Here is a 55,665-nt window from a genome sequence, read left to right as displayed (position 1 = left end):
GGCGGGCCTGGCCCGGGGCCAGCACCGTGAAGATCACGCCGTGGCGGGCCAGGACTTCCAGGCTCGGGATGTCCACCGCGGCCTCGGCCAGCCACATGCCCTCGGGCGCGCTGCCGAAACGGGCCACGAAGTCGTCCACGGCCCAGGCCACTTCCAGCTCCTTGTCCAACTCCGTGGCCAGGGGCATGATCTGGTGGTGGTAGACCTGGGCCATGGCGTTGCCGTGTCCCAGACGGTCCAGGCTGGCCCGATCGGCCTCCACCATGCGGCGGCAGGTTTCCGGTTCGGCCTGGGCCAGCCAGTTCATCATGGTGGGGCCGGCGTTGAAGCTTATCCACTCGTAAAGGTTCATTATTTCTGCGATGCGGCCCTGGGAGTCCAGGCGTCTGGCCCGCGAGATGGGCGCGTAGGACTCGCGGCAGATGCGCTGGTTCCAGTTGATCTGGGGCGCGGCGCTGCCCTCGGGCAGGATGAGCCCCAGCCAGGGGTCTTCGCGCGGGGGCTGATAGAAGTGGCCGTGGATGCAAAGGTGCTTGCTCATGGGGGTCACCTGAGGCTGACGGACGGGCTCTTTCAGGACCGGTCTTGCGCGCGCCAGGGCTTGCGCATCATCTTGGCCAGCACCGCCGCCAGGGTTTCGTATGCAAGAGGTTTGGCTATGGAGTCGTCCATGCCCTCGGCCAGAAGGCGTTCCCGGTCGCCGGGCAGGGGATGGGCGGACAGGGCCACTATGGGCACCCGGGACTTGTCGCCCAACTCCCGCGAACCGCGCACGGCCCTGGCGGTGGTCAGGGCGTCGGGCGCGGGGAGTTGGATGTCGAGCAGCAGGCAGTCGAAGTCTTCGTGGGTCAGGGCTTGCAGAACGGCCTGGCCATTGTCCACTATGGTCGTCTGGTAGCCCAGGCTTTCGAGCATGTCCATGGTCATCATGGTGTTGACCGGATCGTCTTCGGCCAGCAACACGCGCTTGCCCGAGGCGGGGTTTTCGGCTTCCGGCTCGGCCGGGGAAGCCGGGAGGGGCGCGGCTTCCTCCGGGCACAGGGTGACGGGCAGGGTGAAGCACACGGTCGAGCCTTCGCCCTCGGCGGTGTCGTAGGCCAGGGTGCCGCCCCACTGGGTCACCAGATGCTTGACGATGGCCAAGCCCAGTCCGGCTCCCTGAAAACGCCGGGAACGCGATCCGTCGGCCTGGGTGAAGGGATCGAACACCCGGGACAGCTTGGACTCGGGAATGCCGATGCCCGTATCTTCCACGCAGAAAAGCAGCCGCCAGGCGTTTGAGCGGGATGCGGGCGGCAAGGCGTCCACGCGCAGGCGGACCTCGCCGGTCGGGGTGAATTTCACCGCGTTGCCCACCAGATTGAAAAGCGCCTGGCGCAGCATGCCGCCCTGGCCCATGAACCGCGGCGGCATGCCGGGTCCGGTTTCCATGGTGAGCACCACGTCCTTCTTCTCTGCTTCCTGACCGAAGAGCTGGGCCATTTCGCCGAGTATGCCCACGGGCGAAAAGGATTCGGGCTGGGGAGGGGGCGCGCCCGCGTCCAGGTTGGAAAAATCGAGAATGTCCGTGAGCAGGGCCTGCAGGGCGCGTCCGCTCTCCAGGGCGGTCCCCACGAAGCGGGCCTGGCGGGGATCGAGGCTGGTGCGCCCCAGGAGCTGGAGCATGCCCAGCACGCCGTTGAGAGGGGTGCGAATCTCGTGGCTGACATTGGCCAGGAATTCGCTCTTGGCCTGGCTGGCCTCCAGGGCCTGGTCGCGGGCGGCGATGAGTTCCCGCTCGGCCCGCAGCCGGGGGGTGATGTCGATGACCACGCAGAGCGCCACCCGTTCTCCCGTGGGGTCGTTGATCACGGCGGCGTCCACCAGAACGTCGAGGTCTTCGCCCTGGGCCGTGTGCATGACCGCCGGGGCCTTGGTCACGTCCCGGCCCTTGAACAGGGGGTCGAAGTCCTCCTGGTCGAAGGTGAAGAGATCGTCGACGCTTTTGCCGATCAGCGCCTTGCGGCGATGCCCGCCGTGAGCGCACAGGTGCTGGTTGATGTCCACGAAGGTCTTGGCCAAGCCCACCGTGAAGAGCATGACCGGCGCGGTTTCGAACATTTTCTTGTACCAGAGGGTACTGGCCCGCACGCGCGCTTCGCGCACCTCCAGGGTTTCCATCAGGGAGCCGAAGGCGTCGGAGAGTTCGGTGAATTCCTTGATGCCTCGGTATTCCGGTCGTTCCCCCCGCTCCAGGCTGGAGACGATCTGGCGCACCGGGCGCGACACCGCCCACAGGGTGAAGGCGAAAAAGGCGCTGAGCGCCAGACCCAGGGCCGCTCCGGTCAGGCGGCCCACGCCGGCCAGGCGCGCGGAGAGTTCGGCGTATTCCCGGCTGTTGCCCACAACCAGCACGCGCCAATTCCACAGCGGAAAGGCCACCTGGGTAATGCAGTCCGCTCCGGGTTCCTCCCGGCACAGGGTGCTTTCCTGGGAGCGCGGCAGGGTTTGGCTTTCGCTCAGGCCGTGGTTGAGCAACACCTCGCCTCCGGGTCCGAACACCGCGCCCTGGAAGTCGAACAGGCGAAAGAGCTGGGCCACCTTGGCCAGGGCTTGGGCCTTGGCCTTGTTGATCTCGTCGCTTTCGCCCAGTTTGCCGCCGGTGAGCAGGGTTTCGTAGGTGTCGTCCAGGATGCGGCTGATTTCCCCGTTCATGACCGAGAGGTCGGTGGAAACGTGTTCGACGGCGAAACGCTCCACGGTGTCCTGAACGGCCCAGACAAGCCCGAACCACAGGCAGGCCAGGCCGGCGGCCAGGGGCAGGGCCAGGCGCAGGGAAAGGCGGTCTAGCGGACGCATGGCCGTGAGGGGATGCATGCCGGGGTCTTGGTCGGGACGCGAACCCGGCGTGTCGAAAGGGAGGATGTTCTGGTCGTGGTCATCAAATATCCACTACCATACTCTGAAAAAAAACGACAAGGGAGAAGTTCGAGGCCGGGCCGCGCGTCCGGGCGCGCCGGGCCGGGCCTGCAAGGAAATCGACGCGGGCGTCTGTCGGCATGGGAATCACGAAGGCGCGTCGCGCGGGCGCTTTCAGCGCCAAGCCTTGTACTGGCGTTCGCGCAGGGTCCGCTCCAGGCTCTTGAGGCTGTCCTGGCACACGGCCAGGGCGTTGCGCTTCTGTCCCAGCAGGATCTCCAGGGACCGGACGTTGGTGTTTTCCCTGGACAGGGGGACGATGCGGGCCGTGAGCCGGAAAAAATCGTCGTAGGCCTGGCGGAGCTTGGCCATGTTCGGATCGTCGTTCGCTCCGGGTCTGGCCGCGAGTTCGTCCAGGGCCACGCGGGCCTGCTCGCGGGCTTTGCCCATGGAGGCTTCCAGGGCGTCCATGGCCCCGGGGTCGGCCTCGGCGATGTGGGGAGGCAGCAGGGCCAGGATGCGGTACAGGCTCAGGCGCGCGGTGAGGATCAGGGCCGTCGTCGCGTCGCAGGCGTCCTTGTCGTGGCCTCGGGCCAGGCTGGCGGAGGCCAGGTCGAAGTCGGCCAGGGCCTTGGCGGCCGGACCGTAGGCCAGACCGTAGGCCTTGGCGTTGGTGTTGCGTCCGGTCAGGTCCGCCAGGGCCTGGTAGGTGGATTCCAACACGCGCCACGCCTGGGTGAAGTCGCCAAGCTGGGCGGCTTCCGCGCTTTGGCGCTCGGAGTCGAAGAGTCCGGCCAGGTCCGCGCGTTCGGTTTCCAGGCGGTTGCCCAGGTCCTTGACCTGCCCGGCGAAGCGGACGGCGTCGGCGTCGTCGCTCGAAAGCGCGGCGTTGGTGGCGGCCAGGGCCTGGCCGGACAGGGCGGCGCGCATGTCGCTCACCAGTTCGAGTTCCTTGGCGTACTTGGCGTAGGCCGCCTGGGAGGGGGCGTGCCCGGCCGTGAGCGCCCAGACCAGGGCTGCGCCCAACAGCAGGGCCACGCAGAACAACATGACGGATTCAAAGGAAAACCGGGCGGAAAAGCGTTTGAACATGGCGACGTTCTCCCGTTGGAGCGGTTGCGACGGTCGGTCCGCAACCGGAGCGGTCATGCGAAAGGCCCGGCGGGGCGTGCTCCTCAGGCCGCTGTCGTGGAGCGGGGAGGGCGCCCCGGCGCGTCTCCGGGTGGCCGGGCGGTATGATACATGAAATGCGTTAGAACACCACGGTCTTGTTCCCGTCGGTGATGATGCGGTCTTCCAGGTGGGCGCGCACGGCCTTGGCCAGCACCCGGCGCTCCAGGTCCCGGCCCAGTTCCTTGAGGGCTTCCACGCCGTGGCGGTGCGAGACCGGAGCCACGTCCTGGGCGATGATGGGGCCGGCGTCGAGTTCGGCGGTGACGTAGTGGGCCGAAGCCCCGATGATCTTCACGCCGCGCTCGAAGGCCTGGCGATAGGGGTCGGCCCCCATGAAGGCGGGCAGAAAGGAGTGGTGGATGTTGATGCAGGGCATTCCCACCCGGTCCAAAAACTCGCCGGAGAGAATCTGCATGTACCGGGCCAACACCACCACGTCGGCCTTGTCCCGCAGAAGATCGAGGGCCTGTTCCTCGGCCTGGCGCTTGCCCGGGGCGTCGCCCGCGCCGTTGTCCAGCACGTGGAAGGGCACGCCGAAGCGCTCCACGGCCTCGCGCAGGTCGGGATGGTTGCTGAGCACCTGGGTGATTTCGCATTCGAGTTCCCCGCGCGACCAGCGCCAGAGCATCTCCAGCAGGCAGTGCTCGTGGCGCGACACGAAGACGGCCAGCTTGCGCGGCGGCCACGCCTGGCGCGCGGACCAGGCCATGCCGAAGGGCGCGGCCACCACCTGTTCGAACGCGGCGCGAAAGGCCGCCAGCCCCAGGTCCAGGTGCGGGGTCTGGAACTCCAGGCGCATGAAGAACTTGCCGCCTTCCGGGTCGGTGGAGTGCTGGTCGAGCTGGGTGATGTTGGCCCCGTGGGCGTAGAGGAACTGGGTGACCGCGGCCACGATGCCCGGTCGGTCGGCGCAGGTGATGAGCAGCCGGGCGGTGTGGCTCCGGGGATCGCGGGGGGATTGGGCAGAAGTCATAGGGGCACCGTCATGGCCGCCGGGGGAAACGCGCGTTTCCTGGCCGCTGGCGGCCGGCCGCGCCCATCCGGGCAAAACTGTTGCCGACCCGCGTCCGGCGGGCCGAAAGATTCCCGGCGGTTGGCCGGTCCCGTCCGTTCAGCGCAGCCACAGGCACACGCGGGTGGCCAGCCATTCGAGCGTCAGGGGGGGAGACACCTGGCCCACCAGGACCTCCTGCGCGCCGGCCAGCAGCACGTCCAGGCGGCGCAGTCCGGCCAGGTCCAGCCTGGCGGCCAGCAACTGGCCGAGGGCCCCGCCGGGGCGTCCCGCCAGCACTCCGGCCAACTCGCGCGACAGGTCCAGCACCACGGCCTGGGCCAGGTTGCGGGTGAGCCGGCCCTTGGTTCCGGTCAGGGGCAGGAGCCCGCGTCCGGTGCGCCAGAAGCGCTCCAGGGCGTCCAGCCATTCGGTCGTGTCCTCTGGGCCTTCGCCGGGCGCGCGGGCCGTGTCCGGCCAGGCCAGGGTCACGGTCCACGACCGCGAGACCAGGGTGGGCAGCAGGCGCTCGCGTTGCGGGGCCAGGAGCACGAAACAGTTGCCCGGACGCGGCTCCTCCATGGACTTGAGCAGGGCGTTGGCCGCCTGGGGGGTGAGGCCCTGGGCCTCGGTGAGCACCACCACCCGGAAACCCGGCCCGCGCGGGGGCTCGCCCACCTTCTGGCGCACCTCGCGCACGTCCTCCACCTTGATGCTTTGCTCGCGTCCGTCGAGAAACACCAGATCGAGAAACACCTTGTCGCGCACCTGCGCGCAGGCTTCGCAGACGCCGCAGGCGCCCGTTCCTCCCGTGCCCCGGCGCGCGCAATTGAGGGCCGCCGCGTAGTACAGGGCGGCGTTTTCGCGCTCGTCGGCCTGTCCGCCCTCGATGACCAGCACCTGGGGCGGATTTTCGGCCAGCCGATCCAGACGGGCGCGGGCCCGCTCCTGCCTTTGATCTGGGGCGAAGGGGGCCGCGCCGGTCATGTTCGGTTCCTAGCTCCTGAAGATGGTCTGCGCCCGGTCCGGCCCCACGGAGACCAGGCCGATGGGCGCGCCAGCCAGCTCTTCCACGCGCAGCAAATATTTGCGGGCGTTTTCGGGGAGTTGGTCAAAGGAGCGCGCACCGGTGATGTCTTCGCTCCAGCCGGGCATTTCCTCGTACACGGGCTCCACGTGGGCCAGGCCGTTCTCCTCCTGGGGAGGATAGAGGATCTCGGCCCCCTTGTGGCGGTAGGCGGTGCAGATCTTGAGCGTCTTGAGTCCGCCCAACACGTCGAGCTTGGTGATGGCCAGTTCGGTGGAGCCGTTCAAACGCACGGCCTCGCGCACCACCACGGCGTCGAGCCAGCCGCAACGGCGCTTGCGTCCGGTGGTGGCCCCGAATTCCGCGCCCACGCACTGGAGGTGTTCGCCGTCCGGGCAACTGAGTTCCGTGGGAAAGGGGCCCGCGCCCACGCGGGTGGTGTAGGCCTTGACCACCGAAACCACCCGGCCGATCTTGCCCGGGGCGCAGCCCGATCCGGCGGCCGCGTTGCCCGCCAGGCAGCTCGACGAGGTGACGAAGGGATACGTGCCGTGGTCGATGTCGAGATGCGTGCCCTGCGCGCCCTCGAAAAGCACCTTCGCGCCCGAGGCGAAGGCCTGTTGCAGCAGGCCGGGAACGTCGGCCACGTGGGGAGCCACGCGCCGGGCCAAGGGCAACAGGGCGGCCAGCAACTGGTCGGCGTCGATGGGGTCTTCGCCGTAGAGCCCGGCCAGCAGGGCGTTTTTCTCGATCAGGGCGTGGCGCACCTTGGTTTCGAGCAGGGCCTCGTCGAGAAAATCGCCGGCGCGCACGCCCACGCGCGAGGCCTTGTCCTCGTAGGTGGGGCCGATGCCCCGGCCGGTGGTGCCGATCTTGGCCCCTTTCTTCTTGGCGGATTCGCGGGCCGCGTCCAGGCGCTTGTGGTAGGGCAAGATCACGTGGGTGCGATGGCTCACGGCCAACCTGGCCGGGGAGCAGTCCACCCCCTTGGAGGCCAGGGCGTCGATCTCGGTGAGAAAGACCTCGGGGTCGAGCACCACGCCCGCGCCGATCACGCAGCGCTTGTCGGAATGCAAGATGCCCGAGGGAATGAGGTGCAAAACGGTTTTCTCGCCCCCCACCACCAGGGTGTGGCCGGCATTGTTGCCGCCGTGAAAACGCACGATGAGTTCGCACTGTTCGGTGAGCAGATCCACGATCTTGCCCTTGCCTTCGTCGCCCCACTGGGCGCCGTGCACCACGAGTCCTGCCATTGTAGAAGCCTCCGGAAAAAAGGGGAATCGCCATGGAACGCGTCGCGAACGGATTGTTCGCGTCCAGGTTCCCGCGCTCCCCGAGCGGTCGCTGGCCATGGGCCGGACGGGCGTGTCGGCCCGAAGGCCAAGGCGTGCCGCCCGATGCCCGGCCGGAAAGCTCCGGCCGTGGTTTACCCGCGCCAAAGCGCGCGCCAAGCCGGGGGATGGACGTTGCGTGCCGTCATCCCCTTGACTTTTGCGCTCGTGCGCGGAAACTCGAAAAGTCCCTTGGAGAAATGTGTTTCGCCCGGCGCTCGGGCGAGATTGGGACTTCCCCAAAAGACTTTTTTGCGTAAAAAACCCCCCGAGCGATGTCAATGTTTTGTGAGACAGTTCACGCTCGGCGACCGTGAAGGATTTCCGTCCCTTCAGGACGCAAAGGCCGCAGAACTGGCCGCCGGAGGCGATGCGCGTTATGGAGTTTACTGTTTATCTTGCCGCCAAGGGGTTCGTGAAGGAACTCGTCTACGAATTGGGCGACGCCATCGAAGTGGCGGATCGTCTGGTTTTCGCGCCCGGCCCGCCGCGTCCGGCGGCCTGGGCGCAGAATATCTGGCTCAATCCCCGGCGTATTCCCATAGAGTCCATCGGCGACGCGGCGGGCAAGCTGCGTGCCCTGCAGCGCAACTGGTCGCTGTTTTCCGTGCGTCAGCACCGCCGGGCCAAGTTGATCGAAGAAAAACTGCCCGCCGTTCGGCCCAAGCCCGTGGAGATCGGCACGGCCCCGCCCACGGCCCCGCTGGGCGCCTGGACCCTGCTGGACAAGGACGTGGTGGTGGCCTCTCCGGCCTGTTCGAGCCCGTTTCCCCACGGCGAGGTGCTCTTTGTGGAGAACAAGCAGGACCCGCCCAACCGCGCCTATCTCAAGCTGTGGGAGCTTTTCACCCTGTTGGGCCAGGCACCGAGTCCGGGCAGCTTCTGCCTGGACCTGGGCGGCAGCCCCGGCGGCTGGGCCTGGGTCCTGGCCAGCCTCGGTTGCAGGGTGCTCAGCGTGGACAAGGCCCTGCTCGACCCGCGCGTGGAGGCCATGCCCGGCGTGGAATCCCGCCAACTGTCCGCCTTCGCCCTGGACCCGCGCGAGGTGGGCGTGGTGGACTGGCTCTTTTGCGACGTGATCTGCTACCCGGACCGGCTCTGGCGTCTGGTGGACCGCTGGCGCACCTTCGGCCGGGTGAAAAACTTCGTATGCACGGTGAAGTTCCAGGGCGCCACCGATCATGAAACCGCGGCCAAGTTCGCCTCCTGGCCGGGCGCGAAGCTGGTGCATCTGTTCAACAACAAGCACGAACTCACCTGGGTGCTGCTCGACCAGAAAGTGGACGAGGATTCCCCGCCCCTGATCGGGCCCAAGTTCTTCGCCCTCCGACAGGAGGACGGGGGGGCCTTTCCCGGAGACGTGGTCCCGGACGGGGAGACGGACCGGTTTGGCGAGGCGGCCCAGGCGGACGATACTGAAATCCGTCTTTCGACGACGGAGGAGGACGACCTGGCCGTCGAGGCCGACGTGGCTGCCATGGCCGATGTGGCGGACGCGTCCGATCTGGCCAGCATGCCTGACATGTCCGGTATGCCAGACGTGTCCGGCGTGTCCGACATGCCCGGCGATGTGTCCGCTCTGACCGACGCGGCCGACCTGCCCGAGGAAACCGAACCGACCGCCGAACCCGTCGAACCCGTCGTCCCCCCCTCGGTCGCCGCGTCCAGCGAGGCCGTTTCGACCGTGACGCCTGTCGCCGCCGACGCGGGTGAACCCGTCGCCCAGGCCGCGACCGTCTCCGAGCCTGCCGCGTCCGGCGAACCCGAAGCGCTCGGCGGGCCGGTCGGAGAGGACGGAGGGGGCCAGGCGGTGGATGCCGACGAATCCGTCCAGCCCGGGGAGCCGGCGTTGGCCGAGGAGCCGGTGGAATCGGTGAAGCCCGCCGAATCGGTCGAATCGGTGGAATCGGCGGGGTCGGATGCGTCTTCGGATTCCGCCGAGCTGAAAGCGCCCGTCGAGCCGGAAGGACGCGACGGCGCGGATCATGCCGCCGAAGCGGACGCCTCCGTCAAGCCGACGCCCCCCGCCAAGCCGGCCTGACCCTGCCGGGCGGCGCGCCCCCTGCGCCGGCTTCGGCCGTACCGGCTCGGTCGGGGCGCGAAGGGTCCGTTTTCGGCCGTATCCAGGCGGACGGCCGATCTTTTCCGGTCTGCCGGCCAGGGCCGCAAGGCCCGCGTCTGGTGCGCGTGGGGCCTTGCGGGCCGCAAAAACGGTCGATTCCTTTCGTCCCTGAGCCCAGCTTCCGTTGCGTCCGGGCCATTTTCGGCTACACTGGTTCGAACCGCGATCCCGGCGCATTCGGCCGGGGCGGCGGAAACGGCCGGAACAGGGCTTCGCCTTCGGTCCGGTCCGATAAAGCGTACCCCCGCCGGCGCGGGCTGTGCGCGCAAGGAGCCGCCATGACGAAACTCGGCCAGGCGATGGCATGGATATCGGCCCACGTGTTTTTTCCCGCCCCGTGTCCCTGGCGGGGCGCGGTGAGCCGGGCGGGCCTCAAGGCCGACCTGATGGCCGGACTCACCGGGGCCATCATCGTGCTGCCCCAGGGCGTGGCCTTCGCCTTGGTGGCCGGGCTGCCGCCCGAAATGGGACTCTACACCGCCATGGTCCCCACGGTGCTGGCCGCGCTCTTCGGCTCGTCGCACCATCTGGTCTCGGGCCCCACCACGGCCATCTCCATCGTGATCTTCACCAACGTCAGCGCCATGGCCCAGCCCTTCACGCCGGACTACATCCAGATGGTGCTGGCCCTCACGTTTCTGGCCGGGTTTTTTCAACTGGTTCTGGGCATGGCCCGGCTGGGCGGCATCATCAATTTCGTGTCGCTTTCCGTCATGACCGGGTTCACCGCCGGGGCGGCCGTGCTCATCGCCATGGGGCAGGTGGGGCATCTGTTGGGCGTCGAACTGCCCAAGCAGTCGTTTCCGCTCTTTCTCAGGCACCTGCCCCTGGCCGTGGCCCAGGCCAATCCCCAGGCCGTGGCCGTGGGGGGCTGCGCCTTGGCCGTGGCCGCCGTCCTGCGCCGGACGGCTCCGCGCCTGCCGGGACTTTTGCTGGCCCTGGTGGCGGCCAGCCTGCTGGCCTGGTTTCTGGACGGCCAAGCCCGCGGCCTGCACTTTGTGGGCGCGTTGCCCGAAGGCCTGCCGCCGCTCTCCTGGCCCTTTGTGGAGGTTTCGCGAGTGGGCGAACTGATTCCGGGCGCGCTGGCCGTGGCCATGCTCGGCCTGGCCGAGGCCGTGTCCATAGCCAGGGCCGCGGCCGCGCGCACGGGACAACGCCTGGACAACAACCAGGAGTTCGCCGCCCAGGGACTGGCCAACCTGGCGGGCGGGTTCTTTTCGGCATATGCCTCGTCGGGGTCCTTCACGCGCACCGGGGTCAATCTGGAGGCCGGGGCCGCGACCCCGCTATCGGCTATCGTTTCGGCCGTGTGCGTGGCCGGGGTGGTGCTCCTGGTGGCCCCGCTCACGGCCTGGCTGCCCTTGTCCGCCGTGGCCGGCGCCCTGGTGGTGGTGGCGGCGAGCCTGGTGCATGTGCCGGACATCCTGCGCGTGGTCCGCACCAGCCGGTCGGAAACCGTGGTCATGGCCCTCACCGCCGGATCGAGCCTGGTGGTCAGTCTGGAGTTCGCCCTGTTCGCCGGCGTCATGCTCTCGCTGCTCTTCTACCTGAATCGCACGGCCCATCCCCACTTCATTGCCATTGCGCCGGACGCGTCCTCGCCCAAGCGGCCCTGGCGCAACGCCGTCGCCTTCGACCTGCCGGAGTGCCCCCAGCTTCTGGTCCTGCGTCTGGACGGTTCCATCTTTTTCGGGGCCGTGAACCATATTTCCGAAGAGCTTCACCACATCCTGGCCAATCAGTCCGAGCGGCGGCACGTGCTCATCGTGGCCAGCGGGGTGAATTTCATCGACGTCACCGGTTGTCAGATGCTCTTCCAGGAGCGCACCTCCCTGGCTCGGGAGGGGCGCAGGCTGTACATGTGCTCGCTCAAGCGCGAGGTGCTGGATTTTTTGCGCCGGGGCGGCTGCATGCGCGGCCTGGGCGAGGGCGAGGTCTTCGTGCAGAAGACGGACGCCCTGCGGTCCATCCTGGCCAACTTGGACGAACGGGTCTGCGCCTGCTGCGACAAGCGGGTGTTCACCGAGTGCGCCAAGCTGCCCCAGGGCTACTGCGCGCTGGACTGAGGGCCGCAGGTTTCGGCCAGGCGTTCCAGGGCGCGCAGGCGCTCGACCGCGGGGGGATGGGTGGCGGTGAGCCACACGGTCAGGGGATGCGGCGTGAGGTTGGCCAGGTTGGTGACCGCGAGCTTTTTGAGCGCCCGAAACAAGGCCATGGCCAGGCCGGCGCGGGCGGCGAAGGCGTCGGCCTGGCGCTCCCAGGCGCGCGAGCTCGCGTTGGCCAGCACGGAAAGGGCCAGGCTCAGGGGTTGGGCGTAGATGCCGAAAAGCAGAAGACCCACGTGGACCGAAGGGACCGCGGCCCCGAAAGCCGCCTGCACGCCCCCGGCCAGCAGAAAGATTTGCATAAGCCCCAGAAGCGCCCCCAGCTTGACCAGGGCCAGCACGAGCCCCCGGGTTTGATGTCCCAGCTTGGCGTGACCCATCTCGTGGGCCAGCACGGCCAGCACTTCGTCCTGGTCCAGGGAGCGCAGCAGGGTGTCGTAGAGGCTGATGCGCTTCTTGTCGCCCAGGCCGGTGAAAAAGGCGTTGGCCTTGGTGGAGCGTTTGGAGCCGTCCATGACGAACACGCCGTCCAGGGAAAAACCCTGCTCGCGCACGAAATCCTCGATGGCCTGGCGCAGCGGGCCGGGCGGCAAGGGGGTGTAGACGTTGAACAGGGGAAGAATCCAGACCGGGGCCAGGTACACCAGGGCCACGAGCACGCAGCCCACGGCTCCCCAGGCGACCAGCCAGGCCCACGCGCCCAGGGTGGAGAACGCCCACAGCACGGTGAAGAGCACGGCCCCGCCGAGCGCCAGGGTGAGCGCCAGGCCTTTGAGCCGGTCGGCGGCGAAGACTCGCCAGGTGGCGGTGTTGAAGCCGAAGCGCGCTTCCACGCCGAAGGTGGAGGCCATGTCGAAGGGCAGTTCCGTCAGGAACTGGGCCAGGGCCAGCGCGCCCAGAAAAACCAGGCCGACGCCCGGTTCGTCCAACCCCAGCCCTCTGGCGAAGGTGTCGAGCCAGCCCACGCCCCCGGCCAGCAGAAAGCCGGTCAGCAGCAGGCCCAGCGTGGCCTCGCGCAGGGTTTCCAGACGGCCGGACGCGACCACGTAATCCCGGGAGCGGTCCCAGTCCACGGCCCCGAAGAGTCGGGTGATGTCCGCGGGCGGGGCCCCGGCCAGGGAGCGGGCGTTGAGCGCCCGGGACAGGGCGCCGACCGCGAACACGGACCACAGGGCCGCCACGGCCCACAAAACGGAGGCGTTTACGAGCACGGCGATTCTCCAATTTCACGGCGAACTGGCTCAGCTTGTCGGGCGTGAACGGGTGATCTACCCCGTCACCCGCCGCGCGTCCACCAAGGACGTGCTCGAAGCGCTGGGTGCTCCCCACACCGAAGTGTGGGGACTGTCGCAGCGGGGGCGCCCGTCCGGCTTCGAGCGTCCGGTGGAGCCCGACGACCGGTTGGACGCCTTTGCGGCCTGGGTTCCCGTGGACGTGACCGCGCCCCATCCCCTGCGCCCGGCCCCCCTGCCGGCCTTGCGTTTTCTTGTGGACGCCAACGTGAACCGGCTGGGCCGGCTGTTGCGCCTGTTGGGCCTGGACGCGGCGAGTGATCGAACCCTGGACGACGCGGGCCTGGCCGAACGGGCCGTGCGCGAATCGCGGGTGCTGCTCACCAGGGACCGGGGGCTGTGCAGACGCAAGAACGTGGGCTGGGCAAGGCTGTTGCGGGCCAACCATCCGCACGGGCAACTGCGCGAGGTGTTGTGGTTTTTCGGGTTGAAGCCGCCGTTTGCCGTCTTCACCCGGTGTCTGGATTGCAACGAAGTGCTCGCGCCCGTGGACAAGGCGCGGGTGCTCCACCGTCTCGAACCCAAGACCCGGCTCTATTACCACGAATTCCGGCTTTGCCCCTGCTGCGGCAAGGTGTTCTGGGCCGGGTCCCACCACCGGGCCATGCTTGGGAGCCTGGCGGACCTTGTCGGGGAGGCCGGGGGGTAGGCGGGCGCGGGGGCGAAAACGTCGACCCCGGACGAAAGCCCGCCCGCTCTCCCGGCGGCCGTGCGCGCCGGTTGCGCCGTGGGCGAAAATTGGCCATTATGGCGCGTCTGGCGAGTGCGCGCGCCGCGATTTGCGACCCTCCCCATCGCCTCCCGAGCGCCGCGATCCGTCCTGGCGGCTCGCCGGGCCTGGCAGGCCGTTGAAAACGCCGAACCGCGCGGCCTGTTCCGGATATTTGCCGTCAAGGCGCGAAGGAAAGCCGAGCCCGACACGCGGTGCGCGTGCAAGACGGTTTGCCTTTTGTGAAGCGGGCGCCGCCAGCCAGGATTTTGCGACAGGCTGCTAGCGCCCCGGACCCGTCGTCCACGAACAATCGCCCGGCTTTGTCCGGGCTGTTTCCATTCGGAGAAATCGTCATGATACAAAGCGTCAATCCGGCCACGGGAGAAGTGTTCGCCCAACACGCCGAGCACACCCCGGCCCATGTGGAAGAAGCTCTGGAACGTTCCTGGCGCGCCTGGCCCGCCTGGCGCGATCGCAGCTTCGCCCAGCGCGCGAAGCCCCTCACGGTCCTGGCCGGGCTCATGCGCGACCGGGCCCGGTCCCTGGCCGAAATCTGCACCCGGGAAATGGGCAAGCCCTTGTCCGAGTCCGTGGCCGAGGTGGGGCGTTGCGTGGAGGCCTTGGACTATTTTACGCAAAACGCCGAGGCCATGCTGGCCGACGAGCCGGATCAAAACGGGGCGCGCGTGGTCTACGACGCCGTGGGTCCGGTGTTTTCCATCATGCCCTGGAATTTCCCCTACTGGCAGGTGCTGCGCGCCGCGGCCCCGGCCTTGATGGCCGGCGACACCATGCTGCTCAAACACGCTCCCATCACCACGGGTTGCGCCCTGGCCGTGGAGCGCCTGGCCCTGGAGGCCGGATTGCCCGAAGGGGTGTTCCAGACCCTGGTGATCGGCAACGACCTTGCCGCCACGGTGATCACCGACTCCCGGGTGCGCCTGGTGACGCTGACCGGCTCCTGCCGGGCGGGCGAGTCCGTGGCCGCCCAGGCGGGCAGGGCGCTCAAGAAGGCCGTGATGGAGCTCGGCGGGTCCGACCCCTTCATCGTGTTGGCCGACGCGGATCTGGACGCCGCCGCGGCCACGGCCTGCACCGCCCGGTTCGCCAACGCGGGCCAGGTGTGCATCGCGCCCAAGCGCATTCTGGTGGAGCGCGCGGTGGCCAAGGCCTTCGAGGAAAAGCTCGCCAAGGCCGTTTCCGAACTCGTGTTGGGCGATCCGCTGGCCGAGGGCACGCGAATCGGTCCCATGGCCCGCCAGGATCTTCGCGCCAATCTGCAGGCGCAATACGACGACGCCCTGGCCAAGGGAGCGCGCGCCGCGCTGCCCGGAGGCAGCCAGGAAGGCCCGGGCTTCTTTTTCGCGCCGGCGGTGCTGGCCGGGGTGGGGCCGGGCATGCGCGTCTTCGAGGAGGAGGTCTTCGGGCCCCTGGCCTGCATCAGCGAAGTGGAAGACGCGGACCACGCCCTGGCGGTGGCCAACGACACGCCTTACGGCCTGGGGGCCAGCGTGTGGACGGGGGACCCGGACAAGGGCCTGGCCATGGCCCGCAAGCTGGAGGCCGGCAATGTGGCGGTGAACGCCCGGGTGGCCTCGGACGTGCGCCTGCCCTTCGGCGGGGCCAAGCGTTCGGGGTTCGGCCGGGAGTTGGGTCGTCACGGTCTGCTTGAACTGGTGAACATCAAATCCCTGCGCATGGGGTAACACGGGAGGTCGCGTGACCAATCCGGAATCGTCGGCCGCCGGCCGAAGCGATGATGTCGGCTTCTCGAACCGGGCGGTGAACAAAGCCAACACGGCGGGTTTTCTGCGGAAACTGCCGCTGATCCTGGCGCTTTGGCTTTTGACGACCTGCCTGGCCTGCGCCGGCTCCCACGACGAGCTCGCGTCGCGTCTGGACGCCCTTCTGGCTCAGGAAACCGAAGCCGGCCGGGTGGTGGGCGTGGTGGTTCTGGTGTCGCGAAACGGCCGTCTCATCTACCACCGCGCCGCGGGGTACGCCGACCGGGAGTCCAAGACGCCCATGCGCGAGGATACCGTGGTGCGCCTGGCCTCCATGAGCAAGCCTTTTGTCTCGGCCGCGGCCCTGTCCCTGATCGCGCAGGGCAAGCTGGGGCTCGACGACATGGTCAGCGAATGGCTGCCGGGATTCACCCCCACCCTGGTCGACGGTACGCCCGCCGAGATACGGGTGCGCCACCTGCTCACCCACACCTCCGGCCTGGGATACGGATTCGCCCAGGACGCGAAGGGCCCCTACCGTCTGGCCAAGGTCTCGGACGGCCTGGACTGCCCCGACTTCGACGAGGCCGAAAACCTGCGTCGGCTGGGCGGGGTGCCCCTGTTTTTTGCTCCCGGCTCGCGTTGGGGGTATTCCCTGGCCACGGACGTGCTGGGCGCGGTGCTGGCCCGGGCGGGAGGCGCGCCCCTGCCCGAGGTGGTGCGCCGGACGGTCACGCAGCCCCTGGGCCTGCGGCACACCGGCTTTTTGGTCACCGATACGTCGGACCTGTCCACGTCTTACGCCCGCACGACCGAAACCGTGGACCGCATGGGCGAAACCTACGTGTCCGTCTCGCCCGGAGGCCGGGAAATGACCTTTTGCCCCGGACGCGTTCTCAACCCCAAGTCTCCGGCCTCGGGCGGGGCCGGCATGGTCGGCACGGCGGGCGACTATCTGACTTTTGTCGAAGCCCTGCGCACGGGCGGCGGCCCCATTTTGAGCCCGGCCCTGTCCAAGGCCATGACCACCAACCGGATCGGCAGGATGCAAGCCCTGGCCCCGGGTTGGGGGTTTGGCTACGGAGTGGGGGTGCTTGTCGATCCCGAAAAGACCCACTCTCTCTATCCGCGCGGGTGCTGGTTCTGGGGCGGGGTCTACGGTTCGAGCTTTTGGGTGGACCCGTCCAACGGCCTGTCGGTGGTGGTGACCACCAACACCGCCCCCTGCGGAGCGGGGTCGGATTTCCACGAGACCGTGCGCACCACGGTCTACAAGGCCTTGGGGCTTTTTCCCCGCTGACGCGCGGTTTGCCCGGAACAAACGTTTCGTGGGAGGCTTCCGGCCTTGAGCCGGACGCCTCCCCCGTTTTCGTTGTAGTGCGAGCGGTCAGTCCAGGGCGGGCAGGGCCCAGAGGATGCGCAAGCGCTCGTACTGGTCGCGCGGCAACTGGACCAGCACCGGATGGGACTGTTGCCGGATCCTGTCCAGCAGGGCCTTCAGGTTCCGGGCGTCCATGGCCGTACAGCCGGCCGTGGGCTTGTCCGGGGCGCGCCAGACGTGCATGAATACGCAGGAGCCCGCGCCGGGCTTGGTGGGCGAGACGTTGTGCTCCACCACCAGGCCGAAGCGGTAGGGATCGCCCACTTCCAGCATGTCTTCGGCGCTGTCGAAGTCCTTGGGCTGGGCCTGGTCGGCGGGCAGAATGCGGTTGTAAAAACGCGACTGGGGGGAGTCCACGCAGAGCAGGCGCTGACGGATGTCGAGCACCGGCATGCCGGGATTTGCCCCCAGCTCGGCGGGATCGCGGGCAAAGGCCGGTCCCAGGGCGAAGACACCGGCCGGGGCCTTGCCGTCGCCCTCGCGCTTGACCGGGCCGTCGCCTATCCGGACGTTTAGGCCCAGGCCCCAGCCCAGGCCGTTTCGGCCGAGCATCACGGGAAAAGGCCCGTCGACCGCTTTCCAGGGCGCCTTGGCGTCGGCGCGTTCGTAAAAGCGCAGCGTGCCGGACGGCGACTGCCAGTCGTCGCCCACGCAAAGCAGCATCTGCCGGCAGTCGGGGGGCACGGGCGAGTCGCTTACGGCGCATGGATTGCCGGCCCAGGACGGCGCGGCCAGAAAGGCCCAGGCGAGAAGAGCCAATCCGCAGGCTGCCAGGAGCAGGCGTTCACGGCGCTTGGTGCGGCGCGATTCCGGGGTTTCGTCGTCGGGTTTCACGGACGCTCCTCCAACAGGCGATAGGTCAAACGCAGGTCGTTTCCGCTCATGGCGGTTTCCGCCAGACGCAGGGACAGACAATCTTCCATGGAGTCGGCCAGGCGGCCGGAAAACAGGGGAACGCCTCGGGCGTCGCCCAGCACCTTGGGAGCCAGAAAGAGCACGAATTCGTCCACCAGCCCCTGTTCAAGCAAGGCCAGACCCAACGCTCCGCCGCCTTCGCACAGGGTGGCGTGGCAGCCGGCCTCTTCGCGCAGCCGGACGAATCCGGCCCGAAGGTCCAGGCGCGCGCCCAGGGGCGGCAGGCCCCACACGCGCACGCCGCGTTCGGTCAGGGCCATGGCCGTGGGCGAGGCGGCCTGGGCCGGCGTGGTCCACAGGATGGTCTCCTGGGGACGCTCGCGCACAAGCGCCAGGGGGCCGTTGGGTTCGGGCAGGCGGGTGGTGACGGCCACGGCCAGGGGCTGGCGGATGGGCGCGCCGGCGCCGAGGGAACACCCGGGACCGGCGGGGGCGTCGGTCGGGGAGGCGTCGGCGTTTTCGGGTTCGGGATGTTCGTCCAGGCGCACGTTGAGCCTGGGATTGTCCGTGCGCAGGGTGGCCCCGCCCACGAGGACCGCGTCGGCCACGCTGCGCATGTGGTGCACGTAGCGCCGCGACTCCGGCCCGGAGATCCATCCCGGACGTCCACCCGGAGCGGCGATGCGTCCGTCCAGGGTGGAGGCCAGCTTGAGCACGTTGTAGGTGCGGTCGGTGAAGCGCCAGACCCGAAAGTCCGCGATGAGGTCGCGGCAGACCTGTTCCAGCACGCCCACGCGCACCTTGACCCCGGCGTTGGTGAGCGTGAGGCACCCTCCGCCCGCCACGTCGGGATTGGGGTCGGCGCAGCCCACCACCACTTCGGCCACCTTGGCGGCCAAGAGGGCCTGGGTGCAGGGCGGCGTCTTGCCGTGGTGGTTGCAGGGTTCCAGGGTCACGTACAGGGTGGCCCCGGCCGGGTCCACGCCTTTGGCGGCGGCGTCGGCCAGGCAGTTCACTTCGGCGTGGGGGCCGCCGCACACTTGGTGCCATCCCTGGGCCACGATTTTGCCGTCCCGCACGAGAACGGCGCCCACGCAGGGGTTGGGGCAGGCTCCGCCTCGGCCCTGTCGGGCCAACGACACGGCCTTGGCCATGAAACGTTCGTCAGGCGTCCTCGCAAGCAGCAAGCGGTTCAATGCGCACTCCGGCTTCGGCCAGCATCTCCCGGGAAAGTTCGTCGGGATAGCCGGCCGCGTAGTAGATGTTGGTCACTTGGCAATTGATGAGCATTTTCGTGCAGATGACGCACGGTTGGTGGGTACAGTAGATCTCCGCCCCGGAGATGGACACCCCGTGCACCGCGGCCTGAACGATGATGTTCTGTTCGGCGTGCAAGCCTCGGCACAGTTCGTGGCGTTCGCCCGAAGGGACGCCCAGCTTCTCGCGCAGGCAGCCGATGTCCAGGCAGTGCGCCGTGCCGATGGGCGCGCCGTTGTAGCCCGTGGCCAGGATGCGTTTGTCCTTGACGGCGATGGCCCCCACCTTGCGCCGAAGGCATGTGGAGCGCTCGGCCACCAGGCGGGCGATGCTCATGAAATACTGCGGCCAGGGGAGACGTTGGTCCATGGAGGTGGTTCCTCGTCGGGCGATATGGTGAACACGGCGGGTGTCTTGTCCGCGTGCAGGTGGTTTTGGGTAACCGCCGTCGGTCAGTTTCACAAACAATTTTTTTCGCCGCGGGAAACGTCAAGGGCCGCCGGAATTTTTCCCGGCGGCCCTTGTTGGCGTCAGTCGTCTGTTTTGGCGGCCTTGGCCCGAGCGCGCCGCTTCCCGAGCGTGAATCGCCGGGCGTGGGCGCCGGGCGCTTTTTCGCGCCTTTGGCGCCTGGCGCGGGGCGTCCGCTACCAGGCGAACAGCGGGAACTGCCGGGCGAACTTGGTCACGTCGGCCTTGATCTCGGCCAGCTTGGTGGCGTTGTCGCGTCCCATGATGGCGGCGTCGATCCAGGTGACGATCTTCTTCATGTCTTCTGGGCCCATGCCGCGCGTGGACAGGGCCGGCGTGCCCAGGCGGATGCCGGAGGTCACGAAGGGCGAACGGGTTTCGAAGGGCACCGTGTTCTTGTTCGCCGTGATGCCGGCGGCGTCCAGGGCAATCTGGGCGTCCTTGCCGGTGACGTCCTTGTTGCTCAGGTCCACGAGCATGAGGTGGTTGTCCGTGCCGCCGCTGACCAGGTCGTAGCCGTGGGCCAACAGGCCGTCGGCCATGGCCCGGGCGTTTTTGACCACCAACTCCTGGTAGGTCTTGAACTCGGGGCGCAAGGCCTCGCCGAAGGCCACGGCCTTGGACGCGATGACGTGCATGAGCGGTCCACCCTGAATGCCAGGGAAGATCTGGGAATCGAACTTCTTGCCCAGGTCTTCGTCGGCCAGGATCAGGCCGCCGCGCGGACCGCGCAGGGTCTTGTGGGTGGTGGAGGTCACGACGTGGGCGGCTCCGATCGGGCTTGGGTGCAGGCCCACGGCCACCAGGCCCGCGATGTGGGCCATGTCCACCATGAGCAGCGCTCCCACTTCGTCGGCCACGGCCCGGAACCGGGCGAAATCGATGACGCGGGGATAGGCGCTGGCGCCGGCCACGATGATCTTGGGCCGGTGTTCGCGGGCCAGGGCTTCCAGGGCGTCGTAGTCGATGGTGCCGGTTTCCTTGCGCACGCCGTAGAACGCCACCTTGAAGAAGCGGCCCGAAAAGTTCACCGGGCTGCCGTGGGTGAGGTGACCGCCGTGGGAAAGGTCCATGCCCAGGATGGTGTCGCCGGGGACGAGTTGCGAAAAGTAGACCGCCATGTTGGCCTGGGAGCCGGAGTGGGGCTGCACGTTGGCCCAGGAGCAGCCGAACAGGGCCTTGACCCGCTCGCGGGCCAGATCCTCGGCCACGTCCACGAATTCGCAGCCGCCGTAGTAGCGTTTGCCCGGGTAGCCTTCGGCGTATTTGTGGGTCATCACCGACCCTTGGGCCTGGCGCACGGCGGTGGACACGAAATTTTCCGAGGCGATGAGTTCGAGTCCGCTCACCTGGCGTTCGATCTCCTTGGCCATGGCCTCGGCGATCTGGGGGTCGCGGATGAAAAGTTCTTCCATGTCTGTCTCCTTGGCCGAAAAAGCGTCAACGGACTTGGCGGCGCACGCGCCGCAAAGTCCGTTGATCGCCTGCAAAAGGGTTGCCCTGGTTGTCCGTACGGGAGGCGGCGCTTCCCGGGGCTTTAATCCTGGTATTTCTTGAAGATCACGCAGGCGTTGGTTCCTCCGAAACCGAAGGAGTTGTTCATCACCGCGTGAACGGGCATGGAACGCGCCGTATTGGGCGTGCAATCCAGGTCGCATTCGGGGTCGGGGGTCTCGTAGTTGATGGTGGGGGGAACCATGTCCTCCATCACCGACTTGACCGAGAACACGCTTTCGATGGCTCCGGCTCCGCCCAGGCAGTGGCCGATCATCGACTTGTTGGCCGTGACGGCCAGCTTGTGGGCGTGGTCGCCGAACACGGTCTTGATGGCCCGGGTCTCGCACTGGTCGTTGAGCGAGGTGGAGGTCCCGTGGGCGTTGATCAGGGAGATGTCTTCAGGGCGCATGCCCGCCTCGCGCAGGGCCGAACGCATGGCCAGGGCCATGCCTTCGCCGTTTTCCGGCGGAGCGGTCATGTGGAAGGCGTCGCCCGAAGCCCCGAATCCCGCCACCTCGGCCAGGATGTTGGCTCCACGGGCCTTGGCGAAGTCCAACGATTCGAGCACGAGCACGCCCGCGCCTTCGCCCAGCACGAAGCCGGTGCGGTCCTTGTCGAAGGGCCGCGAGGCCTTGGTGGGCTCGTCGTTGCGGGTGGACAGGGCCTTGAGGGCGTTGAAGCCCGAGATGGCCAGGGGCGAAACCGCCGATTCCACACCGCCGCACACCATGGCCTTGGCCCGGCCGAGCAGGATGTCGGTGTAGGCGTAGCCCACGCCGTGCGCGCCGGAGGCGCAAGCGCTGGTGGTGGCCAGGTTCGGCCCCTTGGCCCCGGTGAAGATGGCCACTTGTCCGGCGGCCATGTTGGCGATGACCACGGGAATGAAGAAGGGCGAGATGCGGGTCGGTCCGTCCTTGAGGAGTTTGGAGTGCGTGGTTTCGATGGTCCCCAGGCTGCCCAGGCCGCAGCCGATGAGCGCGCCGACTTCGGGAGCCAACTCGGGAGTGATCTCGAGTCCGGCTTCCTTCACGGCCATGAGCGCAGCGGCCACCGCGTACTGGGTGAACAGGTCCATGCGTTTGGCCTGTTTGGGCGGCACGTGCTTGGAGATCTCGAATCCCTTCACTTCGCAGCCGAAGGTGGTGTCGTATCCCGTGGCGTCAAAGCGCGTCAGGGGGGCGGCGCCGGAGACGCCGTCGAGCAGATTCCTCCAACTGGTGGACAGATCATTGCCTATCGGCGTGACCGCGGCCATGCCGGTAACAACAACACGATTGAGCTTCATTATGTCGGCACCTTCGAAAGTCTGGCGGCCGGGCGGGTGAGGACCGGCCAGGCCGGGCTAGGGGCGTCTTATTTCTGCTTGGCTTCGATGAAAGTAATGGCGTCCTGCACCCGGATGATTTTCTGGGCGTCTTCGTCGGCGATTTCCACGCCGAACTCTTCTTCCATGGCCATGATCAGTTCGGTCAGGTCCAGGGAGTCGGCTCCCAGGTCATCCACGAACTTGGCTTCGAGGGTCACTTCGTCGGGGGAGACGCCCAGCTGGTCGACGACGATTTCCTTAACTTTCTCGGCAACGGACATGATGGCTTCCTCCAAAGGGGTGTGGGGTGTAATCCAGGCTAGCGGTAGAGGCCGCCGTTGACGGCCAGTACTTGTCCGGTAATGTACGACGCGCCGGGCGAGGCGAAAAAGGACACGGCCGAGGCCACGTCCTGCGCGGTGCCCACGCGTTTGAGCGGGATCTGATCCAATAGGGTCTTTTTGACTTCGTCGGAAAGAACGGCGGTCATGTCCGTGTCGATAAAACCGGGAGCCACGGCGTTGACCGTGATGTTGCGGGGAGCGAGCTCCACGCTGGCGGTCTTGGTCAGACCGATGAGACCGGCCTTGGCGGCCGAATAGTTGGCCTGACCTGAGTTGCCCATCTGGCCGGCCACGGAAACCATGTTGACGATGCGTCCGCTGCGCCGTTTCATCATGAGCTTGGCCGCCTCGCGCAGGCAGACGAAGGCCCCGGTGAGGTTGACCGAGGTGACGATGTTGAAGTCGTCGTCCTTCATGCGCACGAGCAGGCCGTCCTTGGTGATGCCGGCGTTGTTGACCAGAACTTCGAGTTCGACCTTGCCGGCCACGTGCTCCTTGAAAAAGGCGGCGATGGCCGCGGTGTCGGACACGTCCAGGTGCAAGGCCGCGGCCTCGCCCCCTTCGGCCAGGATGGAGGCCGCCACGGCCTGGGCTTCAGCCGGCTTGGACACGTAGGTGAGCAGGACCGAAAAGCCGTCCTTGGCCAGCTGTCTGGCCACGGCCGCGCCGATGCCGCGCGATCCGCCGGTGACGAGGGCTGTGAGACGGGGAGGTGTTTTCATCGTATCGTATGTATGGGTTTCGTGTCGGGCTCAAGTCCCGTATCGCAAGTGGGGCCAAAGGCAAAGGCCAAAATGAAACTCTTTGCGCGCCTTAGACGAATTTGAGCAGGGCCGATCCCCAGGTGAAACCGCCGCCGAAGCCCGTGAGCAGCACCCGCGTTCCGGGCTTGATGCGGCCTTCGGCCTTGGCGTCGGTCATGGCCAGGCCCATGGACGCCCCGGAGGTGTTGCCGTAGCGGTCCACCGTGACCATGACCTTTTCGGGCCCGGCCTTGAGGCGCTTGCTCACGGCGTCGATGATGCGCAAATTGGCCTGGTGGGGGATGATGAGGTCCACGTCCTCGGGCTTGAGGTCGTTCTTTTCCAGGATTTCGTGGGAAACCGAAATCATGGAGCGCACGGCGTGCTTGAACAGCTCCTGCCCGAGCATCTCGATGAAAAAGTTGGGACCCACGGTGTCGCCAAGCTTCAGAGGGTTGGCCGAGCCGCCGCCCTTGATGGTCAGATATTGGCCGAGCGAGCCGTCGCTGTGCAGCACCACGTCTTCGATGATGGCCTGTCCGGGCTTGGGTTCGTTGGTGGAGATCACGGCCGCGCAGGCCGCGTCGCCGAACAGCACGCAGGTGGCCCTGTCCTCCCAGTTGACCCGGCTGGTGAGAATGTCCGCCGAGGAGATGAGCGCTACGGATTCGGGGCGAAGCGACAGGGTGCCCAGGGCGATTTCCATGGCGTAGAGAAAACCGGTGCAGGCGGCGTTCAGGTCGCAGGCCGGGCGGCCGTTGAGGCCCAGGCGGTCGATGAGGGTGCAGGCCGCCGCGGGCAGGATGGCGTCGCCGGTCAGGGTGTGCAGGTAGACGTGGGTCACGTCTTCCAAGGGGCGTCCTGCGTCCTTCAGGGCCTCGCGGCAGGCGCCTTCGGCCAGCACGGTGCAGGGTTCGTCCGGCCCGGAGATGTAGCGCGTCTTCATGCCGGTGCGGGTGACGATCCACTCTTCGGTGGTGTCGATCATGGCCTCCAGATCGGCGTTGGTCAGGGCGCGCTTGGGGACCTTCTTGCCGATGCCTTCGAGCGTGAAACGACCTTTGAGCATGTGCTGATCCTGATGGGTTAGGAGGACGCCATGGCGGGCGCCGCACGTTTGACGAAATTCGAGAAGTCGGCGTTGGCGGCCAGCCCGTCCTTGAGGAGCTTGTCCGCGCCCATGCGCACCAGGGATCCGGCCATGTCCACCGCGGAGAGGATGGCCTTGGCGTTGGACGACCCATGGGCCACGATGACCGTTCCGTTCAGGCCCAGAAGGGGGGCTCCGCCGTATTCGGCGTAGTCCATGAGCTTGGCGAAGCGCTTCAGGGAGGAAAGGGCCAGGGTGGTGCCGATCTTGGCGAAGAATCCGCGCTTGAGCTCGCCCTTGAGGAGCCGGCCCATGGACATGGCCAGCCCTTCGGCCAGCTTGAGCGAAACGTTGCCCACGAACCCGTCGCAGACCACCACGTCGTATTCGCCGGTGAAGATGTCCCGGCCTTCGACGTTGCCCGCGAAATTGAGGGAGGAGAACTTGAAGAGCTCGTAGGCTTCCTTCACCAGCCAGTTGCCCTTGCCTTCCTCTTCGCCGATGGAGAGCAGGGCCACCTTGGGCGAGGGACAGCGCAACAGGATGCGCGCCATCACGTCGGCCATGATGCCGAACTGCAAGAGGTTCACGGGCTTGCAGTCGACGTTGGCGCCCACGTCCACCAGCACGCAGGGCGAGGTCTCGGTGGGCATGATGGTGGCCAGGGCCGGCCGGTCGAGCCCCTCGATGCGTCCCAGGGTGAACAGGCTGCACGCCAGGGTCACGCCGGTGTTGCCCGCGCTGATGAGCCCGTCGGCCTCGCCGTCGCGCACCAGGTTGCAACACACCTGGATGGAGGAGTCCCGCTTCTTGCGCAGGGACTCCGACGGCTTCTCGCGCATCTCGGCCACCTGGGACGCATGCACGATGCGGTAGTTGCACCCGCGCGTGTCGAGTTTGGCGAGCTCGGCCGTAATGCGCGACTCCTCCCCCACCAGGAGCAGGTCGTACTTGCGCAGCTTGGCGGCCGAAATCGCGCCGGGGAGCACCACGTTGGGGCCGAAATCCCCCCCCATGGCGTCCACGGCGAGACGGGGTCTAGGACTCGGACTCATCCCGCTTGAGCACCTGGCGGCCTTTGTAGGTGCCGCAGCTGGGGCACACGCGATGAGGCAGGGTGGCCTCGCCGCAGGAGCACAAAATGACGTTGGGCGCGGTCAAGGCGTCGTGGGAACGGCGCATCCCCTTGCGGGACTTGGAAACTTTTTTCTTGGGTACGGCCATGGTCGTTTTCCTTACGTGTCGTCTTTTTTCTTGTCGAGCTTGAGCCCGCGCAGCGCGGCGAGGCGGGGATCGTCCCCGGTCTGGACGCAGTTGCAGGCTTCGACGTTTCTGTCCGCCCCGCACACGGGGCACAGTCCCTTGCAGTCCGGCCGGCACAGGGGCTTGGACGGCAGCCCCAGGAGAAATTCTTCCCAGAGCAGGGCGCCCACGTTGAGTTCGAGGGTCTTGCCCTTGCGCCGCAAGAACGTCTGGCCGAGCGGGTCTTCTCCGGCGGGCGATTCGTCCTCGTAGAGGTCGAAGGCCTGGTCCACCAGCACATGGGCCGGACTGGCGCATCGGTCGCAGGGCTCCACCAGGCAGGCTTGCAGCGCGCCGCGCACCACCACCCCGCGCGAGGCCGGGATTACGGTGATGTCCGAACAGAAGTGCCCGTCCAGTTGATAGGCCATACCGAACGTGGCCAATCCCTCGGTGAGCAGGGTCTGGTCGTCCAGGACGAATTCCCGGCCCTCGGCCGGTATGTCGGTAATGTCGAGCCAGCGGTCGCTCACATACGCCTCCGGAAAGCACCGATGAGTAATCTTGGCCCGAGGGGTTGTCAACAAAAAGCTTGCCTTGGTTTTGAAGTGCGTGTAAGCATCGCATCCCTTTGCTTGAGATGCGAGAAAACTTTCCGGGGCCTGCCCCGTTTCGGAGGTATACCACATGTCCAAGGTCTGCGAATACTGCGGCAAGCGCCCTCAGGTGGGAAACAACGTCAGCCACGCCAACAACAAGTCCAAACGCCGTTTCGAGCCCAACCTGTTCAAGGTGCGGGCCGTGAAGAAGTCCGGCGAGGTGTGCACCGTGACCGTGTGCACCCGGTGCCTGCGTTCCGGCGAGGTGGTCAAACCCAGCGTGCGTGAAAGCGCCGAATAGGTTGTGTTTTTCGTCTCGCCGCGATTTGGCGAGAAGGCAAAAAGGCCGGTTCCCCGCAGGGAACCGGCCTTTTTGTTGTCGGCGTCGCGTTCGGCGTTCTATTCGTGAAAGCTGAACGTCGTATAGCCCTTCACCTGGCACAGGTGATCGCGTTCGGCGTCGTTCAAGTCGGCGCGGATCATTTCCGACACCATCTCCTCGAAGGTGATGCGCGGGGTCCAGCCGAGTTTTTCCTTGGCCTTGGTGGGATCGCCCAGGAGCGTCTCCACCTCGGTGGGGCGAAAGTAGCGCGGGTCCACGGCCACCAGGCAGGCCCCGGTATGGGCGTGATAGGCCTTTTCGTCCAGGCCGTGGCCTTCGAACCGCAGGGGAATGCCCAGTTCGGCCGCGGCGGCCTTCACGAAGTCGCGCACGCTGTACTGCACGCCCGTGGCGATGACGTAGTCGTCCGGTTCGTCCTGCTGGAGCATGAGCCACATCATTTCCACGTAGTCCTTGGCGTGGCCCCAGTCGCGCTTGGCGTCCAGGTTGCCCAGGTAGAGGCAGTCCTGCAGGCCGAGCTTGATGCGGGCCATGGCCCGGGTGATCTTGCGGGTGACGAAGGTCTCGCCGCGCATGGGGGACTCGTGGTTGAAGAGGATGCCGTTGCAGGCGAACAGGTTGTAGGCCTCGCGGTAGTTCACGGTGATCCAGTAGCCGTAGAGCTTGGCCACGGCGTAGGGGCTGCGCGGATAGAAGGGGGTTTTTTCGGTCTGGGGAATCTCGCGCACCTGGCCGAAGAGTTCGGACGTGGAGGCCTGGTAGAAGCGGGTGGTTTCGGCCATGCCCAGAATGCGGATGGCTTCGAGAATGCGCAACGTGCCCAGGGCGTCGGAGTTGGCCGTGTATTCGGGCGTCTCGAACGACACCGCCACGTGGGACTGGGCGGCCAGGTTGTAGATCTCGTCCGGTTTCACCTGTTGGATGACCCGGATAAGGTTGGTTGAGTCGGTCAGGTCGCCGTAGTGCAAAATAAAGCGCCGACCGTCCACGTGGGGGTCCTGATACAGGTGGTCGATGCGGTTGGTGTTGAAAAGCGAGCTGCGGCGCTTGAGGCCGTGCACGACATAGCCCTTTTCCAGAAGGAGCTGGGCCAGATAGGCCCCGTCCTGGCCGGTGATGCCGGTGATGAGGGCGGTCTTGGTGCTCGTCTTGTTGCTCATGGATGCTTGGTCTCCTGATCGGAAAGACGTTGGCGTTCGGCTTCGACCATGGCCCGGGCCACCTGGGGCATGGCCTTTGTGGCCCGCCATTGCAGAATTTCGGCGGCGCCGGACGGATCGGCCAGGCTGACCTGGATGTCCGAAGGGCGGAACAGGGCGGAATTGCTGTCCACGTGGTCGTGCCAGTCCAGGTCCAGGGCGGCGAAAACCTGGGCGGTGAAGTCACGCAGGGAATGGCTTTGGCCGGTGGCGATGACGAAATCGCGCGGGGTTTCCAACTGGAGCATGCGCCACATGGCCTCCACGTATTCGGGGGCCCAGCCCCAGTCGCGCACCACGTCGATGTTGCCCAGGCTCAGGCGTTCTCCCGATCCGGCGGCGATGCGGCAGGCGGCGGCCACGATTTTTTTCGTGACGAAGCGGGCCGGGCGCAGGGGGGACTCGTGGTTGAAGAGAATGCCGTTGCAGGCGAACAGGCCGTAGGCTTCGCGGTAGTTGGCCACGGCCCAGTGCGCGGCGGCCTTGGCCACGGCGTAGGGGCTGCGCGGTCGAAAGGGGGTGTCTTCGCCGGCGGGGGTTTCGGTGTTGCCGAAACACTCCGACGATCCGGCGTTGTAGAAGCGCACCGGTCGTCCGAGAAGGCGCAGTTGTTCGAGCAGGTGGAAGATGGCCACGGCCACGGATTCGAAGGTCTCCACCGGCTGTTCGAAGGAAAGCCCCACCGAGCTTTGTCCGGCCAGGTTGTAGATTTCGTCCGGCTCGGTCTTGGCGATGACCTGCCAGAGGCTGCGGAAGTCGCCGAGCGACGCGGAGTGAATGCTCACCGTGTCGGCCACGCCCACGGTTTGGAGCCCGTGGAGGTTGGCCATCTGGGCGTCGCGCGAGGTGCCGGCCACATGGTAGCCTTTGTCGACCAGGAGGCGGGACAGATACGCGCCGTCTTGGCCGGTGATGCCGATGATGAGGGCGGATTTCATTCTTGTAGGGATGGTCCGGAAATTGGTGGCTTGAAAAAAGATTTCTTCGTCCAAACGGCCTGAACTGTCAATGCTCGGCCGGGAAAGACCGGGCCGGGAGGGGGAAAACCGGGCGGACGATCCGGTGCACGTTGGTGCAAGGGGGCGCGCCGGTTTGTGCAATGTCCTGCACAAGGGAGGGGCCCGGGGGAAGCTCGCCTATGTAACATGTCGTTTTCAAACGATAAACAGGTTTGGCACGGCATATGCTTTATTCGGCGCAACACCGCACGACAGTGCACAAGGAGAACAACCATGTTGAAGACCATCGCTTTTACCGTTCTGGCCGTGGCTCTTCTGGGTGTGGGCGCTTCGGAATCCTTCGCCAGAGGACACGGATACGGATACGGCAGGGGCTACGGCCCCATGGCCAACGGACAGTACGGACAGTGCCGGGCCTACAACGCCTCGGGACAGTATCAGCCCCCCTGCTGGAGAGCCGGACAGGGGACCCCGGGCGCCTTCGGACGAGGTCCGGCCTGGGCTCCGGGCTCGGGACATCCCGCGGTTGTCGCCCCGAACGCCGCGCAGCCCGGCGGCGTGTAACAGGGCGTCCGCGAAGAAAAGCCTCCGTGTCTCGTGGAGAATACGACGCAATCGGACGAAGTCGCCGGAAGGACCAGCGAGCACGAGACAGGGACCAGTGTGCAAGCAAGATCCGAGCCGTCCGCCGCGCGGGCATATGGACCCGCGCCGGGCGGAGGCCGGGATTCACATACGAGAACCAAATTCAGGAGAACAAGAATGCATAAGCGTATCGTCACCCTCGTTGTCGCCGCTCTGGCCGTCGTGACCATGAGCTCCCTGGCCATGGCCCAGCCGTGGGGCCGGGGAATGGGCGGCTGGCTGGCCCAGGTGCCCCAGGAAAAGCGGGAACAGGTGCTCAAGATCTTCAGCGAAGGCCGCAAGAAGATCTACGACCTGGAAAGCCGCAAGTGGGACAAGCAAGCCGAACTCAATGTCGAGCTTTCCTCGGCCAAGCCTGACAGCGCCAAGATCGAAGCCCTGGCCAAGGAGATCGGAACCCTCGGGGCCCAGGCCTACCAGGAGCGCGTGGCCCTGCAACAGCGCATTCTCAAGGACACCGGCGTGAACCTGCCTCTGGCCGGCGGCTGCGGCGGCTCCGGCATGGGCATGGGTATGGGACGCGGCCGCGGACACGGCGGCTACGGCATGGGCTACGGCCCCGGCGGCAACGGCGTTCCGCCCTGCGTGCAGTACGGTCAGACCGGGCAGGGCGCCCAGACCGCGCCCGCGGATCAGAAGGCCAAGTAGCGCTTCTTCCCCCGCTTTCGCTCCCTTTCGCGCCCCCCGGTTCCGGCCGGGGGGCGTTGTCGTCGTTCGCGGCGCCAGCCTGGGGGGCCGACGAAACTTCGGTTGGCGGGGGAGGGCGCGGCCCTGGGCGATCGCGCCGGGCCCAGGCGGCCTGGGCCGCGACGGCGCGTGTTTCCGGATCGGGCCGGGGTTCGCCTCGTTCGCGCATTGCCGCTTTCGCGGGCTGATGCTAGAAGCGGGAAAGCCCGGCGGCGCGCATCCGGGGAGGCGAAAATCGCCCCCTGGCGCCGAAAACACGCGCGACCGAGTCTAGGAGGACGCCATGCTTCGGCGGTTATGCTGGATCTTGATGGGTTTTTCCCTTGTGGGGATCTTGTGCTCCACCCTGGTTCTGGTGGCCGGTCCCTCGTCGGAGGTGTCGGCGTGGGCCGGCTGGAGTTTCCTGGGCATGTCCCGCTTCCAGTGGCAGGGGCTGCACGACGGATTGGGGCTTCTTCTGCTCATTACCGGCGGCGTCTGCCTGACCACGGCCAGCAAGATCATGCTCGCCCCGCGCGACGGCGAGCCCGGAAACGCTCCGGCGGTGCTGGCCGCCCTGATGATTTTTCTCGTGTTCCTGCTCACCGCCGTCCTGCGTCTGCCGCCGTCCAGCCTGATCGCCGGGGCCTCGCAGGCGCTCAAGACCTGGCACGCCAAGAGTTTCGGCGCTCCTCCCCTGCCGGGCGCGGCCGACATGTCGCCACGGGAGTTGGCCAAGCGCATCCAGCTCGATCCGGACAAGGCCGTGGCCAATCTGGTCAGCCACAACGTCAAGCTCTCCACCCCCTCGGCCACCCTGGCCGAAATCGCCAAGGAGAACGGCCTGGTGCCGGCGGCCGTGTACGAAACCCTGCGCGCCGGCAAGGAGCCGACGCTGCCGCAGCCCGTTCAGGCCGACAGGCAGGCCCCGCCGCAGGTGCTGTTGCCGGCCGATCCGCCTCCGGGCCTGGGACGGCTCAAGCTCTCCGACGTGTGCGAGCAGTACGGCCTTGACCTCAAGACCGCCGTGGATCACCTGGGCAAGAGCGGCATCAAGGCCTCCGCCGACATGACCTTGCGCCAGATCGCCCAGGCCAACCTCATGCTGCCCATCGAAATTTACGACGGCCTGCGCGCGGCCCAGGGCCAGAACGTGGGACATGCCCAGGCGCATGTCTCGCCGCCCGCGCAAACCCAGGCTCCGGGCCAGAGTCCGGCCCAGGCTCCGGCTGTCCAGTTCCCCGGGCAGACTCCTCCCCAGCCGCCCTCGCCCCTGGCCGGGCAGCTCCTGCCGCCGGCTCAGACGCCGACCCAAGTTCCGCACGGGCAGGCCCCCGGAACCCAGACTCCCGGCGTTTCGGCTCCGGGAGCCCACGCCACGGGGATGCAGACCCCGGGGAGCGTCCCGGGCGTCCCGTCTCCCGGCGTTTCGGCCCCGGGCCAGCAGGCTTCGGGCGTCCAGGCCCCGGATGCGTCCTCGCCGAGTCAGGCCCCGGGCGCGGCTCCGGCCAACCTGGCCAAGCTCACCCTGTCGGCCTACTGCCGGGAGCACGGCCTGGACAACCGCCAGGCCCTGGACAAGCTCAAGGCCAAGGGCATCGTGGCCTTTTCGGACATGACGTTTCGTGAAATCGCCATCGAAAACGCCATGAGCCCCCAACAGGTGATGGAGATCATCGCCCGGTAGCGCCCGAAATGGACCGATCAGCCCCCGGAACGCAACGCACTCTGTTGCCCCTGGCCGCTTTGGCCTTGATACTGCTCGGGGTGTCGCTGTCGGCGGTCACGTGGCGCAACGTGTCGCAGCAACGGGAACTGCTCGACCAGCACGTGCTGTTTTCCGCCCGCACCGTACTGCGCGGGGTGGAGGCCAATCTCTTGCGGATCATGCCCATGCTGGGCGGCGTTTCCGGGGGGGAGGGATGCGCGCGAGTGGCCGAATACCTCCGCCAGTCCGCGCAGTCGGGCGAGGTGCTCTATTTGGGCCTCTACGACGACCGGGGCGTTCCCGTGGCCACGTCGCTGCCCGAAGGACAGAACGCGCCTCAACCCCTGGACCACGCCGCCATGGGCGACCTTGCCGTGTCCGGCGAATGGTACGGGGCCCTGCCCGTGGGCGGGACCGCCATATTGGGCTACGCCGCCGAGGTGCAACCCGGCCTTGACCGGTATTGCGCGGGCGCGACCGATGCGCAAGGCGTTCATCCTCCACGGTATTTCCTGGTGGGCCTGAGCCTGGACGAACACTACGCCCTGTACAAAAACTTCAAACGCGCCGCCCTGATGCAGTCGGGCTTCGCCCTGGCCGTGGCGGCGTTCGTGTGGTTGCTGCTGCTGGCCTATCTGCGTCGGCGCGAACAGGGGGGGCGGCTCAAGCGCTTGGAATACTTTCAATCCAGGCTGCTCGACGCCATGCCCGAGGCCCTGGTGACCCTGGGACCGCAAGGCCAGGTCACGGCGGCCAACCCGGCGGCTCGGGCCATTTTGGGCGCAGATCCGTCCGCGCATCCGGCCTTGGCCGGGCTGTCCCGGACTCCGGCGTCCGACCTGCCCCAGGGGTGGCGGCAGGTGGAATACGAGGGCAAATGCCTGGAAGTGCTGGCCGTGCCCCTGGAAAACGAAACCCTGGCCCTGGTGCGCGACCGCACCGAGCTGCGCGGCCTGGAGCGCAGTCTGGAGCAGACGCGCCAGTTGGCGGCCATCGGCCGGCTGGCCGCGGGGGTGGCGCACGAGATCCGAAATCCCTTGTCGGCGTTGCGCGGTTTCGCCCAGTTTTTCGCCGGTCGGCTCAAGGGGCGCGAGCCCGACGAAACCTACGCCCAGACCATGGTGCGCGAGGCCGACCGGCTCAATCGGGTGGTGACCGATCTGGTCAGCCTGGCCAAACCGCGCGCGCTTTCCCCCGCGCCGGTGGACCTGGCCGCCCTGGCGGCCGATTTGCACGGCCTGCTTTCCTTCGATTTCGACACGGCCAAGGCGCTCTGGCGCACGGACTTGGCCTGTCCTGTCCTGGCCGCCGATCCCGACGCCCTGCGCCAGGCCTTGGTCAATCTGGTGCTCAACGCCCTGGCCGCCCTGCCCGGTACGGGCGGAACGCTCACGCTTTCCAGCCGGGAAACGCCCGAAGGCGTGTCGCTTACCCTGTCTGACGACGGACGGGGCATGACCGCCGAAGAGCGCGACCACGCCCTGGAGCCTTTTTTCACCACCCGCAAGGACGGTTACGGCCTGGGGCTCTCCCTGGTGCACAAGACGGCGCGCGACCACGGGGCCGAACTTTCCATCGACTCCGCGCCCGGCCGGGGAACCGCCGTGACCCTGCTGTTTCCCCAGCTCCCTCCGTCCCAGGAGTCCAGGCCATGACCCGGCACAGTATTCTTTCTCCATGGTCCACGCCGGGAGTCCACCCATGACCCGACCCTCCCTTCCCAACGCCCAGTTTCGTCCCTCTCCAGGAGTTCCAACCATGTCTCCGCATCGCCGCTGCTTTCCGGCGCTTACATTTCTTTTGTCCCGCACGCATTGCGCTACCGCGCGCCCTCAAATTGAAGTTTTTGGGGGAAGGGGGTTCAGGGGGAAACCCCTCTTGTTCACAAAAAAGGTTTCCCCCTGGTCTGCCTCTTCTTCTTTCCTCCTCCTCCTTCGAGGCCTTATATGACCACCGGCCATCTTCTCGTGATCGACGACGAGGCCGGGCATCGTCTCATGGTGCGGGCGGTGATGGAGGACGCGGGGTGGCGGGTGAGCGAGGCCGCAAGCGCCGAGGCGGCGCTTGATTTCGTGCGCCAGGCTTCGGCCGCGGACCTTCCGAACGTGGCCCTCCTGGACATGCGCATGCCGGGCATGGACGGTCTGGAGGCCCTGGCCGCCCTGCGCGAGCTGGCCCCGGGAATGCCGGTGGTGATGCTCACGGCCTACGCCACGGTGGGGGTGGCGGTGGAGGCCATGAAGCGCGGGGCTTTCGACTATCTGACCAAGCCCGCCGACAACGAAGAGCTCAAGGCCGTGCTGGCCAAGGCCCGGGAATACGGCGCGCTGCTGGAGGAAAATCGCGGTCTGCGCGCGGGGGCGGCCAGCCGGCGGGCCATGCGTCGCCTGGTGGGCGGTGGGGCGGCGATGCGCGCGGTGCGCGAACTGTGCGAGCAGGTGGGGCCGGCCGAAGCCACGGTGCTTATTCTGGGCGAGTCCGGCACGGGCAAGGAGTTGGCGGCCGAACTCATCCACGCCATGAGCCCGCGTGCGTCCGGGCCGCTCGTCAAGGTCAATTGCGCGGCCCTGCCCGCGGATCTGCTGGAAAGCGAACTGTTCGGCTACGTGAAAGGGGCTTTCACCGGCGCGGTCAAGGACAAACCGGGCCGCTTCCAACTGGCCAACAAGGGCACGCTCTTTCTCGACGAAGTGGGCGAGCTGCCCCTGGCCCTTCAGGCCAAGTTTCTGCGCGCCCTGCAGGAGCGGGTGGTGGAGCCCCTGGGCTCGGTCAAGCCCGTGGCCACGGACGTGCGCATTCTGGCGGCCACCAACCGGGATTTGGCCGTTGAAGCCAAAGCGGGACATTTTCGCGAGGACCTCTATTTCCGCTTGGCCGTTCTGGAAATTCGCATGCCGCCTTTGCGCGAGCGTTTGGAAGACCTGCCCGAACTGGCCGCCTTTCTTTTGGAAAAGCTCACCACCCGGAACAACAAGGTCGTGCGCGCCGTGAGTCCCGCCTTTCTGGAACGTCTGGCTGCCCACGACTGGCCCGGCAACGTGCGCGAGCTGGAAAATGTGCTCGAACGGGCCATCATCCTGAGCCGCACCGACGTCCTGGAGCCCTCCTCCCTGCCGCCCGCCCTGGGACGTGGACCGGGGCGGTGCGCTCCGGCCTCGGGCGACTCGCAACCGGTCGCGACGACCCCTTCGCCCGCTTCTTCCTTGTCCGAAAGCCTGGATGCCAGTCTGGACGAGGCTGAACGTCAAGCCCTGGAACGCGCCCTGGACGCCAATCAGGGGCACCGCGAAAACACCGCCCGCATGCTCGGCATCAGTCGGCGCACCCTGCAATACAAGTTGCGCAAGTACGGGCTGGTCCGGAAATAATTCATGCCCTCGCTCGGCGACGTTCCCCCGGCTCTGCGTCCTTTGCTCGGCGAACTGGCGGCGTCCTTGCGTGAGCGGCTGCACGTCGCCGCAAACGCCCTGGATGTGGGCGACCAGGCCAAATACCGCGCCGCCATTCACGCCGCCAAAGGCATGGCCATGACCTTCGGGCTGCATGGTCTGGCAGGGCGCGTCGCCCAGGCCGAAGACCTGAGCGGCTGCCCGGATGACGCCCGCGCGGCCTTGCGGCGGTTGGTCCGGCTTGTGGACGCCGTGGCGGAAGAGGGGGAACGGTAGGGGGCTTACGGGAAGAGGACGCAGCGAGCGGGAGAGGAGGGGGATGCCTCCGGCGGCCAGGGGCGCCGCCCCTGGACCCCGCTGGGGGCGGAGCCCACCCCCAGCCCCCCGCAGGTGCGAGCGGGAAAAGGGAAAACGGTTCGGTGGTGTTGGGGAGCGTCCGGGGAGGCGCAAGAGTTGCATCGGGAAGTCGGGGCCGGCAAAGCCCGGCCCCGACTTCCCGATGCGACGCCCTTCCCCCCCCTCACGCGCCTGTCCTTCCTCCCGGCCAACCGTCCCTGTTTCCGCAGGCAACCGGGGGGGCCAGGGGGAATGATTCCCCCTGGCGGGGGGGGCGGGGGCGCGCAGCCCCCGCTCTTCCCTCTTCCTCTTCGCTTCCCCGCCTTTCGGGTCAGCGTTTTCTCAGGCGGCTGTCGAGAAAGCGGACGGTCTTGTCGAAGCCGGCCTTGGCTTCGGGCTGGTTGAGGCTGAGGGCGAAGCCGTGCCCTTGTCCGGGGTAGAGGTCCAGGACGGCTTCTCCGCCGGAGCGGGTGATGAAGACTTGCAGGGTGCGTGCTTCGGCCACGGGGACGATAGTGTCGGCCTGGCCGTGCACGATGAGCGTGGGCGGCAGTTTTCGGGCCGAGCCGCGCACCGGGGCGGGCAGGCCGCCGTAGAGGCAGACCAGGGCGGCGGCCCTTGGGTCTTGGGCGGCCACGTTCACGGCGAGAAATCCGCCCTGGGAGAAGCCCAGCAGGGCGATGCGGCGTGGGTCCACGTCTTGTCGTTTGGAAAGAACGGTCAGGGCTTCGCGCACGCGCTGGGTCCATCCGGCCAGGCGTTGATCGTAGCGTTCGCGTCGGATTTGGGGATCGTCCAGGGCCATGGCCTGGGCGTCGGGCCGGCTGTAGTAGTCCAGCAGGTAGACCTGGAATCCGCGTCCGACCAGCCATTCGGCATAGGTTTCGTACTGGGCGCGCAGGGGGTCGAGGCCCTGTTGCCCATGCAGCACGACCACGGCGGGCAAAAGCGGCGGCGGAGGCGGGGGACGTTTGGGCGCTGGCTGTTTGGCGTCGCCCGGAAAGCGCGATGCCGTGGACTTCTGGGCCCTGGGCGCTTCCGCGGCCGCTTTCGACTCGTCCGGCTCGGGGGCGGGCGGCGGGGGCGGAGGCGGAGCGAACCGAGTCATGGTCACGCGGCCGTCAGACGAATCGAACGACAGTTCCGACTTTTCCACGCCCGAAGCCTGGCCCGGGACCGGCCAGGCCAGAACGGCCAGGGTCAGGGCCAACGCCATCCATGCGGCCGGGGCGAGTGCTCGGCCAGGTCTTCCCATGGTCGGCTCAGCCCTTCTTGGCCTGCTTGGCCCAGGAGTCGCGCAGGCCCACGCTGCGGTTGAACACCAGCCGATCCGGTCCGTGCTCGCGCCGGTCCGCGCAGAAGTAGCCCACGCGTTCGAACTGCACCACGGATTCCGGGGCCATGTCGGCCAGGGAGGGCTCCACCGGACAGGCGGGCAACACGGTGAGGGCGTCCGGGTTGACGAAGTCCTTGAAGTCGCGTCCTTCCTCGAAATCCATGGGATCGGCCTTGGTGAAGAGCCGGTCGTAGAGGCGCACCTCGGCCATGCGGGCGTGTCGGGCCGACACCCAGTGCAGGGTGCCCTTGACCTTGCGGCCGTCCTGGCTCCAGCCGCCGCGCGTTTCGGGATCGTACTCGCACACCACTTCCGTCACTTCGCCGGTGGCCGGGTCTTTCACCACGTCCACGCAGGTGACGTAATAGGCGGTGCGCAGACGCACTTCCTTGCCCGGCGAGAGACGGCGGTAGCCCTTGGGCGGGACTTCGCGGAAGTCGTCGCGCTCGATGTAGAGCTCGCGCGAGAAGGGAAGCGTGCGCACGCCCATGTCCGCGCGTTCGGGGTGGCGGGGGCACTCGAAGAATTCTTCCTTGTCTTCAGGATAGTTGCGGATGGTCAGCTTGATAGGGTCCAGAACGGCCATGGCCCTGGGCGCGGAGTCGTTCAAGACCTCGCGCAGGCAGGCTTCCAGCATTTCTATTTCCACGGTGTTGGCGGCCCGGGCCACGCCGATGCGTTCGGCGAACAGGCGCAGCGCCTCGGGGGTGTAGCCCCGCCGGCGAAGCCCCTGGATGGTGGGCATGCGCGGGTCGTCCCAGCCCGAGACGTGGCCTTCCTCCACCAACTGGATGAGGCGGCGCTTGCTCATGACCATGTAGGTGACGTTCAGGCGCGCGAATTCGTACTGCCGCGGCCGGCTGGGCACGGGCAGGTGGTCGAGCACCCAGTCGTAGAGTTCGCGGTTGTTTTCGAACTCCAGGGTGCAGATGGAGTGCGTGATGTGTTCCAGCGCGTCGGACAGGCAGTGGGTGAAGTCGTACATCGGATAGATGCACCAGGCGTCGCCCGTGCGATGGTGATGGGCGTGGCGTATGCGGTAGAGCGTGGGGTCGCGCATGACCACGTTGGGCGAGGCCATGTCGATCCGGGCCCGCAGCACCCTGGCTCCGTCCGGGAACTCGCCCGCACGCATGCGACGGAACAGGTCCAGGTTCTCGGCCACGGACCTGTCGCGAAAGGGGCTGTTGACGCCCGGCGCGGTCAGGGTGCCCCGGTTCTGGCGGATTTCCTCGGCGCTCTGGTCGTCCACGTAGGCCAGGCCCTTTTCGATGAGCGTCTCCGCGAACCGGTAGAGTTGCTCAAAATAATCGGACGCGAAAAAGCGGCGGTCGTCCCAGGTGAAGCCCAGCCATGTTACGTCCTCCTGGATGGAGTCGACGTATTCCTGTTCTTCCTTGGTGGGATTGGTGTCGTCGAAGCGCAGGTTGCAGGCCCCGCCGAACTCCTTGGCCACGCCGAAGTTGAGACAGATGGACTTGGCGTGCCCGATGTGCAGGTAGCCGTTGGGCTCGGGGGGAAACCGCGTGTGTGGAGCCGTGATCTTGCCGGCGGCGATGTCGGATTCGATGATGGAGCGAATGAAATTCTTGGCCTGGGGCTTGGGAGCGTCTGTCATGGTGCGTCCTTTTGGGGTGGCGGCGGCCGGATGCGGCCAGCCCCGCAAAATAGGGAAAAACCTTCCCCCGGTCAAACGGGGCGGGGCTGGGCTTGCCCTCTGCCCTCTGGTACTGTGGCCGGGCCAAACATCAAGGGGGAGCCATGTTTGAAAGCGTGTTCGCCGCCACCTCGGCCCTGACCGAGGTCAAAGGCCTGTCCCACGACCGGGTGGTCTGTGTGATCCCCTACCTGGACCACGATCAGGCCTCACGTCTGGCCGGAGTGCTGGCCGTGCGGGCCAGGCATCCGGGCCTGGCGGTCTTTGTGCGCGACGACGCCGGATTGGGCTTCATCCGCACCGCGAACCTGGTCTACGCCTGGACCGCGTCGCCCCGCTTCGCCTACTTCGCCCAGGACGCGTTTCCCGGCGACCACTGGCTGGCCCAGGCCATGGGCGTCATGGACCGGACCGGACCGGGGCTCCTGGCCTTCAACGACGGCCGCTTCTTCGGTACGCTGGCCGTGTTCGGTCTGGCGGATCGGGCCTGGCTGGCCACGGTCTACCCCAAAAGCCTGTTCTATCCGGGATATCGCTCCCATTTCGCCGACACGGAGCTCTCCGTGGTCGCCTTTGCCCGCGACCGGCTGTTTTTTACGCCCAACGCGCTGCTCCTCGAAGTGGATTACGAAAAGCATACCAAGCGCAACGACCCGGACGACCAGGCCCTTTACAACGTCCGCGCGCGGACAGGATTCGACGGTCTGGTCGAACCTTTTGAACCGCCTCGGCCCTGAAGGGAAGTAGGGAAGAGCGGGGGCTGCGCGCCCCCGCCCCCCGTCAGGGGGAATGATTCCCTCTGGCCCCCCCCTCGGTTTCCTGGGAACTTGCGCCCCCATCCTTTTGCGCCTGTTTGGCGTCGGCCACGCCGTTGTCGGGGGCGTGGGCAACGCGCAGGCCGGCGTAATGGGCCGTGAGGGGGGAGCTGAAACGCAAAGCGGCGTCGCCCAGGGGGGGCGACGCCGCTTGCGGACTTGGTGCGGGGAGTGTGTTTTATTCCTGCTTGATGGTCTTGGAGTGGACGCCGTCCTTGCCCAGGAACTGTTGCAGGTCCGGGTCGCTCACGAGCATGGTGAGCGACTCGGAGAGCACGTCGTTTAAGAACCGGGCGTTGGAGTTTTCGTCCGGGGTTATGACCACGTCTTTTTCCTGCCGCACGGGGTAGTTGCCTTCCCAGGTGCCGGGGCCGTTCTTGGCCTTGCCGGCCAGCACGCACTTGACGCTGATCTTTTTTGTCACGCCTTCGCTTTTGGCGAGGTAGTTCAGGTCGCGGATGGTGATGACCAGGCTGCGCGGAGCGGAGTCGGAGTAGGGAGCCGGCGTGAAGCCCAGGTCGGACAGGGCCCGGGAGGCGGCCGCGCCCACGATTTCGGTCAGGTTGCCTTCGACCCGGATGGGCGAGTTCCGGGAGGTATCCATGTCGCGGTAGCCGAGGATTTTTTCGGGCCGGGCGTCCACCACGCGCAGGGCGACGGTTTTGCCGCGTCCGATGCTGGAGCTTTGTTCCTTGACATCGAGTTTGAAGGATACGGTCTGTCCGGGAACGCCGCAGCCGGCCAGCAGGGCCAGGCCGAGCGCCAGGACGCACAGGCTTGCGAGTCGGGTCATGGCTGTTCTCCTTTGAGCGGGGGGTCTTGCGGCTCTTCTTGCCGCGTGGAGTCGACGAACCGCCACAGGGCGGACACGAAGTCATCCAGTCCGTCGCCGCGCTTGGCCGAGAGAAAGAGCGTCCCGGGGGCGCGGGCGAGAACCTTTTGTTTGAGGGAGGCCAGGGTTTCCGGGTCCAGGGTGTCGACCTTGTTGACGACACGCATCTGGGGACGCTGGGCCAGGCCGGGGTCGTAGCGTTCGAGCTCCTCGTCCACCAGGGCGAAGCCGGCCAGGGGGTCGTCACCCAGGGCTTCCTGGGCGTCGAGCACATGCACCAGGAGTCTGGTGCGCGAGACGTGCTTGAGAAAGTCGGTCCCCAGGCCCTGTCCCGTGTGCGCGCCTTCGATCAGGCCGGGGATGTCGGCGGCCACGATGCGTTCGCCGAATTCGCCCTGGATCACGCCCAGGGTGGGCGTGAGGGTGGTGAAGGGATAGGCCGCTATCTTGGGCCGCGCGGCGGAGATGGCGGAAATCAGGGTGGACTTGCCCGCGTTGGGCAGACCGATGATGCCCACCTCGGCCAGCAGGCGCAGTTCCATGCGCAGACGTTTTTCCTCGCCGGGCTCGCCGGGCTGGGCGAAGCGGGGGGCGCGCATGGTGGCGCTCTTGAAATGCATGTTGCCCTTGCCGCCGCGTCCGCCGTGCACGGCGATCCACTCCTGGCCGATGTCGGTCAGGTCGGCGGCCAGGGCTTCGCCCTCGTCGGCAAGCTCGTAGATCAGGGTGCCCTGGGGCACTTCCACCACCAGGTCGTCGGCGTTTTTGCCGTTGCACTGGCTGCCCAGGCCCATTTGTCCGTTTTTGGCCTCGTATCGGCGCTTGAGGCGCAGGTCGTAGAGCGTGAGCAGGCTCGGGCTCACGCGAAAGATCACGTCGCCGCCCTTGCCGCCGTCGCCGCCATTGGGTCCGCCCATGGGAATGAACTTTTCCCGTCGGAAGGCCACGCAGCCTCGTCCGCCCTTGCCGGAGCGCACGGTGATTACCGCTTCGTCCACGAATCGCATGTGTTGGGTTGTTTCCTTAGTGGGGCTGGTCTTATGGGCAGGGGTAAAGCCCTAAAACAGGTTCGTCAAGGCCCGCCATGGGCGTTAGGACGCGTGTTTGGGTTTGGCGGTTACGGCGACGCCCCGTTCGCCGGCCGAAAAATACCCTTCCCGCCCTAAAGAATCGCCGCCAGGCGTCGATAAGAATCGCGATATGGCGCGGCTCGCCCGCAAGGGAGGTATGCATGACGAGCGACATCACCGGCGTTTCCGGCCAGTCCGGATTGAATACGATTTCCTCGAAGCAGGTCTTCGGGGCCGAAGTGGTCAAGGGCACGTTGGACACCTTGAATTCCGGAGGCCACTCCGGCAACGGGCTCAATGCCGACTACGACTTCCAAACCAAGGTCCTTGAGGCGGGATTCGCCAAGAAGGGCGCGATCTTCGACGGCAACGTCTAGCGTGACGCCCGCGAAATACGTGTATACGGAATTGCGCGGGCAAGAAAGAGAACGCGGGACGTTTGTTCCCGAAAGTTCGTGCGCGGGGTTCGGGGCCGCGGCGCAGGGCCATGGCCGGCGCCGGCCGCTATCTCCGGGCCGGGGACCCTTCCCCGGCCCGGAGGCTGGCGAAACGCTTGGCGCGTCTACATGTGCGGGTCGTACACCTCGAACTTCCGGGAGACGGATTCGCCCTTGTCGGTTTCCACCGACAGGGTCCAGGTGCCGGCGGCCATTTCCCACCGCTCGCTGAAGGTGAAGAACACGTCGTAGGTTTGGCCCGCCTTCAGGGTGGTCTTGGTGATGTAGGCCGTCTGCGTCTTGCCGGAATGGGGATCGAGCAGGCCGGGAGTGTCCGTGACAATGCGCGCGTTCAGGTCTCCCTGGAGTTTGTCGGACACCTGGACCCGCAGGCCGAAGGTGGTGCCCAACTGGCGGGGGATGGCGTCGGTGGTGCGCACGAGCAATCCTTTCTGGTAGACGCCGTAATCGATCACGTTCATGACCTGCTCCTTGGGCTCGGAAGAGCCCATGAGCGAACAGCCGCAGAGAAGAAACAGGGCCAGTACGGCCAGAATTTTCGGCATGGTTCACCTCGTTGTCTAGGGCGGTGGCCGCCGGGTTGCAGCCGGCGTTCGGGGCGGCCGGGGCCGCCGCCTGGAGCGCACAGGCGCGCCGGCAGGGAAGCGGGGAAGGCGTCGGGCGGGACCCTGGCGGGAAGCCCCGAAGTGTTCCCCGCGCGGGCCGGCTACGCGTCGTGCGCGTTGCGCGAGGACTTGAACCGCCTGTCGTCCTTGGAGGAAAGGCGCGCTTTTCTCAAGGGCGGACAGGATTCTTTCAAGGAATTGTCCACAAAACGAAACAGTGTTTCGCGCTTCGCGGACGCCACCGCGCGCGGGCCGCGCGTGGGCGACGACTCCCCCGGTCGGCGATCAGTCGCCGCCGGTTCCAAAGGCGCGGTCCATGAGATGGGCGGCCAAGCCGCCGAGCGTTTTCGGGGTGTGGCCGAACACCTCCCGCCAGACCGTATCGGACTCCATACACAAATAGAGCCCTGAAGAGAACCCCGCCCGGGAAAGCGCCCGGGCCACGAAGCGCATCTGCTCCGAGCGCAGGGGACGAAGCAGCCGTCGCTTGCCGTCCAGGCCCAGAACGTACTCGGCGTGCTGATAGAGGGGATTGTCCGCCACCTGGGCCGAAAGGCCGGGCATCAGGCGAAAGGACCCCAGGCTGACGTAGGCCACGCTTTCCGGGCGCACGTGGTCGGCGATCATCTCCACCGTGCGGGCGTAGTCCCTGTCCCAGCCGGGATAATAGACGATGGGATCGAAGTGCAGGCAGACCCGGAATCCCGCTTCGGCGCAGGTTCGCGCGGCCGCCAGACGTGCCTCCAGGGAGGAGGTGCCGGCTTCCTGGTCGCGGCAGACCGGGGGAGCGTTCACCGACCAGGCGGGCAACACCCGGTCCGGGCGGGCGACGGCGTCCATCCAGGAAAGGTCGACCACTTTGGACTTGAGTTCCAGGCAGACGTTTTCATGGCCGGCGAGAAAGGCCACCAGATCGCGGGCGTAGCCGGTGACGGCCTCCAGGGCCAGGGAGTCGGTGAACTGCCCCGTGCCCACCCGGAAGCGTCGGGCCGGGTCGGCCCCGAAGATGCGCCCCAGCGAGTCGAACAGGCGTTCCTGGTTGGCGAAGACCCGCAGCGCCCCCTCGCCCAGATAGGCCCTGAGCACGCAGTAGCTGCACGCCATGGGACAGCCCTCGCCCGTATGCACGATGCGGTAGGCGCAGCACCGGTAGCGCTTGGTGCCCGGACACGGCCGCAGAAATCGCCCCTTGTGGGCGGTCAAGTGCAGGGTGTGCCCCGGGCCTTGCGGCGCGCCCTGGCCTTTTTCCAACACGTGAAAGGGCAGATGGGCCAGACGCGCGCGCACGCGTTCGACCAGCGGGGTGCGCAGCACCGCGGCGTCCGCGGCCAGGCGGGCCAGGGTCCCGAGATGGGCGGGCAGGGCCGGAGCGGTCGGTTCCGCGCTGTGGTCGTCCGGCGCGTCGCGACCGTTCACGAATCCTCTCCGCGTGGCGCGGGCCGGGCCGCCCCCCAAAGGTCCTCCCACTGCGGCCGGGAGCGCAGGGTCTCCAGGTCCCGTGCCGCGCGGGCCAGGTCGCGGGGCGCGGCCAGGCTCACTTCCAGGCGCACGGCGTCGGTCTCGAAGCCGGGTGAGGGGAGCACCTTGAACCGGGTGCCGGCGGTCAGGGCCTTGGCCCCCTTGGCGAAGCGCTCCTCCAGGTCGACCAGGGCGGGGTTGCGCAGGCGTCTGGCCGCCTGGGCCAAACGGGCCAGACGGTCGGACGGGGCGAGGCCGGTTTCGAGCGCCCGCGCGCATTCGGGGCGGTCCAAGAGGTCGGCCAGGCTGGTCCGCCGGGCCAGGGCCGATTCGCCCAGCCAGGTGAGCAGGTTGTCCAGGTGGTTGCGGGAAAACCGCACGGCTTCGAGAAAGGGACGGAGCGCGGCCAGGTCGTTTTCGGGCAAGGCGGCCAGGCGCGGGGCCAGGGACAGCGGGGCCAGGGGCTGGGAGAGCGTGCGGGCGCCGGCGTGGTCGGGGGAGGTCGCGGCCGGTCCGTCCAGCCAGGCGGGCAGCGTGGTCCAGGCCTGCAGTTGGTCCAGGCGCTTGTCCCTGGGAGCCAGTCCCAGGTGGGGGGCCGCATGGGCCAGAAAGGCCGCGAAGCCGCCCCGGGCGGTGAAGAAGCGGACCGCGCGCACCAGGCGGGCTTCGTCCGGGGGCTGGGCCTGATTGGCGGCCAGATAGGCCTCGGCCCAGGCCAGGCCGGGGTCCAGGCCCGGCTGGGGGAAAAATCCCAGGGCCAGGGCGGGGCGACGCAGGGCGCGCAGGGCCAGCACGCGCTTGTATCCGGCCACCAGCACGGGCCGTTGCGGTTCGAAATCCACCAGCAACGGGACCATCTGGCCGCAGGCCTCAAGGCTCGCGGACAGGGCCGGGGACGGTTCTTCGGCCCAGAGCAGGTGCGCCCCGGAAACGTCCAGGTCCCGGGGATGCACAGTGACGCTTTGCAGGGAAACGGGCATGTTCGATACTCTCCGAGTGCGTTGTCTGGTCCCTATCGCCTTTTTCGCGCGAATCCTAGGCTGTTTGCCTTGTTGCAGGCTTGCGGCATTGCGGTTACAGTGCTGAAGCTTACCAAAATCCATTCGTCCACGGGGCGAGAGCTAAAGCGCCGTGAGGCTTGCGAGGGATCAACCTACAACAGGACACAGGAGACGGGCATGCTTGACGTGTTGAAAGGCCAACGGACCTATGCGCTCATCGGTCACGGGGGGTGCGGCAAGACCACCGTGGCCGAAATGCTTCTGCACGACGCCGGCGTCATTTCCCGGCTGGGCAAGATCGAAGAGGGCACCACCACCCTTGACTACGAGCCCGAGGAAATCAAACGCCGCGGCTCCACCCAGCCGGGCTTCGCCACCTACCTGTGGAACAAAAACCGCCATTTTCTCATCGACACGCCGGGCGACCTCTCCTTCAACGGCGATATCCGCTACCTGCTCTCGGCCGTGGACGCCGTGTTCTTCCTGATCGACGCCGTGGACGGCGTCAAGCCGCTCACCAAGAAGCTCTGGCAGGAAGTCTCGAAAATGCGCCTGCCGGCCGTGTTCGTCATTAACAAGATGGACCGCGACCGGGCCGACTTCGACATGGCGTTGAACGGCATCCGCAATCAGTTGGGCGTCAAACCCTTTTTGCAGAACATTCCCATCGGCAAGGCCGACTCCTTCCAGGGCGTGGTCAACGTGGTGGAGAACAAGGCCTACATCTTCGCCGAGGGCGGCAAGGTCACCGAAGGCCCCATCCCCGCCGACATGGTCGAGGAAGTGGACGCCCTGCGCGAGTCCATGGTCGAAGAAGTGGCCGTGTGCGACGAGGGCCTCATGGAGCGCTACCTTGAGGACCCGGGCTCCGTCACCGTGCCGGACCTGTTCTCGTGCGTGCGCAAGGCCATCGCCTCGGCCGAGTTGTATCCGGTCATGTGCGTGTCGGGCCTCAAGGGCATGGGCGGAAAGCGCATGCTCAACGCGGCCGAGCTGTTCTTTCCGTCTCCGCTCGACGCCGTGGCCGGCGTGAAGGAAGTGGAAGGCGCGGACGGCTCCGTGCGCGAGGTGACTCCCTCGGCCCCGGCGGCGGCTTTCGTGTTCAAGACGCTGTTCGATCCCTTCGCGGGTCAGCTTTCGTTCATCCGGGTGCTCAACGGCACGATCAATCCCGACGCCAGCCTGCTCAACACCCGCACCGACACCAAGGAACGCCTGGGCCAGTTGCTCTTCATGACCGGCAAGGACACCCAGCCCTACAAGGAGCCCATCGGCCCCGGCGCCATCGTGGCCCTGGCCAAGCTCAAGGACACCAAGACCGGCGACACCCTGTGCGACGAGAAGAGCCCCTTCACCTTCGCCAAGCCGGAACTGCCCCAGCCCATGATCTCCTACGCCCTGGCCCCGGCCGAAAAGGGCGAGGAGGACAAGGTCTTCCAGGCCATGGCCAAGCTGCTGGACGAAGACGTCACCCTGCAGTTGACCCGCAACGAGGAGACCGGCGACATGCTGCTTTCGGGCATGGGCCAGACCCACATCGAAAACGCCGTGGAAAAGGTCAAGCGCCGCTACAAGACCAACGTGGTGCTCAAGGCCCCCACGATTCCCTACCGCGAAACTATCAAGGGCAAGGCCGAGGTGCAGGGCCGGCACAAGAAGCAGACCGGCGGACGCGGCCAGTTCGGCGACTGCTGGATTCGCATGGAAGGCCGGGGTCGCGGCGAAGGCTATGAGTTCGTGGACGCCATCGTGGGCGGCTCGATTCCGCGTCAGTACATCCCCGCGGTGGACAAGGGCGTGCAGGAGTCGGCGGCGCGCGGCGTGCTGGCCGGCTATCCCATGGTGGACTTCAAGGTCGAACTGTTCGACGGTTCGTTCCATACCGTGGACTCGTCGGAAATGGCCTTCAAGATCGCCGGCTCTCTGGCCTTCAAGGCGGCCTGCGAAAAGATGAAGATGGTGCTGCTCGAACCCATCGCCCTGGTGAGCGTGTCCATTCCGGACGCCCAGATGGGCGACGTGATCGGCGACCTCTCCAGCCGTCGCGGCAAGGTGTTGGGCTCGGAATCCGCCGGCGGCGTGACCGAGGTGCAGGCCCACGCGCCCATGAGCGAGATGCAGGAATACGCCAAGGCGCTGTCTTCCATGACCGGCGGCCAGGGCGCGTTCACCATGGCCTTCGACCACTACGAAGAAGCCCCGCCCGTGGTCACCGAAAAGGTGGTGGCGGAATACAAGAAGAGCCGCGAAGAATAATTTCGCGACCGATCGCACAACGCTTTCGAAAAGGCCCCCGGAAGGGGGCCTTTTTTTGTTGGCGCGGCGGGGACGGCGTTCGCGCGGCTGGAGAGCGCGCAGGGATAATACAGGCGAACGGCTTTGGTCTGGGTGTGGCAAGAAATATTTTCGACGCGCGCCCATATAGCGCTATATGGGTTGCAGGAAAATATTCTTGTGGACAATATTTGAAAAACATGGCTCACAGGAGGAAACCATGAACAACGGCCTCTTTCTCAACTCCGACGATGACGCCCCCGGCTCGGGGATACGCTTCGGGGAGAGCAAACCCCTCTTCGACCCAGACGACCCCAAGCCCCATGTCGTCGGCCCCACCGCCTTCGGCGTGCTGAATTGGGAGTGGAACGCCGCCTATAACGACATGCGTCGGCGCGAGGCGGGGGTGATGACAACGCATGAAGCAGACAGCGGTCATGAAAACGCCTCATACCCGCAGCCGCACGCGTATCAGCCTTATCAGGCGGGCGGGTATGAGGTTGGCGGCGCGCCGGGAGTCTCTACGGCTCTGTTTCATTCGCAATTTCCGGCCGGAACATTCTCTGGGCTATTGAGCCATGGCGGACAGCAGGGCATGAACGCCGGGGACCCCATGGCCGCAACGAACACGTCAAGCAATACCGTTTCGACGCAGACACCCGCAAGCAGACCGCGCGGCCGGGAAATCGGCGGTCACGACGATGACACCAACTCAACATCGTCTCTGGTCGGGTTTCCTGAAGAACATACCGAACGAGTCACGGGACGCAACTGGCGGTATTTGACTGAATGCGAAAAGCAGCAAATAGGGCCTTATGTTGATCAGAAGATTGATCTGGACAACATCAAGCTTCATGAAGGGGAGTACCCATGGTGGCTGCCGGGCGATATGGGCGGCGTAACGCTTGGAAACCACATCTACTTCAAGCCTGGTCAATATGATCCCACGACACCAAAGGGGATAGGCCTTCTTGGGCATGAAGTTGTTCATGTCGGGCAGTTTCAAAATGGGATGACGCGGTTGAGCTATGTTCTTTCAGCCTTGAGACACGGGTACTGGCAATGCCCTGAGGAACAAGCCGCATACGATTTGGAGCCTTTGATACGGGGTAAAGCCACTGGTTGCTTGCCATAAGAATCGTGATTTCGTCTGCTCCCCTGGTCGGGATTGTTTGTTCAGGGGGGCAGATTTACGACGTGAACCAGACAAGATGCGATAATAAGCTGAAAATCAGTTGTATCAACTGATATTACCAACTCTATAAGCAGAGGAACGTCATGCAATATATTTCTCTTCGAATCCTCGCTTTTTTGGCCGTCCTCTTCACGACATCAGCCTGCACCCACCCAGCATACCTGAACAAGCCGCTCTGCTCCGCCTGGTGCAAAGAGTATTGGGCCAAAGGCAAAGCCTACAGCTTTCAAGCTTTTGCGAACTACGACCGGGAAACGCAGTTCGATATTTATCTCTGTAGCCAGGACTACATCCACCCGAGCAATGGGGAAATTGCTGAAGTATACGCAAAGCTTGGCAAGGACGTTGTTCCAACGTTGCTTGCAAAGCTGGCGGAAGCAAACAATGATCGCGTTGTTTATGATATCATTTATGTATTCAGAAATATGGTGACAATGAAAACATACTCAATATCAGACGACAAAGAAGCCCTGGCCGCCATGGACGCGGCCTTGCAGCGCACGCCAGCCACGTTCTGGCGCAAGCACGTGGAGGAGGATGTACGATTCATCAAGTTCCATTCCACATCATACATCAAGCAATATTCGTTCACCAACCCCGCTTGCACCGACATCGTCCTCACCTTCTACGGCAAGTCCAGGGCCGAGCAGCTCCAGGTGATCAAGAACTACTCCCCGCGCGAACAGATCGTGATTCTGGCCTGCGGCCGGGAGGCGGCGCAGCCTTTTCCTTCCGTGATGGAGTACGAGATCGTCCACGGCCGGACGATGTCCGCGCCGGTGGTCAAGGAAGTGCTGCGCGCGACCGCCAACCCCTACGAGCGCGCCGTGTGCATGCATATGCTCGCCCGGGCCTTGTCCGACAACAGCGCGTCCGTGACTCAGGACCGCGAGCTTCTGGAACTCATGGCCAGGCATGTTTCCTCCCTTGAGAAGGAATGGACCAGGAAAAGTTTGGTGCAACGCCTTGGGGCGGCGGGAATTCCCGTCAGCGCCGAGGGAGGGGGGAAAAATCCCTGACGCCGACGTGTTTGCAAACGTCCGCCCATTCGGCCGTGCGCGGGTTTCGCTTCACCGTCCGGGGGCGCGCACCCGTTGCGCCAGGCCCAGGCTCACCACGCCCAGCACCGCGCCGGCAAGAAACGGAATGCGGTAGTCGAAAGTCCACAACCAGCCACCCAACGCCGGAATGAACACGGCGGCCACGTGGTTGATGGTGAAGCCCACGGCCGAACTCGGGGCGATGTCCTTGGGATCGGCGAGCTTTTGCAGGTAGGTGCGGATACAGACCGCGAAGTTGAAGGTGATCTGGTCCACGATGAAGGCCAGGGCGGCCGCGAGGTGCGAATCCGTGAAGGCGTAGACCAGAAACACCGTGATGGCGGTCACGTATTCCAGGCTCATAAGGGTGCGCTCGCCGAAGCGGTTGATCATGCGACCGATCACGGGGTTGGCGATCCAGGCGGCCAGATTGGTGATCACGAAGAACACGCTCATGGCGGCCAGGGAGTATTCGAACTTCTTGACCAGCAGAAACGGGGCGAACACCATGAAAATCTGGCGGCGCGACCCGGAAAGAAAGGTCAACGCGTAGAAGAGCCAGTACCGGGCGCGAAAGACCATTTTTTTGCGTTGGGGCGGCAGGGACTTGTCCGAGGGGTCTTGAAACACGGCCCACAGTCCAAGCGCCAGCACCACCGCGCCCACGGCGAGAAATATCTGGCGATAGTCGAGCACGCCGGTCAGGCAGAAGATGGCCACGCCCACGCCGATGTTGGCCAGGGCCGCGGCCGAACGCAGCTTGCCGAGCACGATGGGGGCCAGTTCCAGATTGAAGTATTGCAGGGACAGCGACTGGTTGAGGGGCTCGAAAAAATGAAAGCCGGTGCTCATGATGAGCGTGGTGAACACCACGCCCCAGAATGTGGGAAAGTAGCCGGTCAGGCACACGCCGACCCCCAGCATGAGGATGGAAAGCGCGGCGGCACGGTGTTCGCTCAACACCAACAGCAGGTAGATGACCAGAAACGAAAGAAACCCCGGCAGCTCTCGCACCGAGTGGGTGAGCCCCATCTCAAAGGCGTTCAGGCCGGCGGCCTCCACGCCGAAGTTGCTGATGAGTGTTACCCAGCCCTGCATGCCCACCTGGGACGCCACAGTGGCCAGCAGCAGAAACACGTACATTTTGCGTTGGGATGCGATCATGCTCGTCGTGGAAGGGTTGCGCGTTGCGGAAAATCGGACCGCCCGAGGATGCCAGAACCTCCCGCCAAGGTCGAGAAGAAGGTTGCGGTGCAACGTTTGTCTCTGCTACTATGACCCATGAAAAGAAAACCGCCAGTTTGCACCGCCGAAGAGTCCGGAGCCTTCGTCGTCCAGCTACACCTGGAGCCCACCGGCCAAGGCCCCCTCGACAACACCACCTTCGCCGTCAAGGACGCCCTCGACATCGCCGGGCAGGTGACCGGACGGGGCAGCCCCGCTTGGACCAAGACGCACGGTCCGGCCCCGGCTCACAGCGTGGCCGTGGAGCTCCTGCTCGACGCCGGCGCCACCTGCGTGGGCAAGACGCATACCGACGAAATGACGTTCGGCATGGATGGCGAAAATCCGTTCTCCGGCACGCCCTTGAACCCCGCGGCGCCGACCCGGGTTCCGGGCGGTTCGTCGAGCGGCTCGGCTTCGGCCGTGGCCTGCGGACTGGCTGATTTCGCCCTGGCCACGGATACCGGCGGCTCGGCGCGTATGCCCGCTTCCCACTGCGACATCCTGGGCTACCGTCCCAGCCACGACCGCGTTCCTTCGGCGGGCGTGGGCGGCCTGGCTCCGAGTTTCGACACCGTGGGCGTGCTGGCCAGCTCGTCCATCGTGCTGGAAGCCTCGGCCTCGGTCCTGTTGGGCGAGCCCACCGTGGCCGACCCGGGCCGGGCCACGCTCATTCTCGTCGAGGACGCCTTCGACCAGTGCGAGCCGGCCACACGTCAGGCCCTGCTTGATGCAGCCGAGTCCATCGCCCCGCTTTTCGCCGGCGGCGTGCGCCGGGTGAATCTGGCCGATCTGGCCGGAGCCGACTTCACCCGCTGTCGGGAGATCTTTCTCAAATTGCAAGGGCTGGAAGCCTGGAGCTACCACGGGGAATGGGTGGAAAACACCAAACCCGAATTCAGCGAACGTGTGGCCGCCAATTTCGTGCTGACCAGCAAGGCCCCGCGCGGTTCGTCCGGGCTGTGGCACTCACGGCGCGAGGCCGCCAGCCAGACGCTGCGCGCCAGCTTGACCGATACGGACGTGATCTGCCTGCCGAGTTCGCCTTCTCCGGCCCCCGTCAAGGGGACCATGGGAGCGAACAAGGCCTCGGCCGAATTCTACCGCCGCTCGCTTTCCCTGACCAGCCCGGCCGGCATCGGCCGCATGCCCCAGGTCAGCCTGCCCCTGGCCCACGCGGACGGCGCGCCCGTGGGGCTGTCGCTGGCCGCCCGTCGGGACCGGGACTTGTTCCTGCTCTCCGTGGCCCGGCGGGTGATGGAAAGCCGGTAGCCGGAAGGCGACGTGGTCGGGCAACGCCTTGCCTGGGGCGCATGCCCTTCGCAGTCCCCGGTTCCCCGCCCAAAGCGGTGGAAAAAAGTCAGGGCCTGTTTCCGATTTTGCCGGAAACAGGCCCTTTTCGTTTTCTTTGCGCTCCTGGCCGGAGGAGTCCGCAAGCGGACTTTTTCCCGTTGACGTTGACAGGGACGCGACGGGCCCCGTCCTCGGCCGTCGGGGGCGTTCTTATTCGTCGGCCACCAGGCCGTGTTCCAGGCAGAAGGCGGCCAGTTCGAGAGAGCTGCGCAGGCCCAGACGCTTTTTGATGTTGGTTTTGTGCTTTTCCACGGTTTTTACGCTGACGAAAAGCGCGTCGGCTATGTCCTGATTGGGGTGCCCCTGGGCGGCCAGCTTGAGGACTTGGCGTTCGCGACCGGAGAGTTTGTCCAGCGGGTCGCCGCCCACCAGGGACGAGCGGGTGGCGTTGGCCAGCATGCTCGACACGGCGCGGGAAAAGTAGTTCTGCCCCGCCATCAGGGACTCCACGGCGGCGAAGAGTTCGGCGCTGGGGCTGTTCTTGAGCAGGTAGCCGTCCACTCCGGCCTGCACGGCGGCGGAAAGATAGTGCTCCTTGCCGTGCGCCGTCAGGGCCAGCACTTTGGTCTTGGGGAAGCGGCGCTTGATGATGGAAATGGCCTCCACGCCGTCGAGGCGAGGCAACGAGAGGTCCATGAGCACCACGTCGGGGCGGGCGCTGGCGGTTAAGTCGATGGCCTCCTGACCGTCCTCGGCTTCGGCCACCACCGCGAACTTGGGATTGGCGGCCAGCAGGGCGCGCACGCCCTTGCGAACGATTTCCATGTCTTCGGCCAAAAGAATACGAACAACATCCATACGGCATACCGACAAAACGTTTCTGAAAACAAACGATCAGATTCTATCCGAGCTTGGGCAGGAGTCAAGACGCACGGGGAGGAACTCGTGTTGGCCTCGGCCCGGCCGGGTTGCGGACGCCGGCCATGCAGACAAGAAATTCGCCAACCCTTTTGCCGTCTTAAAAGCCGAACAAGCAGGCCGACGCCACCAGAAAAAATCCGCCACCGGGGCGCGAAAACAAAAGGGAGATTTCTTCCCCCGTCGTTGGGCGTGCCGGCCGCGCGGCGGGGTGAAACGGGCGGGGCAAGGCGTCGCGGTGTCGTCGCGCCCCCCAACAAACAAACGTTCGGCGCGCATCGGCGTTATGCGACGCGCATGCGGCCCGGGTGGTTCGGCCTGGGCCGCATGCGTGCGTCGCGGGACAAATCCGTTCCCGGAACGCCAAGCGTGGCGTTTGCCAAGCAAGCCTCCGCGCGTTTCGTCAGTACCGCGCGGAAGGGAAGCGTCCTTCCGGGAAAACCGGTTCCTGTTTCCCTTGAGGACCCGGCGTTAGCCACCTGTTGAAAAATCCCCGCTGGCTGCGTTGCCACGAAAAATGCAACCCCTCAACAGATGCCAACTCCGCTTCGGGCTTGACTTTTTCTCGCGCCTTGCCAGCACGTTTTTTTGAACAGGCCGCAAGAATCGACTTTTTGGGCGGGCTGCTAGCCCAGGCCCAGCGCGGCCAGCACTTTTTCCGGCGGGCGGCGTTCGGGCACCACCGGCGCGGGACGACCGCTCTTGGCCATTTCTTCGGACATGTACAGTCCGCAGAAACACGCGCCGTACTCGGCCACGTCGGCTTCGCGGTACACGCAGGGACAGACGATGTCCTTGTCGGCGGCGAAATCGCCCGAAGCCAGGCGGCAGGGGCAGGCCATATGGCCGTAGCGTTCCTTGTTGGCCAGAAGGCTTTCCATGAGAGACATGGTCATCCGCTGGTCAGGGTTGAAATAATACCCTTTTTTCTCCTGAAAGCCCTTGAGCTTTTCGTACAGTTCGGCGGCGTCCACGTTATTTCCTCAGAGCGCTTTCGATTTTGTCCTTGTCGAAACCCACCACGACCTCCTGGCCGATGAGCACGGTGGGGAACGAGAGGGTGGGATTGATCTTCTTGATCTCTTCGACAAGCTTGTTGCGCTCGTCGCCGGTCAGTTGGTCCACGTAGATGCATTCGTACTGAAGATTTTTGCTGTCCAGGTATTCCTTGCAGTTCTTGCAGTGGATGCAGGTGGACAGGGCGTAGAGCTTGACGTTTTTTTGGCTCATTCGCGTGCTCCTTTGGAGGGAATGTCGAGGTTGGTCGCGTGCGGCGATGGGTTTCGTATCCGCTGTTCCAGACGGGAGGTCAAGATGGAAAGCGGATAGGTGAGAAGGAGGTAGAAGCCCGCCAAGGGCAGGTAGGCCTCGAAGGTCTTGTAGGTCGCGGCGTTGACCATCTCGGCGCTTTTGGTCAGTTCGCGCACCGCGATGACCGAAAGCAGCGACGAATCCTTGATGAGCGAAACGAACTGGCCGGTCACCGGCGGAATGATGCGGCGCATCGCCTGGGGAAACACCACCAGCCGCAGGGCCTGGGCGTGGCCGAGACCCGTGGACCGGGCGGCCTCCCACTGGCCGATGTCCACGGACTCGATGCCCGCGCGCACCATCTCCGTGATGTAGGCGCCGGCGAACACCGCCAGGGCCGCCATGCCCGTGAGCAGCGGGCTGTCCACGTTCACGGCCACGGCCAGGCAGAAGTAGAAAATGTAGATCTGCGTGAGCAGCGGCGTGCCCCGAAAAAGCCACACGTACAAGCCCGCCGCCTCGGAAAGCCAAAGGTTCTCCGACATCCGGGCCAGACCGCCGGCCACGCCGAGCGCCAGCCCCAGCGCGATGGCTCCCGAAGACACGCCCAGCGTGGTGACCAAGCCGGACCAGTAGAGTTCCCGGTAGGTCCATACCACCGACCAGTCCCACGCGTAGCGCAGGTTGCCCAAAAGCCCCCAGCCCAGCGTGGCCAGGGCCGCCAGCAGGGTCAGGCGCACCGCCCATCGCCGCAGTCGCAAGACGGCCTTCGCCTTGGCCGAGGGATCGGGGGGCGGAAGAAGAGCGCAGGCCTCCGACGGCCGGGGGGAATGATTCCCCCCGGTTCCCCCCGAGGGCGCGGTTTTCCGGTCCGGGCGTCGCCCGGACCGGAAAACCGCGCCCGTCCACGAGCGATCTCCGCCCGTCCGGGGCCGAGGCGCGGTGCGGGGACCGCCGTCCTGGTCCTTGTTCATCTCAGGGCAGAAGCTCGCCCATATGGGTTTTGCGCAGGGCTTCCAGGCGTCCGTCCGCCTTGTGGGTGTCCAGAAAGAATTGCAGCCATTGCCACCAGTCGAAGTCGCCCTTGCGCAGGGCGATGCAGAAGCCTTCGTAGGTAAACGGGGTGAGCAGGGCCCGGGTTTCGGCCGGATACTGCTTGTGGTGCTTGGCGATGGACAGTTGGTCGTACAGAAAGGCGTCGGCGCGACCGTTGACCACCTCCTGCACGCAGGCGGTTTCGTCGCGGAAGCGGTTGATCGTGGCTTTGGGAAAGCGTTTGCCGGCCACGGTGTCGGCGGTGGTGCCGGTCTTCACCGCCAGGATGCGGCCGGGCGCGTTGAGCTGCTCGGCATTTTCCAGGCCCGGTGCGCGTTTGGTCGAGGCCAGCACGCACAGGCCGGTGGTGAAGTAGGGAGCGGTGAACGTCACGGACTTGGACCGCTCCGGCGTGCCGGAGATGCCCGATACGATACAGTCGATCTTGCCGGCCTGCAGGGCCGGGATCAGGCCGGTCCACTCCATGTCCTTGATTTCGAGCTCCACGCCGAGGTCCCGGGCGGCCAGGCGGGCCAAGTCCACGTCGAATCCCCTGGGTTGGCCTTTTTCGTCGACGTATTCGAAGGGCGGATATTTGAGCTCCATGCCCACCACCAGCTTGCCGCGTTTGACGATTGCGGCGAGCTGGCTGCCCTGTTGCACTTCGAAGGGCGTCACGGCCCAGGCGGTCTGGGCGGCCAAACAGAGACAACACAGAACGAATGCGACACAACGGCGCGTCATGGGAAGCCTCCTTTGCGACGGACGGCTACCGGGCCAGCAGGGCGGCCAGGGTCGGAG

General features: G+C 66.2%; 52 protein-coding genes (2 of these 52 only partly in view). 18 read left to right on the top strand and 34 right to left on the bottom strand.

Features of this window, described 5'->3' with window-relative positions; genetic code table 11:
* The 6 genes from ACYQ01_RS10095 to ACYQ01_RS10070 all read right to left on the bottom strand — a co-directional run.
* Positions 1-541: the 5' end (the start) of a DUF3536 domain-containing protein gene (locus tag ACYQ01_RS10095; protein ID WP_459933716.1), read on the bottom strand. 1,706 nt of this gene lie to the left of the window's left edge; the window shows 541 of its 2,247 coding nt (coding positions 1-541); it begins with the start codon at positions 539-541; its stop codon lies off the left edge, out of view.
* A 32-nt stretch (positions 542-573) separates the two neighbouring features.
* Entirely contained in the window at positions 574-2,856 is a 2,283-nt protein-coding gene (locus tag ACYQ01_RS10090) for an ATP-binding protein (protein WP_459933715.1), read from the bottom strand.
* A gap of 216 nt (positions 2,857-3,072) precedes the next feature.
* Positions 3,073-3,990: a hypothetical protein gene (locus ACYQ01_RS10085; RefSeq protein WP_459933714.1), complete on the bottom strand. Its 918-nt coding sequence runs from the start codon at positions 3,988-3,990 to the stop codon at positions 3,073-3,075.
* 160 nt (positions 3,991-4,150) lie between these two features.
* Entirely contained in the window at positions 4,151-5,044 is an 894-nt protein-coding gene (gene purU / locus ACYQ01_RS10080) for a formyltetrahydrofolate deformylase (RefSeq protein WP_459933713.1), read from the bottom strand.
* Between the two features lie 138 nt (positions 5,045-5,182).
* Complete coding sequence (locus tag ACYQ01_RS10075) at positions 5,183-6,049, bottom strand: DNA polymerase III subunit delta' (RefSeq protein WP_459933712.1); 867 nt, start codon at positions 6,047-6,049, stop codon at positions 5,183-5,185.
* A 9-nt stretch (positions 6,050-6,058) separates the two neighbouring features.
* Positions 6,059-7,342, bottom strand: coding sequence for an adenylosuccinate synthase (locus tag ACYQ01_RS10070; protein WP_459933711.1), 1,284 nt, complete (start codon positions 7,340-7,342; stop codon positions 6,059-6,061).
* A 457-nt stretch (positions 7,343-7,799) separates the two neighbouring features.
* Here ACYQ01_RS10070 and ACYQ01_RS10065 point away from each other — a divergent pair, with 457 nt between their 5' ends.
* Both ACYQ01_RS10065 and ACYQ01_RS10060 read left to right on the top strand, forming a co-directional pair.
* Positions 7,800-9,461, top strand: coding sequence for an SAM-dependent methyltransferase (locus ACYQ01_RS10065; protein WP_459933710.1), 1,662 nt, complete (start codon positions 7,800-7,802; stop codon positions 9,459-9,461).
* A 359-nt stretch (positions 9,462-9,820) separates the two neighbouring features.
* Positions 9,821-11,608, top strand: a complete 1,788-nt coding sequence (locus tag ACYQ01_RS10060; RefSeq protein ID WP_459933709.1) for a SulP family inorganic anion transporter — start codon at positions 9,821-9,823, stop codon at positions 11,606-11,608.
* Here the strand turns inward: ACYQ01_RS10060 and ACYQ01_RS10055 are convergent.
* Positions 11,590-12,858, bottom strand: coding sequence for a M48 family metallopeptidase (locus tag ACYQ01_RS10055; protein ID WP_459933708.1), 1,269 nt, complete (start codon positions 12,856-12,858; stop codon positions 11,590-11,592). The genes ACYQ01_RS10060 and ACYQ01_RS10055 overlap by 19 nt on opposite strands.
* Before the next feature lie 52 nt (positions 12,859-12,910).
* Here ACYQ01_RS10055 and ACYQ01_RS10050 point away from each other — a divergent pair, with 52 nt between their 5' ends.
* From ACYQ01_RS10050 to ACYQ01_RS10040, 3 genes are all read left to right on the top strand, one after another.
* Positions 12,911-13,588, top strand: a complete 678-nt coding sequence (locus ACYQ01_RS10050) for a Mut7-C RNAse domain-containing protein (protein WP_459933707.1) — start codon at positions 12,911-12,913, stop codon at positions 13,586-13,588.
* Between the two features lie 416 nt (positions 13,589-14,004).
* Positions 14,005-15,357, top strand: a complete 1,353-nt coding sequence (locus tag ACYQ01_RS10045) for an aldehyde dehydrogenase family protein (RefSeq protein WP_459933706.1) — start codon at positions 14,005-14,007, stop codon at positions 15,355-15,357.
* A 13-nt stretch (positions 15,358-15,370) separates the two neighbouring features.
* Complete coding sequence (locus ACYQ01_RS10040; RefSeq protein WP_459933705.1) at positions 15,371-16,675, top strand: serine hydrolase domain-containing protein; 1,305 nt, start codon at positions 15,371-15,373, stop codon at positions 16,673-16,675.
* Positions 16,676-16,762: 87 nt separating this feature from the next.
* Here ACYQ01_RS10040 and ACYQ01_RS10035 read toward each other — a convergent pair whose 3' ends face one another.
* The 11 genes from ACYQ01_RS10035 to ACYQ01_RS09985 form a co-directional block, all read right to left on the bottom strand.
* Positions 16,763-17,590 carry a L,D-transpeptidase family protein gene (locus ACYQ01_RS10035; RefSeq protein WP_459933704.1) on the bottom strand — a complete coding sequence of 276 codons (828 nt, stop codon included), beginning with the start codon at positions 17,588-17,590 and terminating at the stop codon, positions 16,763-16,765.
* Positions 17,587-18,765, bottom strand: coding sequence for a bifunctional diaminohydroxyphosphoribosylaminopyrimidine deaminase/5-amino-6-(5-phosphoribosylamino)uracil reductase RibD (gene ribD / locus ACYQ01_RS10030; RefSeq protein ID WP_459933703.1), 1,179 nt, complete (start codon positions 18,763-18,765; stop codon positions 17,587-17,589). Before ribD ends, ACYQ01_RS10035 begins: the two co-directional genes overlap by 4 nt.
* A 10-nt stretch (positions 18,766-18,775) precedes the next feature.
* The gene (locus tag ACYQ01_RS10025) at positions 18,776-19,237 is read right to left on the bottom strand and encodes a deoxycytidylate deaminase (RefSeq protein ID WP_459933702.1); all 462 of its coding nucleotides are present in this window, start codon (positions 19,235-19,237) and stop codon (positions 18,776-18,778) included.
* 275 nt (positions 19,238-19,512) lie between these two features.
* The gene (glyA, locus tag ACYQ01_RS10020) at positions 19,513-20,751 is read right to left on the bottom strand and encodes a serine hydroxymethyltransferase (protein WP_459933701.1); all 1,239 of its coding nucleotides are present in this window, start codon (positions 20,749-20,751) and stop codon (positions 19,513-19,515) included.
* A 122-nt stretch (positions 20,752-20,873) separates the two neighbouring features.
* Positions 20,874-22,118 carry a beta-ketoacyl-ACP synthase II gene (fabF, locus tag ACYQ01_RS10015; RefSeq protein WP_459933700.1) on the bottom strand — a complete coding sequence of 415 codons (1,245 nt, stop codon included), beginning with the start codon at positions 22,116-22,118 and terminating at the stop codon, positions 20,874-20,876.
* A 68-nt stretch (positions 22,119-22,186) separates the two neighbouring features.
* Positions 22,187-22,420: an acyl carrier protein gene (locus ACYQ01_RS10010; protein ID WP_459933699.1), complete on the bottom strand. Its 234-nt coding sequence runs from the start codon at positions 22,418-22,420 to the stop codon at positions 22,187-22,189.
* Between the two features lie 38 nt (positions 22,421-22,458).
* Positions 22,459-23,205 (bottom strand): 3-oxoacyl-[acyl-carrier-protein] reductase, encoded by a 747-nt coding sequence (gene fabG / locus ACYQ01_RS10005; protein ID WP_459933698.1) that lies wholly within the window; start codon positions 23,203-23,205, stop codon positions 22,459-22,461.
* A gap of 91 nt (positions 23,206-23,296) precedes the next feature.
* Positions 23,297-24,295 carry a beta-ketoacyl-ACP synthase 3 gene (locus tag ACYQ01_RS10000; RefSeq protein WP_459933697.1) on the bottom strand — a complete coding sequence of 333 codons (999 nt, stop codon included), beginning with the start codon at positions 24,293-24,295 and terminating at the stop codon, positions 23,297-23,299.
* Positions 24,296-24,312: 17 nt separating this feature from the next.
* Positions 24,313-25,371: a phosphate acyltransferase PlsX gene (gene plsX / locus ACYQ01_RS09995; RefSeq protein ID WP_459933696.1), complete on the bottom strand. Its 1,059-nt coding sequence runs from the start codon at positions 25,369-25,371 to the stop codon at positions 24,313-24,315.
* Complete coding sequence (gene rpmF / locus ACYQ01_RS09990; protein WP_459933695.1) at positions 25,355-25,540, bottom strand: 50S ribosomal protein L32; 186 nt, start codon at positions 25,538-25,540, stop codon at positions 25,355-25,357. The genes plsX and rpmF overlap by 17 nt, the downstream gene beginning before the upstream one ends.
* Positions 25,541-25,551: 11 nt before the next feature.
* A complete protein-coding gene (locus ACYQ01_RS09985; RefSeq protein WP_459933694.1) occupies positions 25,552-26,091 on the bottom strand; it encodes a YceD family protein in 540 nt (179 codons plus the stop codon).
* Positions 26,092-26,245: 154 nt separating this feature from the next.
* Between ACYQ01_RS09985 and rpmB the strand changes: the two genes are divergently transcribed.
* On the top strand, positions 26,246-26,458 hold the full coding sequence (rpmB, locus tag ACYQ01_RS09980; RefSeq protein ID WP_459933693.1) for a 50S ribosomal protein L28: 213 nt from the start codon (positions 26,246-26,248) through the stop codon (positions 26,456-26,458).
* A 98-nt stretch (positions 26,459-26,556) separates the two neighbouring features.
* Here rpmB and gmd read toward each other — a convergent pair whose 3' ends face one another.
* Both gmd and ACYQ01_RS09970 read right to left on the bottom strand, forming a co-directional pair.
* Positions 26,557-27,660 carry a GDP-mannose 4,6-dehydratase gene (gmd, locus tag ACYQ01_RS09975; protein ID WP_459933692.1) on the bottom strand — a complete coding sequence of 368 codons (1,104 nt, stop codon included), beginning with the start codon at positions 27,658-27,660 and terminating at the stop codon, positions 26,557-26,559.
* Positions 27,657-28,637, bottom strand: coding sequence for a GDP-mannose 4,6-dehydratase (locus ACYQ01_RS09970; protein WP_459933691.1), 981 nt, complete (start codon positions 28,635-28,637; stop codon positions 27,657-27,659). The genes gmd and ACYQ01_RS09970 overlap by 4 nt, the downstream gene beginning before the upstream one ends.
* A 294-nt stretch (positions 28,638-28,931) precedes the next feature.
* On the opposite strand from ACYQ01_RS09970, the gene ACYQ01_RS09965 reads away from it, so the two are divergent.
* The 6 genes from ACYQ01_RS09965 to ACYQ01_RS09940 all read left to right on the top strand — a co-directional run bounded on the left by ACYQ01_RS09965 (position 28,932) and on the right by ACYQ01_RS09940 (position 35,342).
* Positions 28,932-29,222, top strand: a complete 291-nt coding sequence (locus tag ACYQ01_RS09965) for a hypothetical protein (RefSeq protein ID WP_459933690.1) — start codon at positions 28,932-28,934, stop codon at positions 29,220-29,222.
* Between the two features lie 198 nt (positions 29,223-29,420).
* Positions 29,421-29,951 carry a periplasmic heavy metal sensor gene (locus tag ACYQ01_RS09960; RefSeq protein WP_459933689.1) on the top strand — a complete coding sequence of 177 codons (531 nt, stop codon included), beginning with the start codon at positions 29,421-29,423 and terminating at the stop codon, positions 29,949-29,951.
* A gap of 322 nt (positions 29,952-30,273) precedes the next feature.
* Complete coding sequence (locus tag ACYQ01_RS09955; protein ID WP_459933688.1) at positions 30,274-31,656, top strand: hypothetical protein; 1,383 nt, start codon at positions 30,274-30,276, stop codon at positions 31,654-31,656.
* An 8-nt stretch (positions 31,657-31,664) separates the two neighbouring features.
* On the top strand, positions 31,665-33,332 hold the full coding sequence (locus ACYQ01_RS09950; protein WP_459933687.1) for a two-component system sensor histidine kinase NtrB: 1,668 nt from the start codon (positions 31,665-31,667) through the stop codon (positions 33,330-33,332).
* A gap of 291 nt (positions 33,333-33,623) precedes the next feature.
* Positions 33,624-35,045, top strand: coding sequence for a sigma-54-dependent transcriptional regulator (locus ACYQ01_RS09945; RefSeq protein WP_459933686.1), 1,422 nt, complete (start codon positions 33,624-33,626; stop codon positions 35,043-35,045).
* A 3-nt stretch (positions 35,046-35,048) separates the two neighbouring features.
* The gene (locus ACYQ01_RS09940; protein ID WP_459933685.1) at positions 35,049-35,342 is read left to right on the top strand and encodes an Hpt domain-containing protein; all 294 of its coding nucleotides are present in this window, start codon (positions 35,049-35,051) and stop codon (positions 35,340-35,342) included.
* 391 nt (positions 35,343-35,733) lie between these two features.
* Here ACYQ01_RS09940 and ACYQ01_RS09935 read toward each other — a convergent pair whose 3' ends face one another.
* Together ACYQ01_RS09935 and ACYQ01_RS09930 are read right to left on the bottom strand one after the other, a co-directional pair.
* A complete protein-coding gene (locus ACYQ01_RS09935; RefSeq protein ID WP_459933684.1) occupies positions 35,734-36,618 on the bottom strand; it encodes a dienelactone hydrolase family protein in 885 nt (294 codons plus the stop codon).
* 46 nt (positions 36,619-36,664) lie between these two features.
* Positions 36,665-38,356: a glutamine--tRNA ligase/YqeY domain fusion protein gene (locus ACYQ01_RS09930; protein WP_459933683.1), complete on the bottom strand. Its 1,692-nt coding sequence runs from the start codon at positions 38,354-38,356 to the stop codon at positions 36,665-36,667.
* 143 nt (positions 38,357-38,499) lie between these two features.
* On the opposite strand from ACYQ01_RS09930, the gene ACYQ01_RS09925 reads away from it, so the two are divergent.
* The gene (locus ACYQ01_RS09925) at positions 38,500-39,132 is read left to right on the top strand and encodes a hypothetical protein (RefSeq protein WP_459933682.1); all 633 of its coding nucleotides are present in this window, start codon (positions 38,500-38,502) and stop codon (positions 39,130-39,132) included.
* 256 nt (positions 39,133-39,388) lie between these two features.
* Here the strand turns inward: ACYQ01_RS09925 and ACYQ01_RS09920 are convergent, their stop codons facing one another.
* Positions 39,389-40,003, bottom strand: coding sequence for a YajG family lipoprotein (locus tag ACYQ01_RS09920; RefSeq protein ID WP_459933681.1), 615 nt, complete (start codon positions 40,001-40,003; stop codon positions 39,389-39,391).
* Entirely contained in the window at positions 40,000-41,049 is a 1,050-nt protein-coding gene (gene obgE, locus ACYQ01_RS09915; protein WP_459933680.1) for a GTPase ObgE, read from the bottom strand. Before obgE ends, ACYQ01_RS09920 begins: the two co-directional genes overlap by 4 nt.
* 224 nt (positions 41,050-41,273) lie before the next feature.
* Between obgE and ACYQ01_RS09910 the strand changes: the two genes are divergently transcribed.
* Positions 41,274-41,489 (top strand): hypothetical protein, encoded by a 216-nt coding sequence (locus ACYQ01_RS09910; RefSeq protein ID WP_459933679.1) that lies wholly within the window; start codon positions 41,274-41,276, stop codon positions 41,487-41,489.
* Between the two features lie 185 nt (positions 41,490-41,674).
* Here ACYQ01_RS09910 and ACYQ01_RS09905 read toward each other — a convergent pair whose 3' ends face one another.
* From ACYQ01_RS09905 to ACYQ01_RS09895, 3 genes are all read right to left on the bottom strand, one after another.
* Entirely contained in the window at positions 41,675-42,115 is a 441-nt protein-coding gene (locus ACYQ01_RS09905) for a DUF3859 domain-containing protein (protein WP_459933678.1), read from the bottom strand.
* 345 nt (positions 42,116-42,460) lie between these two features.
* Positions 42,461-43,537 carry an SPL family radical SAM protein gene (locus ACYQ01_RS09900; RefSeq protein WP_459933910.1) on the bottom strand — a complete coding sequence of 359 codons (1,077 nt, stop codon included), beginning with the start codon at positions 43,535-43,537 and terminating at the stop codon, positions 42,461-42,463.
* Between the two features lie 50 nt (positions 43,538-43,587).
* Complete coding sequence (locus ACYQ01_RS09895; protein WP_459933677.1) at positions 43,588-44,613, bottom strand: chromosome partitioning protein ParB; 1,026 nt, start codon at positions 44,611-44,613, stop codon at positions 43,588-43,590.
* A gap of 198 nt (positions 44,614-44,811) precedes the next feature.
* On the opposite strand from ACYQ01_RS09895, the gene ACYQ01_RS09890 reads away from it, so the two are divergent.
* The 3 genes from ACYQ01_RS09890 to ACYQ01_RS09880 all read left to right on the top strand — a co-directional run bounded on the left by ACYQ01_RS09890 (position 44,812) and on the right by ACYQ01_RS09880 (position 49,122).
* Positions 44,812-46,890 carry an elongation factor G gene (locus tag ACYQ01_RS09890; protein WP_459933676.1) on the top strand — a complete coding sequence of 693 codons (2,079 nt, stop codon included), beginning with the start codon at positions 44,812-44,814 and terminating at the stop codon, positions 46,888-46,890.
* Positions 46,891-47,128: 238 nt separating this feature from the next.
* Positions 47,129-48,043: an eCIS core domain-containing protein gene (locus tag ACYQ01_RS09885; protein WP_459933675.1), complete on the top strand. Its 915-nt coding sequence runs from the start codon at positions 47,129-47,131 to the stop codon at positions 48,041-48,043.
* 143 nt (positions 48,044-48,186) lie between these two features.
* Positions 48,187-49,122, top strand: a complete 936-nt coding sequence (locus ACYQ01_RS09880; RefSeq protein WP_459933674.1) for a hypothetical protein — start codon at positions 48,187-48,189, stop codon at positions 49,120-49,122.
* A gap of 51 nt (positions 49,123-49,173) precedes the next feature.
* Here ACYQ01_RS09880 and ACYQ01_RS09875 read toward each other — a convergent pair whose 3' ends face one another.
* Complete coding sequence (locus tag ACYQ01_RS09875; RefSeq protein ID WP_459933673.1) at positions 49,174-50,307, bottom strand: MFS transporter; 1,134 nt, start codon at positions 50,305-50,307, stop codon at positions 49,174-49,176.
* A 117-nt stretch (positions 50,308-50,424) separates the two neighbouring features.
* Here ACYQ01_RS09875 and ACYQ01_RS09870 point away from each other — a divergent pair, with 117 nt between their 5' ends.
* Entirely contained in the window at positions 50,425-51,639 is a 1,215-nt protein-coding gene (locus ACYQ01_RS09870) for an amidase family protein (protein WP_459933672.1), read from the top strand.
* A 231-nt stretch (positions 51,640-51,870) separates the two neighbouring features.
* Here the strand turns inward: ACYQ01_RS09870 and ACYQ01_RS09865 are convergent, their stop codons facing one another.
* The 6 genes from ACYQ01_RS09865 to tmk all read right to left on the bottom strand — a co-directional run.
* Complete coding sequence (locus tag ACYQ01_RS09865; protein ID WP_459933671.1) at positions 51,871-52,518, bottom strand: response regulator; 648 nt, start codon at positions 52,516-52,518, stop codon at positions 51,871-51,873.
* 686 nt (positions 52,519-53,204) lie between these two features.
* On the bottom strand, positions 53,205-53,552 hold the full coding sequence (locus tag ACYQ01_RS09860; protein ID WP_459933670.1) for a ferredoxin-thioredoxin reductase catalytic domain-containing protein: 348 nt from the start codon (positions 53,550-53,552) through the stop codon (positions 53,205-53,207).
* Between the two features lies 1 nt (position 53,553).
* A complete protein-coding gene (locus ACYQ01_RS09855) occupies positions 53,554-53,808 on the bottom strand; it encodes a glutaredoxin family protein (protein ID WP_459933669.1) in 255 nt (84 codons plus the stop codon).
* Positions 53,805-54,590: an amino acid ABC transporter permease gene (locus ACYQ01_RS09850; protein ID WP_459933668.1), complete on the bottom strand. Its 786-nt coding sequence runs from the start codon at positions 54,588-54,590 to the stop codon at positions 53,805-53,807. Before ACYQ01_RS09850 ends, ACYQ01_RS09855 begins: the two co-directional genes overlap by 4 nt.
* A 214-nt stretch (positions 54,591-54,804) precedes the next feature.
* On the bottom strand, positions 54,805-55,608 hold the full coding sequence (locus ACYQ01_RS09845; RefSeq protein ID WP_459933667.1) for a transporter substrate-binding domain-containing protein: 804 nt from the start codon (positions 55,606-55,608) through the stop codon (positions 54,805-54,807).
* Between the two features lie 25 nt (positions 55,609-55,633).
* Positions 55,634-55,665 carry the end of a dTMP kinase gene (tmk, locus tag ACYQ01_RS09840; RefSeq protein WP_459933666.1) on the bottom strand. It continues 604 nt past the right edge of the window, so only the last 32 of its 636 coding nucleotides appear in the window; its start codon lies beyond the right edge, outside the window; its stop codon occupies positions 55,634-55,636.

Source organism: Fundidesulfovibrio butyratiphilus (assembly GCF_054657235.1).
This window is presented reverse-complemented; position numbering and strand designations above follow the sequence as displayed.

What these genes read in the sequence shown, in the direction of transcription:
- ACYQ01_RS10090 (WP_459933715.1), bottom strand. Translation starts at nt 2,856, where the DNA reads ATGCATCCCCTCACGGCCATGCGTCCGCTAGACCGCCTTTCCCTGCGC.
- ACYQ01_RS10085 (WP_459933714.1), bottom strand. Translation starts at nt 3,990, where the DNA reads ATGTTCAAACGCTTTTCCGCCCGGTTTTCCTTTGAATCCGTCATGTTG.
- purU (WP_459933713.1), bottom strand. Translation starts at nt 5,044, where the DNA reads ATGACTTCTGCCCAATCCCCCCGCGATCCCCGGAGCCACACCGCCCGG.
- ACYQ01_RS10075 (WP_459933712.1), bottom strand. Translation starts at nt 6,049, where the DNA reads ATGACCGGCGCGGCCCCCTTCGCCCCAGATCAAAGGCAGGAGCGGGCC.
- ACYQ01_RS10070 (WP_459933711.1), bottom strand. Translation starts at nt 7,342, where the DNA reads ATGGCAGGACTCGTGGTGCACGGCGCCCAGTGGGGCGACGAAGGCAAG.
- ACYQ01_RS10065 (WP_459933710.1), top strand. Translation starts at nt 7,800, where the DNA reads ATGGAGTTTACTGTTTATCTTGCCGCCAAGGGGTTCGTGAAGGAACTC.
- ACYQ01_RS10060 (WP_459933709.1), top strand. Translation starts at nt 9,821, where the DNA reads ATGACGAAACTCGGCCAGGCGATGGCATGGATATCGGCCCACGTGTTT.
- ACYQ01_RS10045 (WP_459933706.1), top strand. Translation starts at nt 14,005, where the DNA reads ATGATACAAAGCGTCAATCCGGCCACGGGAGAAGTGTTCGCCCAACAC.
- ribD (WP_459933703.1), bottom strand. Translation starts at nt 18,765, where the DNA reads ATGGCCAAGGCCGTGTCGTTGGCCCGACAGGGCCGAGGCGGAGCCTGC.
- ACYQ01_RS10025 (WP_459933702.1), bottom strand. Translation starts at nt 19,237, where the DNA reads ATGGACCAACGTCTCCCCTGGCCGCAGTATTTCATGAGCATCGCCCGC.
- glyA (WP_459933701.1), bottom strand. Translation starts at nt 20,751, where the DNA reads ATGGAAGAACTTTTCATCCGCGACCCCCAGATCGCCGAGGCCATGGCC.
- fabF (WP_459933700.1), bottom strand. Translation starts at nt 22,118, where the DNA reads ATGAAGCTCAATCGTGTTGTTGTTACCGGCATGGCCGCGGTCACGCCG.
- ACYQ01_RS10010 (WP_459933699.1), bottom strand. Translation starts at nt 22,420, where the DNA reads ATGTCCGTTGCCGAGAAAGTTAAGGAAATCGTCGTCGACCAGCTGGGC.
- fabG (WP_459933698.1), bottom strand. Translation starts at nt 23,205, where the DNA reads ATGAAAACACCTCCCCGTCTCACAGCCCTCGTCACCGGCGGATCGCGC.
- ACYQ01_RS10000 (WP_459933697.1), bottom strand. Translation starts at nt 24,295, where the DNA reads ATGCTCAAAGGTCGTTTCACGCTCGAAGGCATCGGCAAGAAGGTCCCC.
- plsX (WP_459933696.1), bottom strand. Translation starts at nt 25,371, where the DNA reads ATGAGTCCGAGTCCTAGACCCCGTCTCGCCGTGGACGCCATGGGGGGG.
- rpmF (WP_459933695.1), bottom strand. Translation starts at nt 25,540, where the DNA reads ATGGCCGTACCCAAGAAAAAAGTTTCCAAGTCCCGCAAGGGGATGCGC.
- rpmB (WP_459933693.1), top strand. Translation starts at nt 26,246, where the DNA reads ATGTCCAAGGTCTGCGAATACTGCGGCAAGCGCCCTCAGGTGGGAAAC.
- gmd (WP_459933692.1), bottom strand. Translation starts at nt 27,660, where the DNA reads ATGAGCAACAAGACGAGCACCAAGACCGCCCTCATCACCGGCATCACC.
- ACYQ01_RS09970 (WP_459933691.1), bottom strand. Translation starts at nt 28,637, where the DNA reads ATGAAATCCGCCCTCATCATCGGCATCACCGGCCAAGACGGCGCGTAT.
- ACYQ01_RS09965 (WP_459933690.1), top strand. Translation starts at nt 28,932, where the DNA reads ATGTTGAAGACCATCGCTTTTACCGTTCTGGCCGTGGCTCTTCTGGGT.
- ACYQ01_RS09960 (WP_459933689.1), top strand. Translation starts at nt 29,421, where the DNA reads ATGCATAAGCGTATCGTCACCCTCGTTGTCGCCGCTCTGGCCGTCGTG.
- ACYQ01_RS09955 (WP_459933688.1), top strand. Translation starts at nt 30,274, where the DNA reads ATGCTTCGGCGGTTATGCTGGATCTTGATGGGTTTTTCCCTTGTGGGG.
- ACYQ01_RS09950 (WP_459933687.1), top strand. Translation starts at nt 31,665, where the DNA reads ATGGACCGATCAGCCCCCGGAACGCAACGCACTCTGTTGCCCCTGGCC.
- ACYQ01_RS09945 (WP_459933686.1), top strand. Translation starts at nt 33,624, where the DNA reads ATGACCACCGGCCATCTTCTCGTGATCGACGACGAGGCCGGGCATCGT.
- ACYQ01_RS09940 (WP_459933685.1), top strand. Translation starts at nt 35,049, where the DNA reads ATGCCCTCGCTCGGCGACGTTCCCCCGGCTCTGCGTCCTTTGCTCGGC.
- ACYQ01_RS09935 (WP_459933684.1), bottom strand. Translation starts at nt 36,618, where the DNA reads ATGGCGTTGGCCCTGACCCTGGCCGTTCTGGCCTGGCCGGTCCCGGGC.
- ACYQ01_RS09930 (WP_459933683.1), bottom strand. Translation starts at nt 38,356, where the DNA reads ATGACAGACGCTCCCAAGCCCCAGGCCAAGAATTTCATTCGCTCCATC.
- ACYQ01_RS09925 (WP_459933682.1), top strand. Translation starts at nt 38,500, where the DNA reads ATGTTTGAAAGCGTGTTCGCCGCCACCTCGGCCCTGACCGAGGTCAAA.
- ACYQ01_RS09920 (WP_459933681.1), bottom strand. Translation starts at nt 40,003, where the DNA reads ATGACCCGACTCGCAAGCCTGTGCGTCCTGGCGCTCGGCCTGGCCCTG.
- obgE (WP_459933680.1), bottom strand. Translation starts at nt 41,049, where the DNA reads ATGCGATTCGTGGACGAAGCGGTAATCACCGTGCGCTCCGGCAAGGGC.
- ACYQ01_RS09910 (WP_459933679.1), top strand. Translation starts at nt 41,274, where the DNA reads ATGACGAGCGACATCACCGGCGTTTCCGGCCAGTCCGGATTGAATACG.
- ACYQ01_RS09905 (WP_459933678.1), bottom strand. Translation starts at nt 42,115, where the DNA reads ATGCCGAAAATTCTGGCCGTACTGGCCCTGTTTCTTCTCTGCGGCTGT.
- ACYQ01_RS09895 (WP_459933677.1), bottom strand. Translation starts at nt 44,613, where the DNA reads ATGCCCGTTTCCCTGCAAAGCGTCACTGTGCATCCCCGGGACCTGGAC.
- ACYQ01_RS09890 (WP_459933676.1), top strand. Translation starts at nt 44,812, where the DNA reads ATGCTTGACGTGTTGAAAGGCCAACGGACCTATGCGCTCATCGGTCAC.
- ACYQ01_RS09885 (WP_459933675.1), top strand. Translation starts at nt 47,129, where the DNA reads ATGAACAACGGCCTCTTTCTCAACTCCGACGATGACGCCCCCGGCTCG.
- ACYQ01_RS09880 (WP_459933674.1), top strand. Translation starts at nt 48,187, where the DNA reads ATGCAATATATTTCTCTTCGAATCCTCGCTTTTTTGGCCGTCCTCTTC.
- ACYQ01_RS09875 (WP_459933673.1), bottom strand. Translation starts at nt 50,307, where the DNA reads ATGATCGCATCCCAACGCAAAATGTACGTGTTTCTGCTGCTGGCCACT.
- ACYQ01_RS09870 (WP_459933672.1), top strand. Translation starts at nt 50,425, where the DNA reads ATGAAAAGAAAACCGCCAGTTTGCACCGCCGAAGAGTCCGGAGCCTTC.
- ACYQ01_RS09865 (WP_459933671.1), bottom strand. Translation starts at nt 52,518, where the DNA reads ATGGATGTTGTTCGTATTCTTTTGGCCGAAGACATGGAAATCGTTCGC.
- ACYQ01_RS09855 (WP_459933669.1), bottom strand. Translation starts at nt 53,808, where the DNA reads ATGAGCCAAAAAAACGTCAAGCTCTACGCCCTGTCCACCTGCATCCAC.
- ACYQ01_RS09845 (WP_459933667.1), bottom strand. Translation starts at nt 55,608, where the DNA reads ATGACGCGCCGTTGTGTCGCATTCGTTCTGTGTTGTCTCTGTTTGGCC.